Genomic DNA, 57,671 nt, shown 5'->3' with positions numbered 1-57,671 from the left:
TTCGACATCCTATCAGCGCATGCAGAGTATCGTACGGGATATGATTATCGAAAACAGCCCGGAGCTGATTCAGACCAATGCAGTTGAGGTCAACATTCGGAATCAGGAAATTGATGAGGCGGCCGCCAATTTTGAAAAATCGATCACCGATCCTGAAATGCAGGCTGCCTTTGACGAATTTGTTGCATCCCGAAAGGTTCTGGCTCAGGAGTTTGAGAAGGTGAAAGCGCTGGCCATCGAAAACAGAGATGCCGAAGCGTATACCCTGCTTTCAAATACAGGTTCCTACGAAATGGCCGCTTCGGCGCAGATGGATGCAATCAACAAACTGGTACCCATGAAACTGGATGAAGCTGATGCTCAGGCTGCTGCCGATACTGCCAGTGCAAACGCAACCATCACAACCATGATTATTGTCACACTTGTCTCTCTGGTTGTGGCCATCGCTTTTGGTCTAATCCTGCGTTTACTGATCAGCAACCCGCTGAAAAAAGCCAATCACATGATCAAAGAAATGAGCCGGGGGCATTTTGCCATGCGTCTTAACATGAAGCGAAAAGATGAAATTGGGGAAATGGCTGAGTCGATGGATACCTTCTCCGATGATATTCAGACCATTATTATTGGTACCATGAATCAGATTTCAAACGGTGATGTCAGTGCCAACGTGGAACCAAGAGATTCCGAAGATGAACTCTCTCCAGCTCTGAAACTGATTATTGAAACCATTCGTGGTCTGGTTGCTGAAGCCACGATGCTGTCGAATGCAGCAGTTCAAGGAAAATGGGATACGCGGGGCGACGTTGATCGTTTCAACGGCGGCTATAAAGAAATTGTGGCAGGCGTTAACGCCACTCTGGATACGGTCGTTGATAAGATGGTCTGGTACGAATCCATCATTGATGCGGTGCCATTCCCAATCCATGTCACCGACAACGACATGAAATGGATCTTCATGAATAAATCATTTGAAGACATGATGATCAACAACAATGTGATTAAAGACCGGGCTTCTGCCTGTGGCATGGACTGCTATAATGCCGGTGCCAACATCTGCCGGACTGAAAGCTGTGGAATCCGACGTTTGGTTGATCAGGGATTATCCGACAGTTATTTTGACTGGTTTGGCAATCACTTTAAACAGGATACTGCTTATCTCATGGATTCTCGCGGCGAGAAAGTGGGTTTTGTTGAAGTCGTCACGGATTTAACCGCCATGATCCGTGTCAGCGACTATACCAAAAACGAAGTAAACCGATTGGCAAACAACCTGATTCGGTTATCCGAAGGGGATCTGGCCTTCGACCTGGCCATCGGTGAAGCTGATGAATTCACATCCGAAGTCAGTGCCCAATTCAATGAAATCAGAAACAGTCTTTCTGAAGTCCAGACCTCGGTGGATAATCTGATCAGTGATGCCAGCATGCTGGCTCAGGCCGGCATTGACGGCCGTCTGGATACACGGGCTGATGCCGGTAGACACCAGGGGGATTTTGCCAAAATTGTGGACGGCGTCAACGCGACACTGGATGCTGTAGTTGCACCGGTTCAGGAAGCTTCTGCTACCCTGCAGGAACTGGCAAAAGGAAACCTGAACACTGGCATGATCGGTAATTACAACGGGGATTACATTGTCATCAAAGAAGACATGAACCAGACTGTCGCTTTCCTGAAACGCTATGTGGATGAAATTACACAGACACTGGAAGGAATGGGCCGTGGCAATTTGAATCAGCAAATCACCACTGAATATCTGGGCGATTTCCTGGCCATTAAAACAGCATTGAATGATATCACCACAAACCTGAGCAACACTATGGGTGAAATAAACGAAGCGGCTGGACAGGTGGAAGCCGGTGCCAATCAGATTTCCGATGGCGGACAGGCGCTGTCTCAAGGTACTACCGAACAGGCCAGCTCCATCCAGGAACTCACCGCTTCAATTGAAGAAGTGGCCGGAGAGACCAAGCAGAACGCCATGCATGCCAATGAAGCAAATGAAATAGCGATGCATGTCCGTAAAAATGCGGAAGTCGGAAATGTGCAGATGAACAAGATGGTTACCGCCATGGTGGATATCAACGATTCTTCCAACAGCATTTCCAAAATCATCAAGGTCATTGACGATATTGCCTTCCAGACCAATATTCTGGCGCTCAATGCGGCGGTGGAAGCAGCCCGGGCCGGTCAGCACGGCAAAGGCTTCGCCGTCGTGGCGGAAGAAGTGCGAACCCTGGCTGCCAGAAGTGCTGAAGCGGCCAAAGAGACAACCGGTCTTATCGAAGGTTCTATTGACAAGGTAGAAGCAGGAACGAAGATTGCTGATGAAACCGCAGAGAGCTTAAAAGAAATACTGGCTGAAATAGAAAAAGTTGCGCGTTTGGTGGGAGACATTGCGACGGCATCCAATGATCAGGCGTCGGAAATTGCCCAGATCAATCAGGGCATCGAACAGGTTTCCCAGGTGGTACAAACCAATTCCGCTACCGCGGAAGAAAGCGCAGCTGCCAGTGAAGAACTCTCCAGTCAGGCGGAAATGCTCAAACAAATGGTCGGAGCCTTCCAGCTCAAAGGAACCGTCAACGGTTCCCAGATCATGAAGAAAAAGACGGCGGAAATTCCGGCTAAGAAAATCGACGTGGATGCCGCTCAACCGGTCATTATTCTGGACGACAAGTACTAAAGATTCACAACAAAGCCGCTTAAAAAATCAGATCAAATATCAGTAAGGCCCAAGCTCTATCGAGCTTGGGCCTTAAGCATGCCTGAATCAGCCTTTTCACATAGTTAGAATTAGCCTCGCTGATGGGTGGAATCATCAACCACCGGCTCAAAAGAAAAACAGCCACTATTTTTCTACAGCGATGTGACAGATGAGTTCACACAGTGTCTCGATGGCATAGGGAAAAATTGACTCATTAAAATCAAATCTGGAATTGTGGAGTGGATAATTGATGATGCTTTCTTGTGCGGCAAAAAAAACGATGCGAACGCCTTTGATTTGCTCAAAATAAAACGCGGCATTATCCCCGGCCAAATAAGGCGTTCTGCCGAGTATCACTCGACTTTTTTTAAAGACATTTTGCCCGATTTCAATGCCTGTTTTGACTAGATCCGGATCATTGAAGATGGGTGGGGTCCGCATTTCGACGGCCATTTTTATCTGCGTATTGGTTTTCTTTTCGATCTTTTGAAAATCCTGACCTAGGCAGCGGATCATTTCTTCCCGGTCTTTGGGAAGAAATGTCCGGAGCGTGCCAGTCATATCCACCGAGTCTGCCATGATGTTATTTTTCACGCCACCGTTGATGGTTCCGATGCCGATCACCGAAGGCATTTCCCTTTTCTGGCTGCTGCATTTTTTGATGGCACAGATGGTCTCACTTGCTGCATGGATAGCATCCGAGCCTTTTTCAACTTCACCCCAGTGGCTGGAATAGCCGGTAACATGAAGATCAAGCGAGCAGATTTCAGCGGTCGAGACCTTTTCCTGAATTTCCATGCCGAGGGGTTCGGAGTTGGCCAGATGAAAAATGATCATCCGATCAACGACTGGATTGGAAAGCGCGTCCGCACCGATCAAGGCCCGGGCCCCTTCACCGATTTCCTCAGCAGGCTCAAACAGAAATTTGACATTGCATTTCAGCAGCGAACTTTTTTGCTGAAGTATCTTTGCAACGCCCAAGGCGATGGCGACAATGCCATCATGGCCGCAGGCATGCATGACGCCAGGATATTTTGAAGCATAGTCGCAGGTTTTGTCATCCTGAATGGGTAGAGCATCCATTTCGGCACGCAGCGCGATTGTCGGAAAAGCAGAGCTGTTAAAAATCGTGGCAACGACGCCAGTTTTACCGACGACCTGATTGTCAATGTTCAGTTGACTTAAAAATTTGACGATTTTTTCGGATGTTTCAAATTCCTGAAAACTCAGTTCCGGATAGGTGTGCAAATCGCGGCGGATTGCAACAATTTCTGGCAGGATAGCTGTTATTTCATCACTGGTAACTATTTTGTTCATTAAATTCCCTCTTCACAATGAATTTATTTTCTTCAGTATAATATAAAATGCCAACAATTTCAGCAATTGAATTGCATAAATCGGCCAAATTTTATGATAGCCTTCCTGAGTGCTTGGAAAAATAGCAGGTCATGACCAAGCAGCAAAAAAAGTATTGACAAAATAATACTTCGAGAGTAGAATCAAAATAGTTCATGAACCGAATCAATGCGATGGAAATAAAAAAAAGGAATGAAGACAATGGAAAACGGCTTTAACGGCAATTTCGAAGCGATGATATTTGAGTACATCGACAAGATAAAATATCTCTTATCACCGGAACTTTGGGAAAATGAGCTCTTTAACTGCTCGAAAAACGAGCTGTTTGTGATGCTCCTGCTGTACCGGAGAAGCGGAGTGAATATGACCCAGGTTGCCGAGTATATTGGAGCACCCCTCAACACGGCGACAGGAATTGTGGCGAGGATGGAAAAGCGCGGGCTGGTTGCCCGGGAAAGAAGCGTTGAAGACAAACGGGTGGTCACCATCCAGTTGACGAATGAGGGCCTGAGTACGATTAAACGTATCATCAGCGCGATCGTTCACTACGGGCAATTGGTGATGGAAACTTTTACCCGGGACGAGATCACGCTGGTCTTCAAACTGATTGACAAGGTGATGGACACCCTGAGCCGGGATCGAGAGAAAAACACCAAGCCGGAAGACGCCGGATCCAGGGTCAGAAAAATTACAATCGAGTAACATGAAAAGCTGCCGTCAGGCAGCATCTTTTTAAATAATACTTCGAAAGACGAACAATTCGAATAACGAATGAAATTTGGAGGAAACAATGAAACGAATACTTTTTTTTACGGGAAAAGGCGGCGTTGGAAAAACGAGTGTAGCCGCCGCCCATGCACTGAAGTCATCAAAAGAGGGGAAGAAAACCCTGATCATCAGCACGGATATGGCTCATAATCTGGGGGATCTTTTCGATATGCCAGTTGGCAAAACGGAAGTTCGGGTGGCTGAGAATCTGTATGCATTAGAAGTGGATGTCAATGATATGATCGAAAATGAGTTTAAAAACATCATGCAGGCATTTGCTAATCTTATGGGTTCCTTTAATCAGGACGGCATTGAAATGGATGAGTTCACTATGATGCCGGGGATGGATGAGTTGTTCTCCCTTCTGAAAATCCAGGAGGTCTACAAGAAAAGCGATTATGAACGGATCATTGTGGACTGTGCGCCGACGGGAGAAACCCTCTCGCTGCTGAAATTTCCGGAGCTTCTGTGTTGGTATATGGATAAATTTTTTCCGATGGGAAAACTGGCCATGCGGGTGCTGTCTCCGGTGTCAAAGTCCTTATTCAAGATTCAATTGCCGGATAAGCATGCCATCAGCGATATTGAAAAACTCTATCTGGAGTTGATTGAACTGCAGGAGCTGCTCAAAAACAAGGCGATCACCTCGGTCAGACTGGTCACAATACCGGAGAAAATGGTTGTCGAAGAAACGAAACGGAATTACATGTACATGAAACTTTACAATTACCATGTGGACGGGGTTTTCATCAATCGCATCCTGCCAAAGGATATTGACAATCCGTTTTTCGATGAGTGGGTCGCCATTCAGAAAACCTATATCGATGAGATCCGTCATTGTTTTGAATCCGTTTCGCAGTATCAAATTCCCTGGTATGACACGGATCTCCTGGGGCTGGATTCGATCAACCGGATCTGCGAAGACGCTTTCGCCGGCAGCGATGATCTGTTCGATATCCGGGATAGCGTCGATGGCGAGCGTTATGAAGCCACGACGAACGGCTATGCCATGAAACTGTATCTGCCGAACATTTTAAAAGATGAGGTTTCGGTCAATCTTTCCGGAGCGGATGTGATTGTAAAAATCGGCAACTACAAGCGGAATATCCCCATGCCGAATACACTCCGGGGAATGGAAGTCACCAGTGCCAGGTATGATGAAGATACCCTTGTTATTCAGTTTGAAAAATTATTGGAGGCTAGCAATGAATCGTGAATTTATCGAAAAAATGATCCAGGCGAAGAAGATCGAGAAGGAAGCCGTTCTGTCGCTTCTGCCCAAATCCATGTCCGGGCATATGGATGTCATTGAAAAGGAAATGAAAATGATGATCATGGATCTGGCAAAGGAATGCGTTGCGGAGTCAGTCCGAGCTGCGGGCGATCCGGAAGAAGAGAAAAAAGTCAGGAAAGTTTCAATCAGTTGAAAGAGGAGAGCGGAAAAATGAGAATTATTTTATATACTGGAAAAGGCGGGGTTGGCAAAACCAGCGTGGCAGCTGCCACTGCGGTGAAGGCGGCAAAAGATGGTAAGCGAGTTCTGATTATGAGCACCGATCAGGCTCACAGTCTGTCGGACTCTTTTGGTGTAAAACTGGGAAATGAACCGGTCGCAATCATTGACAATCTCTGGGGACTAGAAATTGACGCCATCGTCGAAGGTGAACGAGCCTGGGGGAACATGAAGAACTACATGAAGCAATTGCTGACTGCCAAGGCCGAAGGCGGCATCGAAACGGAAGAACTGCTGGTATTTCCCGGGCTGGAGGAACTGTTTTCGCTGTTTAAAATCATTGATATCTATGAGCAGAACCGCTATGATCTTTTAATCGTGGACTGTGCCCCAACCGGGGAAACCATGTCGTTACTGAAGTTTCCGGAAATGTTCGGCAATATGATTACCACTATGCTTCCGATCAAACGCAAAGCCAACAAGGTGGCGGGCCCGATGGTTGAAAAAGTCATGAAAATCCCGATGCCGGAAGACAATGTCTTTGATGATATCGAAAGACTCAACCAGAAGCTCTGTCAGCTCCAGACCATCATGACCGATCCAAAAATTCTGAGTATCCGCATTGTCACCACCCCCGAACGGATTGTCATCAAGGAAGCGAAACGCAATTTTACCTATCTTCATCTGTATAACTATAATATCGATGCGGTCATTGTCAACAAGGTCTATCCCAGACAGGCATTGGACGGTTATTTCAGCAAATGGATCAGCCTTCAGGAAGAAGGCCTCAACGAAATCAGAGCAAGTTTTTCCGGTGTGCCGATTTTCACACTGATGCTGCTGAATAAGGAACTGAAATCGCAAGACGTGCTGCTTAAAGCAGCTGAAGCAATTTTCGGCGCGACGGATCCCACACAAGTTCTGTTTGCGGATAAAATCTTTGAAGTGAAAAAAGAAAACGACGACTATTACTATATTCTCAATGTGCCGTTTACGGAAAAAAGTGAAATGGATATGGGCCAGAAGGGCAATGAGCTGATGATTCAGATCAAGAATCAGAAACGTTGCTTCGTCCTGCCGGAAGTATTGAAGAGCAAAAGAGTGGAAAGTGCGCAGTACCGTGAAGACAAGCTTTATGTGAAATTTGTTTAGCGAAGAAATCAGAAAATAAGTATAAAAAAGTGTTGTTGTCGAAAATTTGTTTGCTGATTTGATCAAAAAACCAGTAAAATTTTTCGACGGCAGCACTTTTATTTGATGGATTGTGCTATACTAACCACAAGAAGAAAACGTTTACGTTCGAAAGTGGGGGGGATAAAAAAATGGCTGATGTTTTTTATTCAAAGGCTTTGGAAGCCAATCTTACCCAGACCCGGGAAACCAACATCACAATACCGGACAGGCAGCAGTGGTTTGGTGAACTGTCAAAACCGTACTGGGGAATTTATAAAAGAACCCATGAATTTCTCGTGGAATTAAATCACAGATACCGCAATAATCAATATGTCATCGAGTCACTCCAGACCATCTGTCTTGGAGATTTATGGCTGTATCACGCCCTTGAGGATTCCGAAGAGGCGCTGCGCGTGCTGCTCGCGATTATCCAGTCGGTTCTGAATTCCAAACTGGAAGACAGCCAAAAAGCCCTACTCAGTCAGGTGCTGATTCGTTTTATCGATCAGCTGGCTAAGCTGGATGACTGCCCGAAGGCGATTATTCAATTCGGTATCGACGTTCTGAAAGAAAATATGGCGCTGAACGAACTTTTATATGTAAAGATTTCGGGATTTTTTAAAATCTATTTAAGTAAAGTTGCCGATTATCCCGAATTCGCGCCCGCCATCCTGGAAATGATGGCCAATTTATCCGCGGGCTGCATCGATTACTGGGAAAGCACCTCGCTGGCCGAAGAATGGTTTGATTCGAAGCAGGCGCTTTTTCATCAAATGCGGATCGAAACGATCACAGAAATCGGCCATCCCTTTTTTGCGCAACTCCGGGAGAAACGGAGTCAGGCCAAGGTTTGGAATGATTTTGAGAAGCTGATGTTCTACAATGATATTGCCGATTATTTTCGAAGTTTCTCGGAAAAATTCACGTCCCACCTGGAAACACTATATTATCTTTACTATCTGCTGCATCTGCCGGGGATGACATCCCTCAACGATCATCTGATTTATGATGTGAACCGCAATCTGAGAAACATTTTTGATGAGCTGAATTCTAACGATATCACCGATTTTCTTAATACGATCATGAAAGAGTTTCAGGAATTGAAGGGGGAGCACGGCGACACGGTGCTGGATTGCGTCCTGACGCTGGGAAAAGAGATTATCGCCACCGGGGATGCGGGCAATATCAAATATTTTACCAAAGCACTGATTATGCAGGGCTTTCATTATCCGGGAAAACTGAGTCTCAATAACGACTGGCAGATTCTCATTGATTCCAATCATGTCAAAAATATCCGTGTCTGGCTGGAATTGATAGAGGAAAACCCCATGGTTATGCGGGAACTTTTGGCTGCTCTGATTGTGAATTTAAAACTGGGGGGGATTTTCATTTCCGATACCGATTTGTTTCAAAGAGATATCACCAGACTCCTGAATTCGGATATCACGCCGGTTTATCGTGAAATCAAGCAGCTGGCGCGAATTTTTCCCGTCTATTTCAAGGAAATCGGCGCCGAGGGAGAACTTCGCGATGCGACAACGGCCATCGATGAAGCCTCCCGGCGAAAAGACCGGCTGATCCATTTTATGCGCAAGCAGATTCATATCGAGAGCAATAATACCCACATTGATCTGACCAGAAAAATCATCAATTACTGGGGGGACGGAAACAGGGAACCGCTAAGGGACATCATTCCCATGGATATCTACAGCAATTTGGATCAGGCGAATCCGTGTTTTCTGAAACCCCATCAAACGATGATTCGTCTCTGTGCGGTGCTCGCAGCCAGTCCGGATGAGATTCTTAAGCTGGATATCGAAACCATCAGAAACGCCCTGAATGGGATTTCAGCTGATGCCAATTTGGATGTTGAGAGGGTGTTGTATATTTTTCGGGTTTATTTTCTGCTGCTGGAAAAATATTCGTTTGAATCCGAAGACGTTCTGGCAATGATTAATGGCTACAGCCTGCAGATCACTGGTGATCTGACTGACCTTAAGAATTATCTGATCAGCAATCGGAGAGAAGACGCCATCATTGAGATTTACCGGCTCATGCACCATCTGAAGCAGATCATACTGGATCCGAAGAAAAATGAGGCTTCCGAAATCATTTACTACAAGCGTCATATTGCCGCGGACATCCCTTCGATGTACGGTGAATATGCAGAGCCGAAATTCGATGCGTTGGGGTTGATGTACCGGCTGGAACGCGTCGTTGCGAAACTCATGGTCACAATCACCCAGCCGGCTCATTCCGAATACATTACCGCAAAGACCTTTCGCCAGATTTATCAAATTCTGGTGCTTTTCAAGGAAGGGCTGGCACTTGACGGAATCCGCAATCAGGGATTCAATTCCCATCTTGATATGCTAAAATTCGGGCTGACATCGCCCAGCTTTTCCATCGATCAGTACATCAATATTTTTCAGTTTATGGCAAATGATATCAAGCAGATGATCCGGGAGTACTTTTTTGATCTTTATGAGATGCCAATGAAGGCGATTATACCCCAGGTTCTGGACAAAAAAGGTGAAGGTCAGCATGAGGATAAACGTAAATTATACCATGTGGAGTCAGAAAAATTTCTGCGCGACAATCTGTCCACGGCTTTTCTGGTCCAGAATCTGGATAACTACATCACGGACACCCTCAATGGACTGAGAAGTATGATGAAAGACTACTCCGACACGATTATTCAAAGCATGCTGACCTATGACCTGGATCTGACCTTCAGCCTGTTAACGCAGAACTCTGATAAAATCGACAACCCGGTATTTCTGGGGGCAAAGGCTTATTTCCTTAAGAAGCTGATCACCTACGGCTTTTCCGTTCCGCCGGGATTTGTGATCACAACCGAGGTATTCCGGCATAAGGACACGATCGAAAGCCATCCGGACATGATGGCCGACATCGATCTGCTGATCGAGTCCCATATTGCAGTCATTGAAGGATTAACTGGCCAGCGTTACGGAAAAGCTGACAACCCGCTATTTTTCTCAATTCGTTCCGGTTCATCCATTTCCCTGCCTGGGGCGATGAAAACATTTTTGAATGTGGGCATGAACGAGGCAATAGCAGAGGCCTACAGCCAGCAAAAAGGATATGGTTGGACAGCATGGGACTGCTACCGGCGTTTTCTGCAAAGCTGGGGGATGGCCTACGGGATTGATCGGGATGTTTTTGATCGGGTTATCAAGGAGCACAAGGAACAACAGGGCATCGATTTGAAAATTCAGTTTACCGCAGCACAGATGAAGGCGATTGCCGAGAGCTATAAAATGGTGCTGCAAGACTACCGCATCGAAATCGAAGAAGACCCGTTCAAACAGTTAAAGCAGGCGATCCGCTCGGTGCTGGATTCCTGGTCGTCTGAAAGCGCGGTCTATTATCGCAATCATCTGCAGATTGCCGATAACTGGGGAACGGCAGTGGTCGTTCAGAAAATGGTGATGGGCAATCTGTCGCCCCGGTCCGGCACTGGGGTGGTCTTTACCACCAGTCCGTTTAACGGCCATTCCGGGATTAACCTCTATGGCGATTTTGCCCTCTGCAGTCAGGGCGAGGACGTGGTGTCCGGGTTGGTCAATACGCTGCCAATCAGTGAGGAGCAGCGCCGGAAGGATTATCGGGACAGCGGCATGTCCCTCGAATCGGGATTTCCAAAAATCTATCAAAAGCTTGTTCATTATGCCAACCGTCTGATTGAGGAGTATGGCTTTGTTCATCAGGAGATAGAATTCACCTTCGAATCGGATCGGGCCGAGGATCTGTATCTGCTCCAGACCAGAAATCAGGATCTGAAAAAGAAAATGGCGTTCTCCGGATTTTTGCTGCCACCCGATGAAATGAAACTGATCGGTCACGGCATCGGCATGAGCAGCGAGGTGCTCTCAGGTCTGCTGGCATTTGATATGGAAGATATGGACCGGCTGAAAAGGCAGCACCCAGCGGCAAAAATTATTCTGGCCCGTCCGGATACCGTGCCGGATGATATTCCCCTGATCTTTGTCTGCGATGGCCTGATTACCGCTAAAGGCGGCATCACATCCCACGCGGCGGTGGCAGCGACCAGCATTGGCAAAATCTGCATTGTCCAGTGCAGCGGTCTGGAAGTCAATGATTCCAGGAAGGAATGCATCATCAACGGTCATCTTTTCAGGTCGGGGGACAATTTGTCAATCGACGGCAGACTTGGCAATATTTACGAAGGCAGTTATGAGAGCGGAGAGAAAGGCTTTTTCGGGAGCAATAAATAAGCGCGCAGATTGAAAAATATGAAAAAACAGAACCGATGTATAATTTCAAGAGCCACAGCAAAAAGAAGTTAATTGCTGGCTTTGCTTTCTTACGCATTGGTGACAGATAATTCCAATATTCTTTTGATTTGGAATTATAAACTGTAGTATAATATAAGATAATTTTGCTGGATAACAGATTTTTTTTTAAGGTACACAGATGTTGATTGCACGATAAATTTTATTTGGTGAGGACTTGCGATGAATTTTCAAAAAATTTTGTTGACGCTGCTGATATATACGATTCCGATCATATCTCTTGCCTATGTTTTCGTCGGGACCCGATTGTTTAAGCAAAAAGTAAATGGACTGACTAACTCATTTTCATACTTAATGTTCGCCTCGGCGGTTTATGCAATGGGCTATTTTCTTGAGCTTAATTGTGTCGACTATAATACCTTTATTTTGGTCAGAAACTTCGAATTTTTGGGGATCCTGTTTATTCCGGCTTTTGCAATTCTCTTTATCGCGGACATAACAAAAACAAATGTTCAGATCGGAATAAAAGCTTTACTGATGGCAATTTCAGGTGCTTTGTGGATCGTCTTTCTGACCGACCCAGTACATCACTGGATTTATCAGAGCATCAAATTGCTGCCGCTTAATGGATTTGGCGTTGCCTATACCACGAAAGCATGCGGTTACTATTTTATTCTAGCTTATTATGCGGCGGTTTTACTTTTCTCGATGATCGCATTTCCAAAAGCATGGCGAAAATCAAAGACAGTCAGTTCGAAAAAAAGCTACCGCTTCTTGTTTATAACCTTTCAGTTGCCTTGGTTTGTGTTGTTATTCGTCGCTTCCGGTTCAGACATTTATTTTGATCCGACTCCAGCGGTTATTTTTCTGGTCTTGTCTCTAATCGGAATCAACGAATTAAAAAATGATTTTTTTGAATTGGAAATCAATCGCTGGAAAAACACATTCATTAATATGGATGAAATGACATTTCTGATCAATTCCTACAATGAAATTCTCTATCTGAACGAAAGAGCGGAGGAATTCTGGAAAGAACAGAAAAAAAATACCAGAGAGATCGTGAGAATTCTTGATAGAGGGGATGCTTTACGGATCCCGGTTAAATTTATGGTTAATCATGAAGCCAGGTGGTTTTATGTCAACAAAAACGTTTTTCAACGAAAAAGGAAACTTACCAGTTTCATTCTGACTGATGTTACCGAACGTCATCGCGCCAAGAAAGCTTTAAAGGAAAGTGAAGAAAAGCATCGGTTGCTGATCACGCAAATGACCCAGGGACTGGCTGTTCACGAAGTGATTCAGGATGAGTCCGGAAAAGTGACTGATTTCTATTTTGTTGATGCCAACGAAAGCTTTGCCAAGCTGATCGGACGGAATCGGGAAGACATTATCGGAAAACGCTCAAGGGAGTTGCTTCAAGAAATTGATGATGCACATATCGAAGAACTGGTGCAGGTCGCAATAAGCGGAGAAGCCTATCAGTATGAAGATTTTTTAAAGGGATTAGGAAAATATGTGGAAGTTGTCGTCTATTCGCCGCGGTACAGGCAGTTTGCAATGATCATCACGGATATTTCCAATCGTAAAAAGGCCGAATTGGAAATCAATTACTTAAGCTATCACGATTACCTGACGGGTTTATATAACCGACGTTTTTATGAAGCGGAATTGATCAAGCTTGACAGGCCGGAAAATCTGCCGATCTCGATGATTATGGCGGATGTCAACGGACTGAAACTCATCAATGATTCCTTTGGCCATACCATGGGCGATGAGCTGCTGGTTAAAGCCGCGCACATCATTTCATCAACTTGTCCGGAAGGCAGTGTTGTGGCACGATTGGGGGGGGATGAATTTATTGTCATCTTGCCTGAAACGGATAGTTTTCAGGTAGCTGAAATTGTCAACGAGCTGAGAGCAAGATCTTTATCAGAACGGATCGGCGCGCTGGATCTCTCGATTTCATTTGGCTATGAAACCAAGGATAATATGGAGCAGGATATCCAGGAAATCTATAAGCATGCAGAAGACGATATGTATCGGCACAAACTATATGAGAGTTCAAGCGTCAAGAGCAAAACCATCGATCTGATTATGAATGCCCTTTATGCCAAAAGCCGCCGGGAGATGCTCCATTCGAAAAGGGTGGGAAAATTATGCAAACAGATTGCAAAAGAAATGAACCTGGGAAAAGACATCGTCAATCAAATGGGAGTGGCGGGGTTGATGCATGATATCGGAAAAATGGGAATTGATGAAAACATCCTGAATAAAGAGGCCGAACTGGATGCCTCAGAATTTCAGGAAATCCAGAGGCATCCGGAGATTGGATTCCGCATCCTGAGTTCCTCCGACGAGTTTCTGGAAATCGCCCGATATGTATTTGAGCATCATGAGCGCTGGGACGGGAAGGGCTACCCCAAGAATCTTATCGGGAAGGAAATATCCCTTCAGGCCCGGATAATCGGAGTGGCGGATGCCTTCGATGCCATGACCTGCGACCGTTCCTACCGGAAGGGTCTGAGTGAAGAGGAAGCCGTTGCTGAAATCATACGCTGTTCCGGAACGCAGTTTGATCCGGATGTGTCCCGAGTGTTTCTCGAGAAAGTTCTAAAAAACGACAATTTTTAAAAAAGCCGGAAATCCGGCTTTTTTGTTACTCAATTTTAAAATATGGATTAAATTCGAAACCAATGGCATCAATAATTTCAGCACTCATTTTAACCAGTTCGGCAATCCTTTTTTCGTCAACACGCATAAATCGGAAATGCACAGTGGTGATGTAATCCAGACACTCCGACATGGTGCAGCTGAATTCATCATTTAAATATCCCAAACGTATTGCAGTGGTGGCTGCGATGGCACCACGGGCCAGCATACTGATTTCGTCGTTTTTATGGTTGATGTTCAGATGATACTGGCGGTCATGGATCTTATAGAGATCTTTGTAATGGGAAATAAATAAGATTTCATAATTATCTTTGTTACTTTCCTGCACAAATCGAGCCGCCTTTGGATCGATAAAGCATAGCATTTCGGACAGCCGAATTTCAATAGCCGTACTTAGCTGTAAATCATATTGCTTTTCAATGCAATTGAAATAATGATTGTAAAGCTTGAATGCAATGGTGTTTTTATTTCCGATAGTGAACTTGTCAGACACTTCTTTTGCCAGCAAGGATTTTGATTTGAAATAATAAGAAATCAAGGGTTTGGTGATGTTTAAAGCGTCTGCAATCTGATAAAAGTAAGTGTTGTTATACCCCTGTTCATAAAACAGTTCAGTCGCCAGGGATAAAATATTCTCACGTTGGTTAGCCATCTCTCCTCCTGATAATAATTATTTTTATTTATATTATATCAAAAGAAGTTCGTAAATAAAGTGTTTTTTAAAATAATTTAACATGTTAAAGACCGAGTGTCTATTTGTTTTTCAACACACTGGTGATTGCTGCGATGGTTGAATCAGCATCGTCATAGGGAACCTGGCAGGTTCCGACCATTTGATGACCGCCGCCGCCGTATTCTAACATCAGTTTTCCAATGTCCGCGGTACAGGTTCGGTTGAGAATGCTGTAGCCGCAGGCAATTGAGACGTTCTGTTTTTGTTTACCATCGACAATCCAGAGAGAAACATTCTGATCGGGATAAAGACTGTAAACCATAAAGCGGTTTCCGGTGTAAATGGTTTCGACATCTCTCAAATCAGAAAGAATGACGTTGTCGACGACTTTTGTGTGCGCCTTGACCATATCGGCAAAGAGTCTGGATTGTTCCCGGTAAAGCTCCACCCGCTCTTTAACATCGGGCAGTTCCAATATTTCTTCAATGGTTATATTTCTAAAATGATTGATGAGCTGTTCCATCAGCTGGTAATTACTGATTCTGAAATTTCGGAATCGGCCAAGCCCGGTTCTGGGATCAGAGATGAATCCCAACAGAATCCAGCCGGTAGGATTTAAGATCTCCTCTTTGGTCAGATTTCCGGAGTCCACCTTGTCAACAGAAAGAATCATCTTTTCATAACTGGGGAAGCGTGCCGCGCCGCCATAGTATTCATAAATGATTCGGGCGGCCGAAGGCGCCAGTCGACTTTCGCCTTTAACTGCCTGGTTCCACCCCAGACGATCCTGTTCAGATGAATGGTGGTCAAACCACATGCCGCAACCAGGGACATAGGGAACATTGGCCAGAACATCATTTTCAGTTGGGCTAAAGAGACCATCCTGCAAGTCTTTCGGATGAACAAAAATCCAGTCGTCAATGATACCGGCCTCTTTCAGCAGCATTCCACATATTAAACCGTCAAAATCTGAACGAGTAACTAAACGCATATAAAACCTCCTAAGAACGAATTGTAGTTTAACTTAATATTGGGTAAAATTAAAAAAAAGTGTTTACAGTAAAATATTTACCGCCAATCGATAAGAAATGAATTGTTTTTTTAATTATATCATTTTAGATTCCGATTTTCCATTATTTCTGGTTTAAAATATCAGCGGATATTGGAATGATACCGTTGGTTCTGCACTTGCAAAAAAACTCCTTTTCTGATGATGATAATTTGGGGACAAAATTCATCAGAAAAGGAGTTTGCCGGGGATTTACTCAACCGGTGATGCAAGGTCTAACCTGACGGGCATAAGTCATCATCCATTAAGGCGTAGCTGTTGGAAAAAAGAACTACATCTGTTTTTTTCGTTTGCCGATCGCAACCGCAGCACCCATCAGGGCCAGAAGGGATAGACCGGCGATGACTGCATCGGTTGCCGTGGTTTCGACTCCTGTTTTGGGATTGGATGATGCAGCATGGTGATGTTTGAAATGGCTTTTGTCTTTGCCACATAAGGGTTCAAGATACAGACAGGAAGCGGTCAGATCAACATCTCCGTAGCACGGACTAATGAAGACACCTTCTTCACCAGAGATCGCCAGTGGGTTGATGCCGCCGGTTGCGCACAGATCGAGAACGCCATTGTTGATGACAACCCAGCTATGGGCTGACAAACATTTAGCGGTACCGGTATCGGTCTTGGAACGTATCGTGGTATATCCGCCGTTGAAGACGATATCGTCAGCAGCCCAGATGCCGGTACTATCGGCACTGGTGCTGTCGGTGGCAATATCAATATTGCCGCCATTGGCAACAAAATCACCAAAAGAATACAGGCCATAGGCTGCTTTCCCGCCATTCTGAATGGCCGTAACATTGATGTTTCCGCCATTGACAATGAGGTCACTTGTCAAACCGCAGGACAAGATCCCAAAAGCGATGTCATTGCCGGGACTGGCGCTTCCGATTGCCGTGATATCGTAAGTTCCACTGTCAATCGTGATCCCTTTGCTGGCAAAAATACCGCCGCCAATATTGCCACCTGTTGCCTGTCCCTCAGCTATCAGGGTTCCGGTTCCGCTCATATTCAGATCGCCCTGAACATCAACGGCAAAACTGAAGTCGGTTTTCAGTACGTTGGTACCGAGCAGAACGAGTTTAAAGGTATCTGCATTTGAGATTGCATTCAGCTCTTCACCGGTAAAATTGTCGAGCGTCAATTCATTTGCTGCTGCATCAAAAATGTAATTCGTACCGGTTGGATTTACCAGTACATCGACGACTGTTCCACCCGTTAGTGTTAATTTGAGATAAGTGGCTGTCATTGCGGTGATGGTTTCTTCGTCAGCAATGATGGTTTCATCCGGTGTTGTTGCCGGTTGTGCGGCAACAGTGGTTGTTGCAACGGCCATGTCAGCGGCCGGAACGGTTGTAGCTGCGGTTGTGACTGCTAAATTATCGGTTGTGGCAACAACCGGAAGGGTTGCGTCGGTGCCTTGAGTAGCCGTTGCCAGGGTTGTATCCGCATCATTGTTTGTCGCTGAAAGGGGTGCAGCTTCATCCGGAACCGCTTTTGTTTCGGCTGTCAATACAACAATCGTGGTTTCGTCAGCAGCCGTATTCGCACCATCTTTTTCGGTAGCCAGAGCGGCGCCGGGTACACTCATGAATATCATCGCCATCACCAACAACAAAGACATCAGTTTGGACAGTTTTCTCACTTTACATTTCCTCCTTTTCAATCGCTTCTTTAGGCAACTCAGATCAACATCAATCGGAGTTTGCGTAAGAATTCGTTTGGTAACTTTGTACCCATCTTTGAAAGGGATACGCATTTCAGAAATGGCCGCCAGTGATAAATATTTCAAATCCTATCCAGCCAGCCGCGATTTTCAACACAACCCTGAAATTCGCGATCTTAAACGTTCATCCATCGCTATAAATCAATCTGCTCGAAATGAGCTGCTGCTTTTCGGTAGGAAAGAATGGTCAGGAGCACAAAAATCAAAATTCCAACCAGAAGAACCATCAGCTGTTGGGGCAAATAGACGGGATTAAATGTGTCCATTGTTGTTTTCAGGACCGGCGTGAGCTGAATCGCCAGTTCAGAAAGACCAACAAAAACGGTCATTGAAATGCAGGCGAAAAGATAGGGAACACCCATTTTGTACGCTGTTTTATAAAACAAAGTGAGAAATGAGAGGTTGAAAAGACCGAACATCACAAAGACCAGACCGAAAAAAGCGACATTGGCTTCCATTCCAGCCTGGTTTTCGAGCGGTATCAGTGTGCCGCGGATAATGGCAAAGGGAATGGAAACAACAATCTGTAAAAGCTCCAGGATGACGATCGTCATGCAGCGTGCTTTCACCGCATCCCGCTTGGGAATGGGCAGCAGAGTTGTAAAATACACATCATTATTGGCCTGTCCCCCCACAAAAATAAAAAAGATACCCAGCGTCTGATAGAAAAAAGAAACGTAGTACGGATAATTCGGAATCAGGAGCATCGATGACAGCAAGAGAAACAGATAGCAGGTTGGGTGGACAGAGAGTTTAAATTCTTTATACAACATGTTTTTCATTTTGTTTGTTTCCTTTCGATATGAACCATAATCGATTCCAGATCGGCCGGGGCGGTTTTAATTCCCTGGGTAACTCCGGAATCCTGTAGTCGGATCAATCCGGAGAATTCCCCCCTGCGTTCGTGGCATCCGATGATCGTATTCTGCAATGATTCTGTAAGCTGGTCACTGGAGCCATTCACAAGAAGATAGGAATCGGTAAATGATTTCATCTCCTGACTCACGACGAGCTGACCATTTTTTATATAGGTGATTTTGTCGGCACATTTTTCAAGATCGGAAGTGATATGGGTAGAAAAAAGAATGCTCGTCTGATGTTCATCCACGACCTCTTCAAAAATGTTCAGAATTTCATCCCGGGATACCGGATCAAGACCGCTTGTGGGCTCATCCAAAATCAATATTTCCGCGTGGTGGGATAGCGCCAGAGCGAGGCTGTACTTAACACGCATTCCCTGTGAGAGTTCCTTCGCTTTCTTTTTCGGATCCAGTTCAAATCGATTGAGATAATCCTGGTAGGCTTTTTCATCCCATTGATCATAAAATCGACGATAGACGTCGGTTATGGATGACAGCTTTTTTTGAAGATAGTAATCCACACCGCCAAAAGAAAATGAAATGTGCTGCTTGATTTCAGACTCATGCGTTTTTATATCCATGCCAAAGAAACTGACATTTCCACTGTCACTGTGAACCAGATTTACCATGGCTTTGAGTGTGGTTGTTTTACCGGCACCGTTGCGACCAACGAACCCCATGATGGTACCCGGATCAAGGGTGAAAGACACATCTTTTAGTTTGAATGTGTCATAACTTTTAGTCAGATTCCGGACCGATAGGATTTCGTATCGATTTTTAATATCAGTTGTAACAAATGAATTATTTGATTTTTCGCTAACTTTTTTCAACAAGTTATACCTCCCTGCATTTTCTGTACATTACATATAACGGGATAAATTTACTGTTTCTTCCAACAAAAATAAAAAAAATGAGACAATGCACAAAAATTAGGTACAAATAAAAAAGATAATAACAGTGCGTAAAGTGATTTATGGAAGAAGGCATGGCGGTTTCTGTTGCCTAGACGACCGAAACAAAATGACGAAGAAAATGAGATAACATAATAAAGAACCGCCAATAAACAGTGTAGAGAAATCTGTTTATTGGCGGTTCTTTATTATATGAAAAGGTTAATAAAATACGAAAGTTTTAGTTGATTTTAATGGCGGAGAAGGTGGGATTCGAACCCACGTGCCCTTGCAGGCAACCGCATTTCGAGTGCGGCTCGTTATGACCACTTCGATACTTCTCCGCATGATTGATGACGCTTATCAATTATAACTCAAGTGGTCGATATTTTCAACTTTGTTTTAGAACAATTAATATACTTACAAACCGTTCACAATATTAATCGGCCTCGCTCCATTTGAAACGGCCAGGATATTTGCCCAGACTGTTTTGTGCATTTTTTCAAAAGCCGGTTTTGTTGTGCCGGCAATATGTGGTGAAAAAAGCAGTTTATACCGAGATGCTTCGGGCAGATTAAGAAGCGGATTATCCGGTGTAACCGGTTCAGGATACATCGTGTCTAAACCCGCTCCTGCGATTTGCTCATTCATCAATGCGGCCACAAGATCTTCCTGAACGACGAGTTCTCCGCGGGCAGTATTGATCAGAAACGCGGTCGGTTTCATGACTGCAAGCTTCGCTTGATCGATCAAGCCGGTCGTTTCCGGCGTCACGGGCAGGTGCAGGCTGATGATATCGCATTGTTTACACAGTTCTTCAATTGAAAGATAGGTCATTCCCAGTTCTCTTTCCGCCTCGATTTTTCTGGAGCGATTAAAATAGCTGATTTTGGAACCGAACGGCTTTAGTCTTTTGGCTGTTTCTTTTGCAATCGAACCAAATCCAACAAGCCCGACATGACTTGAGCCGAGTTCGGGGATGCCGTCTAAAATAAAGGATCCTTTGGCTGTGATCTGTTTGCCGCAGCGGACCATTTGATCGCCTTCCAAAAGTCTCCGCTGCAAAGCCAGCATCAGGAGGATCGCATGCTCCGCGACGGTTTCCGAGTTGACGGCGTTGTTATTGCAGACATAAATACCCTTTTCTCTGGCGGCAATGATATCGATTTTATTATAGCCCACACCTTCCGAATGAATCAGCTTCAGGTTTTTCATATTATCAATCAGCGTTCGGCTGACTTCACGAATGGCATCGGCAAAAATATAATCGGCGCTGCCGCAAGCTTCCAGGATTTCCGCATCCGTTTTCAGTTCTTCGCCAAAAATAAGCTGCCAGTCATCCGGAATATTTGGTAAATCGGAAAATTGTTCAACACGCTTTTTTGAAGTCAATAGCAGTACTTGAGTCATCAGTTCACCTCTTTGTCTTATTTATTTGGCCAATTGTGAAATTTTAAGGCTTTTGGTGTGTTCAATCGGTTCCCAGATATCGATGGGCTTCATGAAACACGAAACATTGATGGCAATCCAGGAGACCAGGTAAAACCAGAAGGAAAAAATTGAAACATGATTGACTTGTTTAATTCGCTTGCCTTCCAACCAGAGAACCATCACGGTAAACAGCACACTGGTAATGAGACCGCCAACAGAAAAAGCAACCGCAAAAGTCATGGCGCTGGACCAAATACTGGTGGTGATATAGAGCATCCCAAAAATGATAAAAGAGCAAACCGTATAGATGAAGGTGAGCACTTGAACGTAGGGGGCGATCAGGAATATGAGCATGTCAATGGCACAGAAATTCTTGCTTTTCTTATAACAATCAAACAATTGCCCGGAATATCGATCAAAACACTGAACGATGCCGGTTGACCATCGCTTGCGCTGAGACCAGGATTGCTGAAAGGTCAAAGGATGTTCATCAAAGGTGATCGCTTCCGGGGCCCATGCGACCCGGTAGCCATTGATGACACATTGGGTGGTAAATTCAATATCCTCGGTGAGGCTATAGGTTTTAAAACCATCTTCTCTGACTAGTTCCGCCGACATCATAAAGCCGGTACCGTTCAAAGCCGCTGACAAACCCAGACGGTGACGGGCCAGATTCAGGAACCGATTCAAGGTCCAGTAGAAAACCGATTGACAGCCGGAAATCCAGGAATCACTGGGGTTTTTGCTGTCCCGATAACCCTGGGCAATTTTTTCGCCGGAGGCGAGGACATTATTCATTGCCGAGAAAAAATGCTTATCAACGACATTGTCCGCATCAAAGACACAGAAAGCATCGTAAATATCATTTTCGCTGAAGATGTAGTCAAAAAACTGTGTCAGCGCATCACCCTTGCACGTTACTTTGCCCGAACAGTTGAATGTTTTGGCGCCATGAGCTTGGGCAACGCCTTCGGTATTATCGGTGCAATTGTTGGGGATGACATAGACATCCATGAGCTCCTGAGGATAATCCTGCTGGTGCAGACTGTCAATCAGATTACCGATAACGAATTCCTCATTTCGCGCAGCTATGATGGCTGCCATGCGATGCTTTGGCTGTGTCGGCGAATATTTATTGTACCGAGTGTAACCAAACAATCCGATTATAAAGTTGTAAATTCCATAAATGAGAAAAGGAATTCCCAATAAGAATAATAGTGTAAAGATTTGTGAAACCATTATTATTTCCTCCGTGTTTTATAGTACCAACAAATTGAATTTAACGGTCAATGACGATCGCAATCAGTATGATACTATCATGTGCCTAAATCTAAACTATTGTAACACGAAAATAACAGGATCTGAATACGAAATATTTTTCTGGAAACGTTGACACAAATATTTACCCGCTCTTACCGCGTGATTGATGGATTTTCTTCCAGGTTAATGATAAAATATCTGTAAATAATGCTGAAAATAGAAGTAGACGCATTGAATATTCCGATGAAGTGAAAAAAGCTGAGTATTGAAAAAATGTGTTATGTATCAATCAAAATATGAGGGTCAGAACATTATATTTTGAAACTTGAAAAATAATTCTGGAGGAAATGTCGAAGTGGCGAGAAAAAACCGACCCCCTAAAGAACCAAAAGTAAAAAAAGAAAAAGAGAAAAAACCCAAAAAAGAGAGACCGGCAAAAAAAAGGCGACAAAAAGAAACGCTGTTATCAGAGAAAAAAGAGCAAAAATCGAAGGGCAAACTGATTAAAATTGGGTTGCCAATTCTGTTGGTGATTTTAATCCTGGCAGGTGCTGCTTTTTTCATATTGAAAAGTGGAATGCTGTCTGGTGGCGTAAAAACTTCAGCCAACGAAGCTGAGCTGGCTGAAAAAAAGAGCCGCTATACTGAGGCTCAGACTTATTATAAACAAGGCGATTATTATGATGCCAGTGCCATGTTCACCTTATTGGGTGATTATGAAGATAGTAAAACAATGGCTGAAAAAATAAAATTGGCAAGCAGCTATCCCGCAAAAGGCGCTGGAATTTCCGAGTATATCGGCTGTGATGTGGTTAACAACTATATCGCTTGTTATAAGAACTATGCTGAAATTGAAAAAGCACTGGGCGTTACGGAGACAACGACACCAGCGGAAGCGACTAATTCCACTGGTGCAACCGCAGACACAACGACTGAAGAAGACAGTAAAAAAACGGAAGAAACAGAGAAGACGGAAGAAAAGATCGAATACGATGAAAGTACCGTCGCGACTGTTGTCGAAATGACGGATGAACTGATGGCGGCAGGAAACTTGGTTAAATGCCTTAATCTGCCGGCTGATCATCTCATGTATGGTGCCCATGAATCTCTCAAACGCTCCGCCGATTACGGAAATCAGGCGGCCTGGAAAATTCAGGAGGGTGTGAAAGATGGCACGTATAAGCCGGATGGCACGAGTGAAGTAGCGACTGAGGTAAAAACGCTGCGAGATAGTATGAAAAGCGAGAATGACGCATTTCTGCAGGAGGTTGACGCATTGTTAAGCGCCAATTTATTGGATATGATTGGCTATTCCAATACCGGCGCGTCCATGAAACGCTATTCGGCAACGATTGGCGCCTTCTACAAATAATGATTCAAATTAAAATGGTAACAGGGAAGATGGATGATGGCTGAGATAACCGTTTATGGAAAAAAAGACGGGTTTAAAGATGATTTGCGATTAGACGGTTTTCACGGGGGTATAAAAAAAGTATGAAATCAAGGAGGAAACACCAATGAAAAAAATACTTGTACCCGTGGACGGTTCAGAAATTTCTCTCAAAGCGGCGGCTCAGGCTGTCGAGCTGGCAGAGAAATTTGGCAGTGAGGTGACGTTTCTTACCGTAGTACACATCGATTTACCTTACTATGAAACCGCGACAGTCCCGCAGAATTTTATTAAAATGCAGGATGAAATCGAGGCCGCGGCATCCAGGGAATCGGGAAAATTGTTGGATGCGCTCATCAAAGGATACAGCAGCACAGGTGTTGCGATGAATAAAAAAGTACTCTTCGGCATAGTTGATATGGAAATCGTGGATTTTGCGGAAGATGAAAAATACGATCTGATTTTAATGGGCAGAAGAGGATTCAGTCCGGCCAAACGTTTCTTCGTCGGATCGACGACCAAAAAAGTCCTTGCGGCAGCGCCATGCTCCGTGATGGTTGTAAAAGAATAGTGCGCCATTAAGAAAGTGTTAATCCCGAGAGACTGAAGCAGCTAACTTTTCAGGTAGCTGTTTCGGTCTCTTTTTCTATCTGCAAACCTACGTAGACATCGGATCGCCTCGCCATTTTGAAGAAAAGATTGAGCCGGAGAAATATAATATGCAATACGCTCGGATTATATCATTTTAACACGGGTATATAGCAGTTAAGAAATTAAGGAGGGGCTACCAATGAGTAGTAAGGGCATAGCAATGGTATCGATCAGAGAAAAAATAAAAAAGGGGCTACTATTTTGCGAAATATGGGAAAGCCTTGAAGAGGAACGCGTAAGATGTAAAGAACTGGTTTACGATTATAACCATACCCGTCCCGGCGAAAAAGCAAGGCGGACAGAATTATTGAGAGAGATGCTTGGCGATATGGGCGAACATGTTTTGATTGAGCCACCTGTCCATCTGGCCTACGGAACGAACGTACATATTGGAGATAATTTTTATGCCAAATTCAATTTGGTGCTGATCGATGATGCTGATATCTATATCGGTAACAATGTGAAGATCGCACCCAATGTCACGATTACCCCAACCGGTCATCCGATTGATCCAGATCTTCGCAGACCGGGAACCATGTTTTCAATTCCCATCAGAATTGAAGACAATGTATGGATCGGTTCCAATGCCGTGATTCTGCCAGGCGTTACCATTGGGGAGAATTCGGTGATCGGTGCCGGCAGTGTTGTAACCCATGACATTCCCGAAAATGTTGTTGCTGTCGGGAATCCATGCCGAGTATTGAGGAAAATAGCAGATCGTGACCGAGAATATTTATTATAAGCAGAAAGGCGGAAAGAAGAACAAGACCTGGTTGAAAAATCAGTCGCCGACTCCGGCATATGATGTTATCAGGAATAGTCATGCGATCAGATCCGGTTTCGCTTGTTTTATCTTGCCAGCCGGAAAGATTTATGATACTATTACAAGCGTTGTTTAATGAAATAGTAATTGACGTTAAGAGGGAGTAGCTGCCCATACGGTGATAAAGTCAACATGCTGACCTTTGGGTCTGGCTTTATCGTGACTGATTTCAGTCAAGCGAGACTTTTAACACATTGGTTTTATTGGATTGATCAAAAATATTTTTGCATCGTTATTTTGGATGGAAAAAGGCAATGATCAGGAAGATGATACTGTTGTGTTAAAGGTCTTTTTTAGTGATATAAATTTAAGGAGGATGTTGGATGTCAGAATTTATTAAGGCAATGCTGCTGGTAGTTGTTGCCGAAATGGGGGATAAAACACAGTTGCTTGCGATGGCCATGGCAAGCAAGTATAAAGTTGGGCAAGTCATGCTGGGCGTGCTGATTGCCACCATCTTCAATCACGCCCTGGCAGTGTTGGCCGGTACCTATCTGAGTACAGTCATACCGATGCAAACCGTGGAAACTGTTGCTGCGGTCGCTTTCCTGGCTTTTGGCCTTTGGACTTTGCGTGGGGATAAAATCGATGAGGATGGTGAGAAAAAACACAAATTCGGACCGGTCGTCACCGTGGCAATTGCCTTTTTTATTGCGGAGATGGGGGACAAGACACAGCTGATGACCATCACCATCGCTGCAGAAAGTGCCCAACCATTCTTTATCCTGATGGGAACAACAACCGGCATGCTGATTGCAGACGGTATCGGTATTCTAGGCGGTGCCTGGATGGCTAAACACATCCCTGATATCTATATCAAGTGGGTTGCTGGAATGGTATTCATGTTTTTTGGAGCGCTCACTCTCTACAATACGCTTCCGGCAGCTTTTATTACCCCCGTCTATGTCATCCCGTTTTTCCTGATACTGGGCGCATTAATCTATCTGTTTGGCGTTAAACTGGCGTATCATGAAAAAATCAATCAACCGGGTCCGGACAATCAAGTTAAAAAAGAAGATGAAGTAATATAATTGATGATGTTTTATAATTGATGCCGTCGCATCGGCAGTGCATCAATTGCAGAGGATAAGCCGATTAAAATGGTTTATCCTCTTTGTTTTTTTGCCGGAGCCGAAATAAAGAATTAAATTAAAAAAATGTATTGACAAATACATTTATATATCGTAATATACAGATATAAAAATAAACATGATGATTGAAGGGAGGGAAGGACCATGGACAAAGATTTTGACCAGTACCATGAGAAGGCTGAAATTCTAAAGGTGTTGGCTCACCCGGTAAGACTTTGCATTGTGAAAGGCTTGATCGAAAATGGAGGGTGCAATGTTTCTCATATGCAATTCTGTCTGGAAGTTCCCCAATCGACATTATCTCAGCATTTACAGAAGTTAAGAGCGGCCGGAATTGTGGAAGGAAAAAGGAATGGGCTGGAGATCAACTACAAAGTCTGCAATGAGCGTGTTGTTGATCTGATTAAAACCCTGTTTGCTGAAGACCACTGAGACAGTTGAAGTCACCGAATAAAGGTGAACGCTTATCGACAATATCGTGTTATCCAAATATATAGAAAAAGCGATGCAATCGCGCGCAAAGTGTTACAACGGATAAAATCGTAGACAAAGTAAAATCAAATTAATAATGATTAGAAATTGGGGTAGTTATGATATTAACATGACTTTCGCAATATAAATTAATAAAACTTATTGGAGGGAATAGAAATGAATAAAAAAGTACTAATAGTTGGTGGCGTTGCTGGCGGCGCATCTGCAGCAGCAAGATTAAGAAGACTGGATGAAACGGCGGAGATCGTCATGTTTGAAAGAGACGAGTATATTTCGTTTGCAAACTGTGGTCTTCCTTATTATATCGGAGAAACCATCAAAGACCGAAACAAATTGCTGGTTCAGACACCGGAGGCCATGAAAGCCCGATTCAATATCGATGTCAGAATTAACAGCGAAGTCACCGGAATCGACGCAAAAAACAAGAAAGTTACAGTTGCAAGTAAAACGAATGGCAACTATGAGGAAAGCTATGATTATCTGATCCTGTCACCGGGTGGGAAAGCCATTAGACCCAATATTCCCGGAATCAACAGCGATAAAATTTTTACCCTAAGAAATATTCCGGACACGGATCACATCAAAGCTTATGTGGATAGAAAAGGCATCAACAGCGCAGTGGTAATCGGCGGCGGTTTTATCGGCGTAGAAATGGCGGAGAACCTCAAGGAAAGAGGAATGAAAGTGACTCTGGTGGAGGCAGCACCTCATATTCTGGCACCGTTTGACTCCGATATGGTTGTTATGGCAGAAAAGGAAATGGTTGAAAGCGGCGTCGGACTGGTCCTGGGTGATGGTGTCAAGTCTTTTGCGGACAACGGAAATCAGGTCCAGGTTACGCTCAACAGCGACACGAAAATTGATGCGGATATGATCATTCTGGCTATCGGCGTTTCACCGGATACCGCTTTCCTGAAAGAAAGCGGCCTGGAATTCGGACCAAGAGGACATATCGTCGTCAATGAGAAAATGGAAACGAATCTGGAAGGAGTCTACGCAGTAGGCGATGCCATCGAAGTGGTTGATTACATCACCAAACAGCAGACCGCCATTGCGTTGGCAGGGCCGGCCAATAAACAGGGAAGAATCGCGGCCGACAATGTCGCAGGACTTTATTCCACCTACAAGGGAACGCAGGGTTCATCAATCCTCAAGGTATTCGGACTGACCGCCGCCAGCACCGGTGCCAACGAAAGAACGCTGCAGCGGGCAAACATGCCATACAAGGTTATCTATGTTCACCCGGTATCCCATGCTTCCTATTATCCGGGTGCCATCCCGATGTCGCTTAAACTGATCTTCAATGAAGAAGGAACCGTGCTGGGAGCCCAGGGAATCGGATACGACGGTGTGGATAAGCGAATTGACGTCATCGCTACGGCAATCCGTTTTAACGGCACCGTCGATGATCTGGCCGAGCTGGAGCTTTCATATGCACCACCATTTTCATCAGCAAAAGATCCGGTGAACATGGCCGGGTTTGTCGCTCAGAATGTGCTGGCGGGCAGAATGGATGTGGTAGCCTGGAAGGACATCGAAAATTACAGCAGTCAAGATTATATTCTTCTGGATGTTCGGACTGAGATGGAATACAGCAATGGTCATCTAGATGGCGCCATGAATATTCCGGTGGACAGCCTGAGAGAACGCTTGAACGAACTGGACAAGAGCAAAACCATTGTGGAATACTGCCAGGTTGGCCTGCGTGGTTATATTGCGGCCAGAATTCTGCTGCAGAATGGCTTCAAAGTCGTGAATGTGACCGGCGGGTACAAGACTTCCGCGATGATCGGCTATGCGCCCCAAAAACCTGAATCCAGTGGACCGGACTCGGGTAGCGGCCAATCATCAAAGCAGTCCATTGATCCGGATACCCAGGCGGTCAGAATCGATGAAAACAAGACCGAAAATTACGATCAGCATCTGGATGCCTGCGGGCTCTGCTGTCCCGGTCCCTTGATGCAGGTGAAGGCATCCATGGATGAACTGAAAGACGGACAGATCCTCAAAGTGACGGCTTCCGATCCCGGATTCTATGAAGATATCAAAGCCTGGTGTAAACGGACCAATAATGAATTGCTGGATCTCAATAAAACAACTGGCAACATTACGGCTTTTATAAAAAAGAATATCAGCAATGAAATAGTCAATCAGAGCTCATCTGGTGCGCCGGCAAAAGACAACAAAACAATCGTTGTCTTCAGCGGGGATCTGGATAAGGCCATTGCCGCCTTTATCATCGCCAATGGTGCCGCATCGATGGGCAAAAAAGTTACCATGTTCTTTACTTTCTGGGGACTGAATATTCTGAGAAAGCATGAGAAGGCCAGAGTGAAAAAGGGCTTGGTTGATTCGATGTTCGGAGCAATGATGCCGCGAGGAACCCAAAAACTCAAGATTTCCAAGATGAATATGGCCGGTATGGGAACGGCCATGATGCGAAAAGTCATGAACGATAAAAATATCTCATCACTGGATGACCTGGTAAAAGCCGCAATCGACAGTGGAATTGAGCTGGTGGCCTGCCAGATGTCGATGGATGTTATGGGAATTCAACAGGAAGAGCTGCTTGACGGCGTAAAATTCGGGGGAGTCGGCTACATGCTTGGTGAAGCAGAAGACTCCAATGTAAACTTCTTTATTTAAACAGTTAAACCTAAATTACAGGAAGAAAATTTATTGATCAGAAAGGAAATTGTCTGATGAAGGCGACCGAGCCTTCATCAGACGTGGAAAAAAAGATGTTTTCGATTTTTAAAAAGAAATACGATTCAATCAGCGCCAAAGAATTAAGCGAGAGGATTGAACGGGTTAACCTCATTGATGTCAGAGAGACACATGAATACAAAACCGGCCATGTTCCCAAAGCCAGAAATATATCGATGGGGGATTTGCTGAAGAATCCGGCCAAGTATCTTGATGAGAAAGAGCAGTATCATATCATCTGCCAGTCAGGGTCAAGAAGTTCAAGAACGTGCGAAAAATTGGCATCATTGGGTTACCATGTTGTAAATGTGGCAGGCGGAACGGGAGCATATCCCCAAGCCTTGAAAAAATGAAAACGGAGGAATAATACAATGGCAAAAATAATTAACGGTAATGAATTTAAAGATGAAGTTTTAAATGGCAATGAGACAGTATTGGTGGATTTCTTTGCAACGTGGTGTGGCCCCTGTAAAATGCTTGGACCTGTGGTTGAGGAATTGAGCACGGAAATGGCAGGAAAAGCCAAAGTCTATAAAGTTGATGTGGATAAAAGTCCTGATATAGCCGGGAAATACAAAATCACCGGCGTACCGACGGTGATGATTTTTAAGAACGGAGCAGCTGTCGAGACCATGGTTGGTTTTCAACCTAAGGCAGTATTAAAAGGAAAACTGGAAAAATATATTTAATTTAATGTGAAAGGACAACGTTACGATGAGCGTGAGATATGATTTAGCAATAGTCGGCAGCGGCGCGGCGGGGATTTCGGCAGCAATAAATGCAAAATTAAGAAACAAAAACATCATTGTTTTTGGAAATAAGGATTTAAGTGCTAAATTAGTCAAAGCACCAATGATCGACAATTATCTGGGACTTCCGGAAATAACCGGAGTACAGCTCAAGGACAAGTTCATTAAGCATGCCACTGACATGGGGGTTGAAGTAACCGCCGAGAAAATTAATAATATTTATGCCATGGGTGATTACTTCGCATTGATGTCCAATGACAAAGAATATGAGGCGACAGCGGTGATCGTTGCAACCGGCATTGAGTTCTCAAAGCCATTGCCGGGAGAACTGGAGTATCTGGGCAACGGGGTCAGTTATTGTGCGACCTGCGACGCTTCGTTTTACAAAGGAAAAGTTGTTACTGTCATCGGGTATAATCAGGAATCGGTGGAAGAGGCGAATTTCATCAATGAGGTCGTCGAAAAAACATATTTTGTGCCGATGTTCAAGGGAAATGTCGCATTAAATAAGGACATCGAGATCATTCAGGGTGAACCGGTGAGGATTCAGGGGACGGATAAAGCTAATCTGCTGATCCTCAAGGATCGGGAAATTAAGACCGATGCGGTGTTCATTTTAAAGGACAGTGTCAGCCCGGAACAGCTGGTGCCCGGACTTGAAATGGATGGCTTGCATATCAAAGTGAATCGCAAGATGGAGACAAACCTGGAAGGTCTTTATGCGGCCGGCGACATCTCTGGAAAACCCTATCAATATATGAAAGCGGCTGGTGAGGGGCAAATTGCAGCACTGAATGCCGTGGGCTTCATCGACAGTAAATAAAAAATAGCAACAGAGAAACAGGAGCGGTCGTTTGAAAGCGACTACTCCTGTTTTTGACACTATTTATTATTGAAGCTGAAATTTATTAAAACAATTATTTTAGTTGTTGACATATGCTGATAATGTATTATAATAGTGTTATTAATAACATATGTCAATAAAACACTGTTGATTGACATATTAACTTTTTGGAGGTATTTTTATGAAAATTGCGTTACCGACTCGTCAGAATATCATTGACAGCCATTTTGGCCATTGTGAGTATTATACTGTTTTCACCATAGATGACAGTAATAAAGAGATCATCAACCAGGAAATAATCACGTCGCCTGCGGGCTGTGGCTGCAAATCCAATATTGCATCAACGCTCTCAGAAATGGGCGTTAATCTGATGCTTGCTGGCAATATGGGTGAAGGTGCAGTTAATGTATTGAATCGATCGGGCATCGAAGTGTTGCGCGGATGCTCCGGCGATGTCAAAGAAGTGGCTCTCAACTGGCTGGCTGGTGCAGTTGTTGATTCCGGCGAATTGTGCCATGAACATGAACACGGATGCCATAATTAAGATGTGAATTACAAAAAGACGGACTGCCTAATTACAATGGGCAGTCTTTTTTAGTTTATGGGCAGCTTTTATCGTGATCAGACGGCCTGCTCACGTGATCAGAAAAAAAATCCGGAAAAATGTTGACAGAAACATATAATCAACGCATAATACTCAACATAGAGTATTGGAGGTGGTTAAATTTGACACGATTGCTTGTTCTGGGAATCCTTGATGTACAGCCGATGTCTGGATATGATATTCAACAGATTCTGCGCTTGTCCGATGCAGAACGGTGGGGCGGTGTACTCATCGGTTCCATTTATCATGCTTTAAAAAAAATGGAGAAAGAAGGACTGGTTGCGGTAGCAAGTATTGAACAAACCGGACACCGGCAAAAAGCCATTTATAAAATTACCGAAGGCGGTCAGGATTATGCAAAGAAATTAGTGAAAGAAGCCCTTGAAGCGTCTTCAGTAAATTATCCATCAAAACTGTATTCGGGACTGTCGTTTGTTGAAAAAATATCAAATGAAGAGGCGTTGACAGTGTTGAACAATCAGTTGCGATCTTTAGAAAAAGAATACGAAGTGCTTGAAGATGGATTGAAATTAAAAAAGCTGGCAATGAATAACAATATTCCGCCAATGACAATGCTGACGTTCGATAATATGTTTGCGATCGTTAAGCAACAGCGGGAATTTGTTGAAAAGGCAATAAAAATTCTGGAATCGGAAAATAAACAAACATAGTTAGATAATCACTTCATAGATAATATCAATTCTCCCTCTTTTCGAGGGAGAAAAAAATAACCATATAATCAACGTTGAATAAACAACGATAAATTAAGGAGAAATCAAAATGAATCTAGTTTCTGCAAAAGGTCTGGTCAAAGGGTTTAAAAAGAGAAGTGTCATTCATGGTATCGATTTTGAGATCAGAAAGGGGGAGGTGTTGGCCCTGGTTGGTCCTAACGGAGTCGGCAAGTCCACAACGATCGCGATGGTTTTGGGAATTTTGCAACCGGATGAAGGGCATATTGAGCACTGGCGGCCGGACTATCGACGTTTTGTCGGAGCTCAGCTTCAGTCGACACCGTTCTTTGAAGGATACACGGTAGAGGAAAATTTAAAACTGTTTGCCGCATTGTATCAGACAAAACTCGATCAGGAACAGATCCGTGAAAAACTGGAAAGCTGCCATTTAACCGAGGCCGGGAAAACACCGGCAATAAAATTATCGATCGGTCAGCAGAAACGACTGGCAATTGCTGTAACCAATGTGCATCGCCCCGAGTTGGCGGTGTTGGATGAACCGACAGCCGGTTTGGATCCCCGGGCGAGGTACGAAATCAAAGAGATGATTCGTACAATGACAAAAAATAATCAGACGGTTCTGTTTTCATCGCACGATATGGAAGAAGTTGAACAGCTGGCTGATCGACTGATTTTTATGAATGAAGGCATTATTGTCGACGAAGGAAAACCCGACGAACTGATCGAAAAATATCAGGTAAAGAATCTGGAAGAATTGTATCTTGAATTAACACGAACAAATATAAATTAAGGAGAATCAAATGAATACTATTTTTAGTCTGTCGATGAAAGCTGCCACTCGAGAACCCTTCCTGCTGTTTTGGTCAATTCTGCTACCCATTGCAGGGACAGTTGGATTAGGACTGCTGATCAGGCAGCCGGACTATGCCATGCAGATTACCACCGGTATGATGGCAATGGGAATTCTGTTCTATGCGTTTACAACAACGGTTTTTTCTGTGCTTTCTCAGAGAAAACGCGGTGTGTATAAACTCTTGCGGGTGACACCGATGTCATTGTGGCGTTATCTGTTCAGTGTTTCCAGCGCCTGGGTCATCATTTCACTTTTATGTGCGATGCTGGTTCTTGGCGTCGGGAGTGTAGTGTTTGGGTTTGCACTATCAATTGCTTCAACTGCAATGATGGGCATTGTTGCTGTTTTAGGAGCATGCGGATATGTGTTTTTCAGCTTTTTCATCTCCGCATTGTGCAAAACAGAAGCGCAGGCCAGCATTACCGCCAATTTAATCACCATGCCCTTGCTGTTATGCAGCGATGCATTCTATTCGCTTGAAGGTGCGCCGTCATGGGTTCAGATCCTCAATTATTTGAATCCATTCCAGTGGTTTGTCAATGGGTTGAGAAGCGGTTTTTTATACGATCAAAAGGGCTGGAGGATCAGCATTGCGGTCTTACTGATTCTGATCGCAATGACGCTGTTTCTGGCAGTTCGATCGTTTCGATTTGATGAAGCATAAAAATGGACTGGCTACAGCATCTGCTGAAGCCAGTCCATTTGGCATGATCCGACCGTGTTGGTCTTAGTCAGTATTAAACTTGTCGCAGCATTCTGACGATTTGATTTTACGCACCGACATAGTTGCCGTTTTCAAAAGTTCCTGATTGTGTTGTGCCGTCTGTAAACGTAACGGTACCGCGGCCATTGGGCAAGTCATCTTTCCACTCGCCTTCATAAGTGAGGCCGTCGGCATAAGTAGCGGTTCCCTGACCGTTCATCTTACCATTCTTCCAGGCCCCCACATATTTTCCGCCATCGGCATAAGTGTAGGTACCCTGGCCATTTGGCGAGTCGTTATCCCATTGACCGACATAACTGTCACCGTCGGCATAGGTGTAGGTGCCCTGTCCGCTTTTCTGGTAATCTTTCAATTCACCGGTATAGGTACTGCCGTCAGCATAGGTGATCGTTCCCTGGCCATTTGGTACATCGTTGTCCCATTGGCCGACATAACGGTCACCGTTTGCAAAAGTAGCGGTCCCCTGACCGATCTTCAAGCCATCCTTCCACTCGCCCTCATACTTGTCGCCAGTTGCAAAAGTAATCGTCCCCTGGCCGTTTGGCTTGTTATTATCCCATTCACCCACATAGACGTCACCATTTTCATACGTGTGTGTTGTCTGTTTGGAACTTTGACCGCCGCACCCTGCAAAAATACAAGAAGACATCAAAATCAAACAGATCGCTACTGTCAGTTTATTTCGCATATAAAATCCTCCCTTTTCCCAAAGCATAATAAAATATATTTACCCATTATAAAGAGATTTAAAACAAAGGTCTACGATAAAAAAACAGGGGACAATTTCTCGACCCCTGTTTTTAACCGCTAGTTTATAAGGCGGCTTTTATAATCGGATGATTATAACTACCTGTTTCGGCCATGCTGCATGCCAGTGCCGTCTTGGGCATGGGTTCCGGGAGCATCGCAGATGCCATCGCCGTCAGCATCGACGAAAGAGCCGTATCCGTATTTCATGCCGGCACCAGCTCCGGTACCATCGCAGATTCCGTCACCGTTTGTATCGCAGAGTCCCTGCTGAGTACAGGTTCCATTTCCGGTGCCTCGACCCTGTCCATTCGGGGATGCTGCCATCGCGCTGCCAGCGGTTGCCAGCATCAATGCCAATGATGCGATTAGAATTACTTTTGCTTTCATTTTAATTCCTCCAGTTTTTAAATTATTTTATGGTTGCATTATATGACGGTTATGTGTCATTATTGTGTCAAACAGTTAAATAGCGGAGGTGCAATGATGAAGAAAGAAATTCGCATTCTGGTCGCAGAAGATGAAGACAAATTGCGGGACATCGTTTTGAAATATATAAAAAAAGAAGGGTATGACGGATTCGGCGCTGTCGACGGCGAAGCGGCACTGGATCTGTGGGCGGAGAAAAAACCGGATTTAATTGTCCTCGACGTGATGATGCCAAAAATGGATGGATTTGAGGTGCTGGAGGAAATCAGACAGACGGATAATGTGCCGGTGATCATGCTGACAGCCCGGCGAGAGGAAGATGACAAGATTCAAGGCTTTGAATCGGGAACGGACGATTATGTGACGAAACCCTTCAGTCCGCGAGAACTGATGGTGCGCATTAAAGCGTTGCTCAAACGCAGCGGCGTAGCGACTGCTGAGAACAGACTGGATATCTGCGGCATGCAGTTCACACCGGAGGAGCGGCAGATGACAATCGACGGTGAGACCATTCAGCTGACTCAGAAGGAATATGAAATCCTGGCCTATTTCATCAATCATCAGAAGCTGGTATTGTCCCGGGAACAGATTCTCGACCGGATCTGGGGATTTGATTATGAGGGCGATATCCGGGTGGTTGACACGACCATCAAAAGACTGCGTAAAAAACTGGCAGAAAAGGGAGAGTGTATCCAGACCGTCCGCGGAATCGGATACAAATTTCAGAAATGAGAAGTTCAATCTTTTCGCGACTGATGCTTTATCTGAGCGTCTTTTTTGTCATCTTGTGTGGCCTGACTTATTTTGCCCTGACTTCCGGCTTTGAATCCTACTATACGCAAAGTCGAACGGACGCATTGATTGAAAAAACGAAAGAAGTGGCAGCGCTTTATAATCAGGAAGGTCTGACGCCGGAACTTCAGGCCCTGATCGATCGGGCCGGGGAAGAGGGGACCGTCATTCAGATCATTCAGACCAGTGAAAATTCAACCGAAACATCGACGGTTACGGATGTAGAATCTCAAACGGCACAAGGCGAGGCACGGCAATGGCTCGAAAACCTTCACAACGAAAGATTAGGAACCTGGGTGAGCATTCAAAGGATGGCCGCATCGGAAAACGGATCGAGTGGAGCTGGCGAAGGGGTGAATAACGGTGAACATTCGGGAACCGGTGCTGCTTCGGGATCCGGAAGTGGCGCCGGCAATAATGCCGGCGAAGGTTCGGGAAATGCATCCGGGAAAGGTGATGGTTACGGACAGGGACAGAGCATTGCAAACCAGGCACAAGCGCATCCGGCCGGCGAAAGCTTTGTGATGATTCTTGGCAACAGCGATCACCAGGTCGAATGGCTCTCCTACAAGGAAGTGGCTGAAGACGGCTCGCAAATTGTCGGACGGATTCCGTTAACCTCGGTCAATGAGGTGATCGAAATCGTTCAGAAATTTCTGCTGATGTTTCTGGCGGTAATCTTCGCCAGTTCGCTTTTGTTCGCCTATTTTTTTGCCAGCGGAATATCGAAACCCATCGTCGGACTGAACCGGATCGCAACCGAGATGGGAAACCTCAATTTCGGTGAAAAATATCGGGGCAGCCGGCAGGATGAAATCGGACAGCTTGGCAAAACCCTGAATCATATTTCGGATGAACTGGAAATGACGATCGTCAGACTGCAGGATGAACTGAACAAGGAGCGTACCCTGGAAAAAATGCGGCAGCGCTTTACCGCACAGGTCTCTCATGAAATTCAGACGCCGCTGGCTATCATAAAAAGCCATGCGGAAGCACTGGAGGATGGAATTCCGGAAAGCCGGCAAGAGGAGTCGGAATATTTCGTGACGATCCAGCAGGAGGCAGATAAAATCAGCGGGATAGCCAGCGATTTACTGGATCTGTCGCAGATGGAATCCGGCGTCTACCGGCTAAAATTGGAAAAGCATGATGGGTTTGACGTGATTGCTTCGGTGGTGGAGCGTTTCAGCCACGCCTATCCTGAAAAAAGCATCAGGCTTAAGAACCTCTGTGAACCGGGGCTCGTCGTCGCTTTTGACCGGAAACGGCTGGAACAGGCTTTTTACAATCTGCTCAGCAATGCGATCAAACATGTGAGTCCCGATGGTGTCATTGCAGTTCAATGTGAAAGGCGGGCAGAGCAATGGGTGGTTTCAGTTTACAACACCGGAGATCCCATTCCTGAGAGCGAACTGGATCAAATCTGGAAATATTTCTACAAGGGCGAATCCGACATAAAGGGAACAGGTCTAGGTTTGGCGATCGTCAAGGGAATCATTCAATGCCACGGTGGAAAAGTTGCGGTGAAGAATGAGCAAAACGGCGTGCAATTTGAAGTGAGTATCCCCTTGTAGGTAAAAACAGGGCGTCAGGAAATTTGGTTTAACTTGCAAGTTGCGCCACACAATTGTATAATTGTATGAAAAAAGAAAGGAATTACCATGTCGATAAACTCGTTTGAAGATTTTCCGATGTCATGGAAACCGGTGATCGATCAGGGCGCAAAACCGATGTACCGGTTTCTGGCCAATCAGCTTGAACAGGATATCGTGAAAGGGTTGCTGCTGCCGGGAACCAGGCTGCCCCCGCAGCGTGAGCTGGCCGATTTTCTGGATATCAACGTCAGCACTATTTCCAAAGCATTCAAGGTGTGTGAACTGAAGGGGCTTTTAAGCGCCACGGTGGGGAGCGGAACGTTCGTTTCCTTTGATGCGCTGTCCAATGCCTATCTGCTTTCGGACCGAAAGACCCCCAATGTGATCGAACTGGGCGCGACGCTACCCGAGCCGGGTTCCTACGAATCGCTTGCAGTACAGCTCAGGAGCATGGTCAATGAACCGGATATTGTCAAGTGGTTCGGCTACAGCCGACCAAACGATATGCTTTGGCAGAAGGACGCAGCTGTCAAGCTGATGGAAAGAGGCGGATATGATACTGAGATTGACAGCATTTTGTTTTCCAATGGCGGTCAGAATGCCATCACAGCAGCGCTGGCCGGCCTCTGCAAGCATGGGGATAAAGTTGGAGCAGATCCCCATACCTATCCCGGGTTGAAAACCGCAGCGGCGATGCTGGGAATCCAGCTGGTGCCGATCCGCCAGAGAGACCGAGAAATGGATGCGCAGGCTCTGGCGGATGCCTGCCGTAGCGATAATCTCAAAGGCATTTATCTGATCCCCGATCATCACAATCCCACAACGCACCGGATGTCCCTGGCGCGGAGAAAAGCACTGGCCAAGGTGGCCAGAGAACAGAATATTTTTATCATCGAAGATGCCACCTATCATCTGATGTGCCCGAAGCGGCTGCCAGCGGTGGCAACATTTGCACCGGATCAGACGATCCATATCGCCAGTTTGTCCAAAACGGCGGCGCCCGGGCTGCGGCTGGCTTATGTATCCGTGCCGGAACGCTATCGGAAGTCGCTGTCCAATGCCCTTTACAATATAAATATTTCGGTTTCGCCGCTGATGGCGGAGCTGGCGGCCAGAATGATTGTCTCCGGCAATATTGATACCATTATTGAAAGTCACCGCAAAAACACGATCGCAAGAAACAAACGGGTCAATCAGATACTTTCGAATTATCATTGTCATGGCGATGAAACATCGATTTTCCGGTGGATTCAGCTGTCGGCAGGCATATCGGGAGCGAGTTTCGAGCGTCTGGCGCTGGAGCGCGGCGTGCAGGTTTACGCTGCTGAGCGCTTTACCGTGGGTAACAGTCTGCCCGAAAATGCCGTTCGCATGTCAGTCTGTGCGCCGGAAACGATTGAGGAACTGGCAAGAGGGCTGGTGATCCTTGAGAAACTGCTGAAGACACTCAGCTGATTTATATGCCATACAATAAAATGATTGTACGCCATACGATATATACATTGTATGGCGTTTCTTTCTGTGTTAGCATTGAAAGCAAGATCAAGAACCACAGGAGGAGATCATTGAAAGCTTTTCGTTTTGCATTGAAGCAGATCATACCATTTCTATTTTCATACTTATTCATCGGGATGGCCTTTGGGGTTCTGATTACCGAAGCAGGATATTCGGTCTGGTGGTCTTTTTTGGCCGGCGTCTTCATCTATGCCGGTTCCATGCAGATCGTGATGATTTCCCTGATGACCTCCGGCGCGCCCTTGTATATGATCGCCGCAATGACGTTCTTCGTCAATGCAAGACATATTTTTTACGGGATCGGATTTGTTGATAAATTCAAAAAAATGGGCTGGAAATATCCCGTTATGATTCTGACAATGACCGACGAAACCTATTCGGTTTTATGTTCGCTTGACTACCCAAAAGATCTCGACGAACAGAAGGTGGATTTCTACATCAACTTTATGTGCTATCTGATTTGGATTTTCAGCTGTACCGTTGGGGCGCTGTTCGGAAAACTGGTTCCTTTTGATCTGACAGGGATCGAATTTGCGGCGACCGCGTTTTTCGTGACGGTCTGTGTGAACCAATGGCGGCAGTTCGACTCACACATTCCTGCGCTTGCGGGACTGTCCAGCGCGATCGCTTTTTACTTTATGCTGGGGCCGGCCAATTTTATACTGCCGGCTCTGTCATTGAGTTTGATCGTCCTGGTGGTAATGAAAGACAGTGTGAATTTAGAAATGAGAGGTGTGAACGTTGATCATTGATTTTTCCGATGCTGCCGTAACCCTGATCGTGGTTTCGCTGATGACCGGCCTTACCCGCGCCATCCCCTATCTTTTGTTTGGGGGGAAGAAAGAAATCCCCGAGACGGTTGTCTATCTTGGCAACATGCTGCCAGCATCGATTATGATTATTCTGGTTGTTTACTGTCTGAGAAACATCGATTTTTCCGCTTTCCCGTTTGGATTGGCCGAGTTTCTTTCGGTCGCACTGGTGATTGTGGTACAGTATCTAAAAAAGAATTCGCTCTTGAGTATCATCCTGGGTACCGCCTGTTATATGCTGCTGATTCGCACTATTTTTTAAGCGGACGATTAGCAAAAATTGACGAATGCTTCGGGACAGGTTGCAGAAATTACCTGAAAGTTCATTGACAGGAAATGAATAAGGTGATAAAATCTATGTAAACGAATACAGAGGAGGCATTACTATGAAAAAGATACTCGTACCTGTTGACGGCTCAGGGATTTCATTGAAAGCAGCGGATGAAGCGATCAAGATTGCAAAAAAATTTGGCAGCGAGGTCACATTTCTTTCTGTAGTCGAGGTGAAAATGCCATTTTACGGAGCAAAACCAATTTCGGCCAACCTGATAAAAATGCAGAATCAAATAGAAGCAAATGCAACGAGTGAATATGAAAGACTGCTGCATGCGCTCATTGAAAAATACAAAAATTTGGGTCTGGTACTGCATACGAAGATTTTAACCGGCCCGGTTGATATGGAAATAGAAGACTTCGCCGGAGAGGATCACTCTGATCTGATCGTGATGGGAAAAAGAGGATTAAGTCCAGGAAAACGTTTCCTGGTGGGATCGACGACAAAAAAGGTGCTGGCAACAGCACCGTGTTCCGTGCTGATTGTGAAAGAATAGCAATGGTCTTTCAGAGCGCTTAAAATAAAAATAAATTTGTGCTGTTTCGTTGTTTATTCCTCCCTTTTTATGGGTACATTATTTATATAAAAATTAGGAGGGATGTCAATGAAAAAAATACTCGTACCCATGGATGGGTCCAAAATTTCATTGGAGGCAGCAGATGAAGCAGTTGAGTTGGCAAAAAAATTGGGTAGTGAAGTAACGTTCCTATCCGTTGTCGAAAATCGTTTACCCTTTTATGATACAACAGCAGTTCCTGAAAGATTTGCGCAAAAACAGAGTGAACGGCAAAAAGAAACATCCATGGAATTTGAAAAAATGTTGAATGGTCTGGTCAGAAAGTATGAGAACTCCGGGGTGGAAATAAATAAAAGAATTCTAGTCGGTGCGATTGACCAAAAAATTGAAGAAATTGTAAATAACGAAGCGTTTGATTTAATCATAACGGGGAGAAAAGGATTCAGTTCAGTTAATGTTTCATGGTCGCCAAGGCGACTCAAAAAAGCACTGAATCCACATTTTGCTTTATATTGATCGGCAAAGTAAAACAGGCTGGTTCAAAACTGATAGTTTTGAACCAGCCTATTTTTATTGCTTAAAAAAAGGATAGAGAAAGTAGTCAATATCAAGTATGCAGCAGTTTGAAAATTTCCCGATAGTTTTCGGAAAAAACGCTGCCGCGATTCCAGATAAAGGTGAAATCATGGGATATTTGAAAATCAGCGAGTTCAATTTCTCTTAAAATACCGCTCTTTAATTCTCTTTTAACAACCGCCTCATACAAAAAAGTGATGCCGCAGTTATATTCCACCATGTTTTTGATGGCGGTCATTCCACTGATTTCAATCGTATTCCTGAAATCACCGATCGCCAGATTCCGGTATTCAAAATTTTTTTCCATGATTTCCCTGGTGCCGGATCCGATTTCTCTGACAATCAATCGCTCCGAGAGAAGATCTTCAAGTTTTTCAGGATTGTGTGAAAAACAGTAATCCCAGCCGCAAACGGGAATAAACCGTTCCTGAGAGAAGGTCAGATAATCATATTCTTTCTTACTGAAATTTCCTTCGACCAGAGCAAAATCAATTTCACCCAAATGCAGCTTATCGAGAAGTTCGCGGGTATTGCCGATCATCATACGGATTTCAGCATTCGGAAAGCAGTTGAGGTAGTCGCGCAGTTGTTCGGCGATAACAAATTCGCCAATTGTCAACGTCGCACCAAAAATCAGGCGTTCTTTTCGCATGGCGAAATCACGGAGACTTTCCTGTAGATAGCGGATATCATGTTTCATGGTAACCGCAGCTCTGTAAAGCATATCACCGGCTTGGGTCAACATCATCTTTTTCTTTTCATACACAAACAGTTTGGTGCCATAGTAGTTTTCAAGGTAATGAATATGCTGGGACACAGCCGGCTGAGTAATATGGAGTATTTCGGCCGCTTTAGTATAATTCAGATACTGGCAGACCGTTACAAAAGTATCCATTCTAAAATCCATCATGCTGTTGAATTCCTTTCCGGTAGTCAAATTACACAAAACAACTATAACACAAAATTATCCAACGATAAATATATATAATTTTAATTTATTTAAAAAATGTGGTAAATTGAGTTCTGTCGAAACGTTTAGAAAATTAAAAAAACAACTGGATCCAGATTTAAAATGGAGGATTTATGAATTTTATCAAGCAGAATTGGCAGGGCTTTTTTCTCTGTCTTGTCATTGCTATGCCAGCCTGGTTGCTCGGCAAGAATTATCCACTCATCGGAGGACCGATCATTGCGATCATCTTGGGAATGATTGCGTCATTGTTTATCAGAAATCGCAGTCGATTTGACTCAGGAATCCGTTTTGTTTCAAAAAAAATTCTTCAGTATGCCGTGATCCTGTTGGGGTTTGGACTGAACATTTTTGTCGTACTGGATACAGGCAGACAGTCGTTTCCAATTATTATTGCCACTATTTCGACTGCCCTCGCGATTGCTTTTATCCTGCAAAAAACCATGAACATGCCGCTAAATATCGCCACCCTGATTGGCGTTGGCTCCTCAATCTGCGGGGGCTCCGCGATTGCGGCGACTGCGCCGGTGATCGACGCGGATGACGGGGAAGTGGCGCAGGCGATTTCGGTTATCTTTTTTTTCAATGTGTTGGCGGCGATCTGCTTTCCGGCACTGGGGACTTGGCTCGGTTTTTCAACGACTAGCGGCAATGCCTTCGGAATTTTTGCTGGAACCGCCATTAACGATACGTCGTCGGTGACGGCAGCCGCCTCAACCTGGGACAGTCTGTATGGTCTTGGTTCGGCGACGCTGGATCAGGCGGTGACGGTAAAGCTGACGAGAACCTTGGCGATTATCCCCATTACACTCTTACTTGGCTTGTATCATGCGAAGGCAGAAAGTCATTCCAGTAATCAAAAAGTCAGCTTAACGAAAATATTTCCGACATTCATCCTTTTCTTTATTCTGGCTTCCGTGATTACCACGGTCGCAACCGCTCTGGGTACTCCAGCTTTCGTGTTTGCGCCAATCAAAGAAGTCAGTAAATTCTTCATCGTTCTGGCGATGGTGGCCATCGGGCTGAATACGGATTTGGTAAAACTGGTAAAAACGGGCAGGAATCCGCTGTTGATGGGGTTTGGCTGCTGGGTGGGTATAACCGCTGCCAGTCTTTTAATGCAGCATTTCCTGGGAATCTGGTAGAATCAACAGGCTTTTCTTTTATCAGAATTTTGGTTATAATGATCATTAAGAAATGTTTATCATTAATTGCAACTCCAGGGATGATGAAATGAGAACAGCATGCCGTTGAGATTGGTGAATACGCTGTTAATGATAATCTGATAGAGCAGTGCTTTTTAGGTAAACCGGAGGCGAAACTCATGGCAGTTTTGCAAATAAAAGTTCTGTTTTGAAAGGAGAAAAACATGATTCTCAAAATAAAAGAACTGAGAGGGAGAGGAAGACGACTGCGGGATGTTGATGCAGCGCTTAACGCCGAGGGGTTTTATCTGCCATGGGATGCAAAGAAGGTGAATGCCTTCTTTCGATATTCGAAAAAAGGCAAGAATACAGTCATCTGGCGGGACAAAGAGGGAAATGTGGTCAGCATTATCTTCATGATGGAAAATTTGAAGGATGATATTTATGATTCAACAATGAGTGTCTATGAAGCAGATTTTTTCACGATTGATGTCGTCAGCAGAAGCATCAAGAAGTTTTTACACGATAAAACAGATGATCCATTATAAAACAAGCGCAAGCTCAAAAGCCGAAAATGCTCCCGTTACCCGACCGGAGCATTTTCGGCTTTTGGAGTTTCAATATTGATGGCCCCAATCCGGCTTGATTATTTGCCAGACGGACAAGTCACTTTTCAATTGATCAAGTTCATTTACAAAGAAAATGAATATGATTGGAATCAATTGTTTTGGCTAGTTTAATACCCTTGTAAAGAAGTGTTGTAATTGCATGCTGATCAATGCCCAACATACGTGGGAGAATCCCGTTCACTAGAAAAACAATTTCATCAACTGAATCAGTCAGTTTCTAATATTAAAGATAGCATATTTTCAGAATAAGAACAAGAAAGATAAGAAAAAATTGAAATTAAATCAGAATTTAGTGTATTGTATCGCTTCGAAAAATAAAAAGGATACCCGCAGAAGCCAAAAAAAAGAGAAGGTGTATTACTTGAAAGTTAAACTGAACACCCATTTTTCAATCATGTCTGTTCAGTTTCATTTAGCGGACAGGCGGCAATTTTCTTGATCCATTTTTTGCTTTGCAGCCGATACGTACACCAGACGGATTTGATGATCTGATCAATTTTAAGAAAGGCGTAAATCCAGAATGCCGGCAAGTGCCAGACCAAACCCGCCAGTGCACCCAGCGGAATGGAAGCCACCCACAGGAAAATAATGTCGGCCACCATTAAAAAACGCGTGTCGCCGCCGCCACGCAGCACCCCTTTGGTTAAGATGCTGTTGGCTGATTGAAAGATAACGATGAAACCGATGGCAAACATCAGCTGATTCGTAATCTGACGGGTCTCTTCAGTAATGTTGTAGCAGCTGATCATCGGTTGACTGATAACCCAGATCAGGATGGCACCGACAACACCGACCGCAATGCCCAGATAGAGAAAGGTCACGCCCTGCTGCTGGGCTTTTTGCAGATCACCCCGACCCAGGGTGTGTCCGGTCATAATGGCACTAGCATTCGATATCCCCTGGATAAAAACCGTGCTGAGCTGTTGCGTGACAACGGTTATGGCATTGGCTGAAACAAAGCTCACACCCAGCCGGCCAATAACCATGGCCACGGCGCTGTTGCCAAAAGCCAGCAAGGAATCGCTGACCAATACCGGGATGGCCACAGCAAAATATTCCTTCGAAATATCGCTGCAGCGCATAAAGAGATGTCGGATGCGAAAAGCAATTTTCTGGTCGATAAAAAACAGGTAGCCGCAGATGAAGGTGAATTCAAAAATTCGGGCAATCAGCGTGGCGATGGCGGAACCCTCAATTCCCATTTGTGGTGCACCGAAATTTCCAAAAATCAGCAGATAGTTGAAAAAAAGATTGATTAAAAAGGCGCAAATGGACGAAACTAACGGCAGTTTCACCTGACCGACGCTGCGCAGAACAATGGTGGAGGTCAGAGACAGGCCAAGCAGGACGTAACAGGGAACCGACCATTTGAAAAACTTGACCCCGTATTCAATGATGGTCGAGTCGGTGGTATAGACGCTCATGATCATGGCCGGTGCGAAAATCGTCAGCAAGGAAAAAACGAGACTGAGTGCCAGGCAGATGCGCAGCATGATGGCAACCGACTTTTTGAGAGATGCCAAATCCTGCATTCCCCAGAAACGCGATGTCATCACGGAGGCACCCATGCCGATGCCCATGCAGCAGATCTGAAAGATCATGATAAACTGATTGGCAAGGGAGGAGGCGGACAACTCCATTTCGCCGAGGGCGCCAACCATGATCGTAGATGTCATATTGACACCGATGGTGATCAGGCTCTGCATTGTGATGGGGATGGCAATGGCGGCCACCATTTTATAGAATGATTTTTCTTTGATTATATGACTGATTTTTCTACCTCCATATATTTTTCACTTTGCATATTTTTCAGACGGCCATTAGCTGCCTGTCAATGATAACGGTTGAGAATGAAACAATATCCGGCGATCATTTTCTGATAGCTTTGATCGATATTTGCATCAGGACTGCGAAAAAAACCGGCTTCTTCCATTTCCACAAATCCGTGCATGGCGCTGCGGAAGCCTCTGGAAAGATGGATCATTTCGGATTCGTTCAGCGCATATTGCCTGAAAACGCGGATGATCGGCTCGACCACCTTGAATCCTGATTCTTTCAAATCGGCATCATCCGACGAACGCAGCTTAATTACGGCTTTGTATAACTCAGGATTTTTTTGGGCATAGTCCCGATAAGCCACGGCCAGACACATCAGCGCGTCATCTTTTTCTTTTTGCGCAATGGCGGCTTCGAGAATATGATTCAACTGGCTGACTGCCAGCAGTGAAATTTTTGAATTGACTTCACGGATGCCTTCAATATGATTGTAAAGCGAAGCAGTCTTCACTCCAAGCTTTGTTGCCAGCTCATTTAAAGAAAAATGGTCATAGCCTTTTTCTTCAACCAGCCTGGCTGCTGCAGCGATGATGATTTCTGAATCCAAACCTTTTCTTGCCAATGGCTGATCTCCTTTACTAAAACTAATGGTATTAGTTTTAGTCTAAATCAATCATTTGGTTTTGTCAAATCATTTAATTGTAAACACGATTAGAATTATTGCATCAGTGTTTTGTTGGTGTGGCATGTTGCCGTGTCGGCAGTATGCTATAAAGTCAGATGATCAAACAGACTGATAAACGCTTTGCTGCTTAAAGACAGTGTATTCGGATTGCTGATCAGAGAAATACGCCTTTTGGGAATGACGCTGTTTATCTTCAGATGAAAAACGTCCCCGGCTTCGATATCATCAGATACAACGATATTGGGAATGAAACCGATGCCGAAATTTTGCATGACCAACATCCGGATCAGTTCATGCGAATCAAGTTCCACGTCGGCATCCCAGTCAATTTTATGATCCAGCAGAAAGCGCGTGAGAAAGCTTCGTGTCATGGTCCCTTTCTCAAGACAGATCAGGGGATAAGACTTCAGCTCTTCCAGCGATAACGGCTGGTTTTTTAAATGAGCATACTCCGGTCCGGCGACGAAAATATCCTGTATTTTATCAAGGGCATTCTGAAAAAAAGGCTTTTCAACCCGGATATCATCGTTCACAACCAGAACCGCGAAATCCAGAAGACCTTCGGTTAGCAGTTTCATGATTGCCGGGGTGTTACTGTTTGATATTTTTATTTTGATATTCGGATACCGCGCCCTGAATTCTTTCAGATAAGGCATGATGAAATGATGCAGCGTTGTTTCACTGGCGCCAATTGTGATGGTACCGGCCATCAGGTGTTTGGCGTTTTCCAGCTGTTGTTCCGCTTCAAAAATATGCTCGCAGGCCAGCGCGATATGCGAATAAAGCTGTTTTGCTTCGGGTGTCATGATGACACCTTTTTTTGTCCGTAAAAACAAGCTGCAGTCCAGTTCCTTCTCCAGTGACTGGATATAATGGCTGATTGTCGGCTGGGTTAAAAACAGTTTTTTGGCCGCAGCGGTGATGCTGCCGGCGGTGGCAACATAATAAAAAACTTTGTAATATTCAAAATTGACAGACATGAACGCCTCCTCAAAGGATTATTGATATATAGAAAATATCGATGGATAACATATAACATAACAATTATATATATATTACATCTTCTGTTATAATACGGTTTGTGCTATAAAGCAATCTTTATTATGAAAAGGAATTTATTTTATGAAAAAATTAATCGGCTATATCATTGCGGCAACATTCTTGTTCAGCACCATGGAAATCGTGTTGAAATCCATATCGGGCCAGTTTAATCCTGTCCAGCTTACTTTTACCCGCTTTTTAATCGGCGGCATCGTGCTGCTGCCATTTGCACTGCGCACTCTGAAATCGAAAGGGTTGAAAATGAACATCCGTAAAATGATGCCGTTTGCGTTTTACGGTTTTATCGGCATCGTCGTCAGCATGACCTTATATCAGCTGGCGATTGCCTATACGGAAGCATCGATCGTGGCAGTTCTCTTCAGCAGTCAGCCGGTTTTCGTCCTGATCTTATCGTATTTGCTGCTGAAAGAACAGATCAGCGCCAATAACGTGATTGCTTTTCTATTCGTCATCATTGGAATCATCTGCATCATCAACCCTTTCAATACAAAGTTGAGTGTTGTCGGCATTATCTTAGCGCTTCTGTCAGCCATCCTTTTCGCCCTTTACGGTGTCTGCGGCAAGAAACCGAGCAATGAATACGGTGGCCTGACAACGACCTGTTTCAGTTTTCTATGGGGCGCCTCAGAAATGATTCTTGCGGCACTGGTCACACATATTCCGGCTGTATCCGGAGCCCTTGTCAATGCCGGCTTTGCGAATTTTGCCGCCATTCCCTTTTTCAGCGGATACAGCATTCAGGCTCTGCCATCTTTGATTTATGTCTGTGTCGGTGTGACCGGCATTGGTTTTGCCTGCTATTTCATGGCAATTGAGAAATCTTCCGCCAGCACAGCCTCGCTTGTCTTTGTCTTCAAGGCAGCCCTTGCGCCGGTTCTGGCATTTCTGATTCTTGGTGAACAAATCCCCGCGAATAAACTGCTGGGAATTCTGCTGATCCTGCTGGGTTCGGTTATTAATCTTCTGCCGGTGCTGTTAAGAAAAATTAAGAAGGTGCCGCTTCTGGAAAAATGAAAACATTTGAAAGATCCTTTTGAAAAAATTAAATTGGTATAATTTAGATGCTATCAAAACACGCATAAATTAAAAAATTGATTGGCGAGATGACGAAAACTGATTAAATTGGAATGAAAGATTGAAGAAAACTGACGTAACTGCAAAAATGAAAACGGTATATTGTAAATATAATTATTTTTACTAATTCCTTGACAAAGTGCGCAATGAATATTAAACTTATTTAAAATCACACAAATAAGGAGAAGAATCATGACAGCACATTTAACTCAGAAAGAAAACTTTTTACGCGTTGCCCGTGGCGAAATGCCGGAATATGTACCGGTGTCAACATTTTTCGGGATGGAAGCAGCACCGCTGTACACAATGGCTGATCCCAGCATACTGGGTAGCTTCAGAGGTCCCGGCGGGGGAAAAGACCCCTGGGGTGTTACCTATGTTACCGGTGAAGAGATTAATTTTGCAGCGCTTCCAAAACCAAATGATTTTATTCTGACCGATATAACCAAATGGCGGGACGTGATCAAAGCACCGGATTACACGGGATTTGACTGGGAGGCTGCGGCCAGAGCAGACCGAAAAAAATATGTCCAGGATCCGGACAAAACCGCTTTTGTACTCGGTGGTTTTGCGGACCTGTTCCAGCAGTTCATCGGATTTATGGGATTTACGGAAGGGCTCTGCGCCATCTACGAAGAACAGGAAGAAGTTGAAGAACTCTTTGACTATATGCTGGAACACTCGCTTTACATTACCAAGAACCTGCTGCATTACTATAAGCCTGAAGGCTATTATCTGCTGGATGACACCGCATCAAAACTCAATCCCTTCATATCGCCAAAACTGTTTGAGGAAATCCTGGTGCCGCGCTATAAGAAATGTCTGGATCTGGTCAGGGATGAGGGCATTCCGATTTTTTATCATAACTGCGGCAGATGCGAAGACCTGATGCCATCAATGGTTGACATCGGTGTAAACGTTTGGGACCCGGCACAAGTACAGAATGATCTCGTTGGAATGAAGCATAAGTATGGACGAAAACTTGCGATCAACGGCGGGTTTGAATATACAATGCCGAGTACATGGCCGGTCGTGGATGAAGAGGAAGTACGACAAAGGGTACGTGATACTTATGCGCAACTTGCCCCGGATGGTGGTTTTATCTTCAATGGCATGATGACGTCGCTTGACTTTGGAAATCCCACCGTACAGGAAGTCAACGGCTGGATTCTGGATGAGGCCAAAAAACTCAGTACAACGGTATACAATTAGAACATTCCAAATAAAAAAATCAGGTGAATAAAATGAAAATTATTGTTCTGGGCGGATTTTTGGGATCAGGAAAAACCAGTGTTGTCATCCAACTGGCAAAATACATCGCCGGCAGCAACCCCGAGAACGCTGCAAAAGTTGTCATCCTGGAGAATGAGATCGGGGAAGTCAGCGTTGATGACAAGCTACTGAAAAATACCGGCTACAAAGTGGAAAATCTGTTTTCGGGCTGCGTCTGCTGCACGATGTCTGGAGAACTGGTCTTCGGTCTGCGAAAAATCATCGCGGAGATGAATCCGGAGATCATCATCATGGAGGCGACCGGCGTGGCCTATCCGGATATTATCAGGAAGACGATCGTTCAGTGCGTGCCGGAAGTTGACTGCGGGGTCGTCTGTGTGACCGACGCCAAGCGCTGGAAAAGGTTGCTGCGACCGATGGAAATGCTGCTGAAAGACCAGCTTGATGTAGCCGATGTTATTCTGGTCAATAAAGTGGACATGGTCGATGAGGGGACCCTGGCTGAAGTTGAAGCATCGATTCGGACCTTCAACAACAGTGCGCAGTTTTTCCGCGTCAGCGCTGCCGGGATGATCGGGTACGACGTATTTGATGCCATGCTGGGCAAGGCAAAAAGGAGTGAGTCAATTTGAAAAGCGAACAGGTCAAACATCACGAACATGATGAAAACTGCGGCTGCGGGTGCCATGATGAGCATCATCATGACCATCACTGCGAACCGGAACACCATCATGAGTCAGAGCATCACCATCATCATGAACACAAACCCATTACGGTCACAACCCACGATATGAGCATTGTCGGCTCGTACACCTTCCGTATTGAAAAATCCTATCAAGAAGCGGCAGCGATTCTTGATGGTTTACTGAAACAAGTGGCAAAAGAAGTGGTCAGCCGCGGCGGCATCATTGGGCACATCAAGGCGGTTCTGGCATCGGAAGGGGAAAGCTGTATGATTTCGATTACGGAAGAGGAATCAAACAAACGCGATGTCAAAGCATCGTCCTGCAAAGTTGAAGGGGTAGCCATCGTATTCTGTGTCGAACCGGAGCAGCTCGAAGGCATCCTCACCGAGGCGTTTAAGGCGTATATCAACCAGTAACGTTTGCGAACAGTTACGGTCAGTTTCGCACGAACCAATAGCCGCTCGAATGGACCAGTGAACGTCCATTCGCAGCGGCTCTTTTTAGGGTTAAGGCGCTTACTCCGAATCCGGTCTTCGGACCATGATTATGAATCAGTCAGTGAATTCAACAACGGCCTTGTCGATATCCCAGAGCGACTCAATCTTTTCAATGGCATCTTCCTTGATGGAATTGGCGAACTGATGATCGGCCGGCAGGTCGATCAGGATGCGGACGACGCCATCCTTGATTTCAATTTCCTTGACCAGATGCGTGGCCACCATGTCCAGTCCCTTGATCGGATTCATGACTTTCTTAAGGCGTTTTCGGACGATTTCTTCGGTGGTGACTTCTTTACTGGTGATCAGGCCATGTTTTTCTTCATAGTTGAGAATCGCAGACCGCAGGACTTCCACCGCCAGCACCGAGCAGTGGGCCTTGATTTTCGGCAGCCCGCCCAAGGCATCCGAAGCTTCTTTCCAGGTGATTTTCTTCGCTTCTTCTATCGTTTTGCCCTTGGCCAGTTCGGTGATAATGGATCCGGTTGCGATATTTGAAGCGCAGCCGTAGGATTCAAATTTGATGTCGGTGATGATTTTTGTTTCCGGGTCCACCATGAGGTACAATGAAACCATGTCGCCGCAGGCGGGGCTGCCTTCCGTGGCTTTGCCGTCGGGATTCTCGATTCTTCCAGTGTTCCTGGGATTTTTGAAATGTTCCAGAACAATATCATTGTATGGACTTGGCATTTTTAGTTCCTCCTATTCTTTGCCCAAAGAGCTGAATTCTCTTAATGCGGCCACTACTTTTGTCAGGGTCTCAACAACAAAGATGATCTCATCGATGGTGTTAAACCGCCCAATTGTCATGCGAATGGAACCATGAGCCCGTTCATGATCGCCGCCAATTCGCATGATCACATGACTGGCTTCCAGCGATCGGCTGAAACAGGCCGAACCAGTGCTTACCGCAATGCCATACATGTCAAGGTGCAGCGTGACGGATTCCCCTTCCACATAACTAAATGAGATATTGGCATTTTGAGGCGTTCTTTTAGTGGGATGGCCATTCAATTTCACGTGGGGTATTTTTTCAAACACCAGTTCAATTATTTTATCACGCATCTCTTTGAGATGAAGGTTCTCTTCCGGGGTCACCAGCTCGATAGCTTTGGCGAATCCCACCGCCCCGGGAATGTTATCCATGCCGCCACGCAGATCAAATTCCTGAAAACCGCCATCCATTATTTTGGCGATGTGCGTTTTATTCCGAATATAAAGCCCGCCGATGCCTTTTGGCCCATGAATCGTGTGCGCCGATACCGTTACCAGATCCACGGGTATTTCGCTGACATCCAGAGGGACTCTGGCAAAGGTATGCGTGGCATCGGTATGAAAAAGAACGCCTTTTTCATGACATAGGGTAGCAATGGCTTTAATATCCTGGATGGTGCCGATTTCCTGATTGCCATGCTGGATGGAAACGAGGATCGTTTCATCGGTTATCAATTCCCGCAGGGTATCCAGATTGACGAAGCCATCTTCGTCGACATCAAGGTAGTCAACCGTAAACCCTTCTTTTTCCAAGGTTCTGGCACTGTATAGGACCGGAAAATCTTCGATTTTTGATACAATCAGGTGCTTGCCTTTTTTTTCACCCAGCGCCTTCGCAACCCCTTTGAGCGCTAAATTGCTCGATTCGGTGCTGCCTGATGTGAAGATGAACTCTTTTTGATCCGCGCCCATAAATGCTGCCAGTTTCCCGCGGGCCTCCTCCATCGCGTCGCGGGCTTCTACCCCGCTGGAATAGCCGAATTCTGAAGTGGCCACAGAATAGGTTTTAAAAAAGTAGGGCATCATTGCTTCCAGAACGGCCTCGTCAAGCCTGGTTGCCGAAGCGTTATCCAGGTAATATGATTTTTCCATGCTTTTCCTCCTTTAAATAAACAACGTGATTGCTGAATTTCTGGCTTCCTGTATGTAGGTACCAACAGCGCCGTATTCATCGATATATTTTTCTTCAAGATCTGCCCGAGTAAGCCCCATGATATCCATCGTCATTTCGCAGGCGATGATTTTTCCGCCCAATTCCTTGAAATCGGCCATCAGCCGTTCCAGCGAGGCGACGTTGTTTTTTTTCATTCGTCCCAGCATCATCTTTTTACCCAAACCCAGAAAGTGCATTTTTGACAGCGGACCGCTATTCAATCCGCCTTTCTTGAGACGCAGCAGGCCCCAGAAAGTGAAGTATAGCGATACTTCCATGCCCATCGCCAGTGATCCGTTGGATACGATCAGCGCACTGTACAGTTTGTCCATATCGCCACTTTGAACAATGATGGTTGTTTTGTCAGCCAATTGAAGAACCTCCTTATCTTTGAATCTTGATCGTCCAGGTTTTGTCATTGTCTTCAATGCCAAGCACTGCCAGCGATAATGCCTCCGCGGCCATGGGTATTTCTTTTTTCGATGCCGCATTATCGCCGGTGATCGCGATGACATCACCGGGCTGTGCTTTTTTGACTGCCTTTCTCATTTCAACCAAGGGAACCGGACAGGTTTCTCCTCTCACATCCACATGTATTTCAGCCATCTTAAAACCTCCTTGTCTGAATTATAATCAATTGTGAGTCAGCTTTGCTGCCAGTTTACGCGAAACTATTTTTTCGTTCCTATAATAGATACCCAGATATGTGAAAGTTAATGCGAAATTAATCATTTTATAAAAAAAAACGGCGGCGGCAGAAGATCGGAATTAAGGAAGGCATGCGGCAGTCACTGCCAGGAAAAATACCTAAATAATTTAACGATCCAGCCGATGATTATAATAGTAACAGACAGCGGTTTAAAAACCGTTGCATGAAAACGCGGGGTGCTAAGAGATCAGGCATCCGATCAGTTCAGTAATTGAAATGTAAGAAAGGTAACGGTGATGGCATGATCAGGCTGCCGGCAAGCACTGAGGTTAATAAATCAATTCCCAAAGAAATTTTGTCGAAATATCTGAATAAATCCGGCGTATTGACCAGACCGTTCAACGATGAAATTATCAGCATGGTCTGGACGCATCGGCTTTCGCCGGAGACCATGGCGGTCAGGCGGGGAAAAAATGTTGCCGAAATAGCGGTCATCGAGATCATTTTGAAACGGCAGGCAAACAGTCAGATGCTGTTTGAAATTCTGAACCGGGAAATCGATCATTTCACGGTCTTTATTGTCCGCTACGAAGAATGGGGGCAGCTCTGGTGCGGCAGCAGAGAAACCGGCAACAGCACCGATGAATGGTCGCTTAAAACCTATAGTCAGACCAGCTGGATGCCCTACGAGGAATTGGTGCTGAATGTCCAGGGACCGGATCTGGATCAGATCTATAAAAATTTCATCATGCAGATTACCGGCGTTCCCGTCCCGCTGGACCACGCGGCCTGGGTGATGGCGGACGAAATAACAGCGGTGACCGAACCGGACTCCGAAACTGCAGACAGACTGGAAAAACTGACAGCCGCTGCCAGTGAACTGGAAAACCAGCTTGACCATGAAACGACATTCAACCGGCAGCTGCAGCTCATGCGCGAGCTGCGCAGTGTGAAAGCGGAAATGCAGATGCTCCAGTCAGCAAAGACGAAAGCGGCGGAAGTATTTCAACCGGAAATGGAAGGGCTGCCGCTGGACAATCTCGAAAGAATCAAAGTCATGTTTCCCAATGTTGTGATTAAAATGGAAGAGGGATAAAAGCCGAATAAAAAGAAAAATAGAACTGCCGAGCAGTTCTGTTTTTTTGGGGTGCGCAGATATCGTAATCGTTAACGATTATTCAATTTGATATGGACAATATAAAGAAACGGGAATATAATGAATTGTATTTATATAGACAGGTAGAGATAATATTTCAAAATCAGGGGAGGTGCTGAAATCGCAAAAAAACGCATTTTATGTTTTTACTGGTTGGTTTTATTTGGTCGAGAGCTGAATAAACAGAGTGATTCAGGAAATCAACATGAAAATCAAGATAAGGAGTCAGAATTAAATGGATGAAATGGAAACAAGCGTGAAGCAGCCAGAAAGCAGGACAATGGATAAAGCAAAAAGGCAGAATAATCTGAAATTGACGGGAAAAATCGTCTTTTTCAATCTGATGCTTCTAGCGATTGCCGTCGTCGTTTTGGGATTGATATCATATACGATCGGTTCGAATGCGATTTCAACCCAGTCAAATCAGGCGGCACAGCAATATGCGACTGAAGGTGCTTCTCATATCGGGGCAATTATCAGCGGGAATCTCGCAACCCTGGCTGAAGTTGCGAAACGACCGGGTCTTGAGACAATGGATTACGCAACGGCGCAGACCATCGTGTCCGGGGACGCAACGGCGCTCGGCTATCAGGATATCGCCATCATGGATCTGAATGGGCATGCAAAATATATCGTTGGCGGCGGCGAGTTTGACTCCTGGGGCGAATATTGGTACAACGCAGGATTCAAGGGAGATAAGGCTATTTCAGATGTTGCGATCAGCAAGGTGACAAAACTACCGGTGGTCTTTGATGTTGCACCGATAAAAAGCAATGGCCAGGTGGTCGGCCTGCTGGTCGGTCGACGCGATCCGACTTTTCTGAAAGACACAACCAACGCTTTGGGCGATGGCAAAGTCAAATTCGGCCTTGTTGTCAATTCAGATGGTGGCATGATGGCCTATCCTGACGACCAGGTCATTCTGGATCAGGTCAATATTTTTAAAGATCCGCAAAACGATCAGACCTGGGGAAGTTTGGGAACAGCGCTGCAGGCGTTGGGAACCGGAAAAACAGGTGAAATCACCTACCAATATGAAAATAAGACAAAAGTCGGAGCTACGGCGCCGATTCCCGGAACGACATGGACCCTCATCGTTACCGAAGATCAAAGCAATGTGATGACGCCGGTTGCGGCACTGATGAAGACGATCATTTTCGCCTCTCTGCTTGTGTTCCTGATTGGCGCAGCGGCATCCTATTATCTACTGGCCAGACGCATTTCCGCACCGATCATCAGACTGAGTAAAACCGCCAAAGAGCTGGCACTTGGTGACACTGATGTGGAAGTGGAATCGGTCGGAAATGATGAAATCACCCAATTGGCGGATGCCTTCATTGAAATGACTGCAAACAGAAAACTTCAGGCCCAGGCGGCGCAGCGATTGGCCGAAGGTGATTTTACCGTCGAAATTGAACCGATGTCGGAAAAAGATGTGCTGTCCCATTCGCTCAATGCTGTCATCAAAGAAATGAACAAAGTGTATGACGGGGTCAGGAATGTCGAAAAATCAACAATTGAAGGGCATTGGGATTACAAAGAAAACATCGACGATTACAAGGGCAAGTACAAAGATTTTATCATCGGATTGAATTCCGTCATCAATGCCTTCAAAAAACCGTTGAAGGTTGCCAACAAATCGATTGAGCGAATTGGTGAAGGGCGGATTCCGCCCAAGATCACGACAGAATACAAGGGCGATTTCAATGGCCTGAAAAAGAACATCAATGCCTGCGTCGACGGATTAAATGCCTTGAAAGAGGGCAATGAAGTGCTGGCATTGATGAGCCAGAATGATTTCGCTGTGAAAATCGAGGGAAATTACCAGGGGATTTACGCCGAGATAGCGGATTCCATCAACCACGTTCATGACAAGCTGGTGCATATCGTTGGGATTGCCGATCACATTGCAACGGGGGACATGAGTGATCTCGATCAGCTGCAGTCAGAGGGAAAACGAAGTGAAAATGATCAACTGGTGCCAAGTCTCATCGCCATGATTGAAAACATCGCCATGCTGGTTGAGGAAACCGACAAAATGGCGGAAACTGCCATTAAAGGCAATCTGAACAACCGCGGCGATGTCAGCCGGTTCCCGGGGGAATATGCAAAAGTCATCGAAGGCTTCAACAATACCCTGGACGCGATTATCGCGCCGGTTAACGAAGCATCCCGGGTCCTGAAGGAGTTGTCCCAGGGAAACCTGGATATCATTATGGAAGGTGATTTCAAGGGACAAAACGGCATGATCAAACGGGATATGAATAAAACCATCGATTTCCTGAAGCGTTATGTCAATGAAATCTCCACGACGCTGGAAGAAATCAGCAAAGGCGATTTCAGTCAGGAAATTACCGATGAGTATCTTGGCGATTTTGTCAACATCAAACTGGCCATCAATGAGATTACAACACGTTTAAGCCAGACCATGTTCGAAATTGACAATTCGGCCGAGCAGGTTGAAGTCGGAGCCAGCCAGATATCCGACGGCGGACAGGCACTTTCTCAGGGTACAACCGAACAGGCCGGTTCCATTCAGGAACTCACCGCTACCATCGAAGAAGTTTCCAGAGAAACAAAACGGAATGCGCAAAGTGCCAATGAAGCCAATGAACGCACCCACGGCGTTCGCGCCAACGCAGATATCGGCAACGAGCAGATGACAAAAATGGTTGCGGCGATGGCAGAGATCAACGAATCATCCAAAAACATTTCAAAGATCATTAAAGTGATTGACGATATCGCCTTCCAGACCAACATCCTGGCTCTGAATGCAGCGGTTGAAGCGGCGCGGGCAGGACAGCACGGAAAAGGCTTTGCCGTTGTGGCTGAAGAAGTTCGGACGCTGGCAAAACGCAGTGCTGAAGCGGCGCAGGAAACAACCGGGCTGATTGAAGGCTCGATTAACAAGGTGGAGACCGGATCGAAAATCGCCA

The 57,671-nt window shown here is 45.1% G+C and carries 53 protein-coding genes and 1 tRNA gene (2 of these 54 only partly in view); 35 read left to right on the top strand and 19 right to left on the bottom strand.

Annotated elements, in window-relative coordinates:
- Positions 1-2,683, top strand: the 3' portion of a protein-coding gene (locus GH808_RS01235; protein WP_186840979.1) for a methyl-accepting chemotaxis protein. It extends 176 nt beyond the left edge of the window; the window shows 2,683 of its 2,859 coding nt (coding positions 177-2,859); the start codon falls outside the window, past its left edge; the stop codon is at positions 2,681-2,683.
- A 165-nt stretch (positions 2,684-2,848) separates the two neighbouring features.
- Here GH808_RS01235 and GH808_RS01230 read toward each other — a convergent pair whose 3' ends face one another.
- Entirely contained in the window at positions 2,849-4,021 is a 1,173-nt protein-coding gene (locus tag GH808_RS01230) for a M20 metallopeptidase family protein (RefSeq protein ID WP_186840978.1), read from the bottom strand.
- A gap of 240 nt (positions 4,022-4,261) precedes the next feature.
- On the opposite strand from GH808_RS01230, the gene GH808_RS01225 reads away from it, so the two are divergent.
- From GH808_RS01225 to GH808_RS01200, 6 genes are all read left to right on the top strand, one after another.
- On the top strand, positions 4,262-4,762 hold the full coding sequence (locus GH808_RS01225; protein ID WP_186840977.1) for a MarR family winged helix-turn-helix transcriptional regulator: 501 nt from the start codon (positions 4,262-4,264) through the stop codon (positions 4,760-4,762).
- Positions 4,763-4,850: 88 nt separating this feature from the next.
- Positions 4,851-6,044 (top strand): ArsA family ATPase, encoded by a 1,194-nt coding sequence (locus tag GH808_RS01220; RefSeq protein WP_186840976.1) that lies wholly within the window; start codon positions 4,851-4,853, stop codon positions 6,042-6,044.
- Positions 6,034-6,255: a hypothetical protein gene (locus GH808_RS01215; protein WP_186840975.1), complete on the top strand. Its 222-nt coding sequence runs from the start codon at positions 6,034-6,036 to the stop codon at positions 6,253-6,255. The genes GH808_RS01220 and GH808_RS01215 overlap by 11 nt, the downstream gene beginning before the upstream one ends.
- A gap of 17 nt (positions 6,256-6,272) precedes the next feature.
- Positions 6,273-7,433: an ArsA family ATPase gene (locus GH808_RS01210; RefSeq protein WP_186840974.1), complete on the top strand. Its 1,161-nt coding sequence runs from the start codon at positions 6,273-6,275 to the stop codon at positions 7,431-7,433.
- Between the two features lie 170 nt (positions 7,434-7,603).
- On the top strand, positions 7,604-11,713 hold the full coding sequence (locus GH808_RS01205; protein WP_186840973.1) for a PEP/pyruvate-binding domain-containing protein: 4,110 nt from the start codon (positions 7,604-7,606) through the stop codon (positions 11,711-11,713).
- A 240-nt stretch (positions 11,714-11,953) separates the two neighbouring features.
- Positions 11,954-14,362 (top strand): HD domain-containing phosphohydrolase, encoded by a 2,409-nt coding sequence (locus tag GH808_RS01200; protein ID WP_186840972.1) that lies wholly within the window; start codon positions 11,954-11,956, stop codon positions 14,360-14,362.
- Positions 14,363-14,387: 25 nt separating this feature from the next.
- On the opposite strand, the gene GH808_RS01195 is transcribed toward GH808_RS01200, so the two are convergent.
- The 8 genes from GH808_RS01195 to GH808_RS01160 all read right to left on the bottom strand — a co-directional run bounded on the left by GH808_RS01195 (position 14,388) and on the right by GH808_RS01160 (position 22,286).
- Positions 14,388-15,053, bottom strand: a complete 666-nt coding sequence (locus GH808_RS01195) for a helix-turn-helix domain-containing protein (RefSeq protein WP_186840971.1) — start codon at positions 15,051-15,053, stop codon at positions 14,388-14,390.
- Between the two features lie 100 nt (positions 15,054-15,153).
- Entirely contained in the window at positions 15,154-16,065 is a 912-nt protein-coding gene (locus GH808_RS01190) for a DHH family phosphoesterase (RefSeq protein WP_186840970.1), read from the bottom strand.
- A 349-nt stretch (positions 16,066-16,414) separates the two neighbouring features.
- Entirely contained in the window at positions 16,415-17,785 is a 1,371-nt protein-coding gene (locus GH808_RS01185) for an LPXTG cell wall anchor domain-containing protein (RefSeq protein ID WP_186840969.1), read from the bottom strand.
- 215 nt (positions 17,786-18,000) lie between these two features.
- Complete coding sequence (locus GH808_RS01180; RefSeq protein ID WP_186840968.1) at positions 18,001-18,648, bottom strand: ABC-2 transporter permease; 648 nt, start codon at positions 18,646-18,648, stop codon at positions 18,001-18,003.
- Complete coding sequence (locus tag GH808_RS01175; protein ID WP_243166048.1) at positions 18,645-19,556, bottom strand: ABC transporter ATP-binding protein; 912 nt, start codon at positions 19,554-19,556, stop codon at positions 18,645-18,647. Before GH808_RS01175 ends, GH808_RS01180 begins: the two co-directional genes overlap by 4 nt.
- A 315-nt stretch (positions 19,557-19,871) precedes the next feature.
- A tRNA-Ser gene (locus GH808_RS01170) sits at positions 19,872-19,960 on the bottom strand.
- A gap of 76 nt (positions 19,961-20,036) precedes the next feature.
- Positions 20,037-21,026, bottom strand: a complete 990-nt coding sequence (locus GH808_RS01165; protein ID WP_186840967.1) for a 2-hydroxyacid dehydrogenase — start codon at positions 21,024-21,026, stop codon at positions 20,037-20,039.
- Between the two features lie 21 nt (positions 21,027-21,047).
- Positions 21,048-22,286, bottom strand: a complete 1,239-nt coding sequence (locus GH808_RS01160; RefSeq protein WP_186840966.1) for a glycosyltransferase family 2 protein — start codon at positions 22,284-22,286, stop codon at positions 21,048-21,050.
- A gap of 376 nt (positions 22,287-22,662) precedes the next feature.
- Here GH808_RS01160 and GH808_RS01155 point away from each other — a divergent pair, with 376 nt between their 5' ends.
- The 13 genes from GH808_RS01155 to GH808_RS01095 all read left to right on the top strand — a co-directional run bounded on the left by GH808_RS01155 (position 22,663) and on the right by GH808_RS01095 (position 33,869).
- Complete coding sequence (locus GH808_RS01155; RefSeq protein ID WP_186840965.1) at positions 22,663-23,679, top strand: hypothetical protein; 1,017 nt, start codon at positions 22,663-22,665, stop codon at positions 23,677-23,679.
- 145 nt (positions 23,680-23,824) lie between these two features.
- The gene (locus GH808_RS01150; RefSeq protein WP_186840964.1) at positions 23,825-24,268 is read left to right on the top strand and encodes a universal stress protein; all 444 of its coding nucleotides are present in this window, start codon (positions 23,825-23,827) and stop codon (positions 24,266-24,268) included.
- Between the two features lie 219 nt (positions 24,269-24,487).
- Positions 24,488-25,090, top strand: a complete 603-nt coding sequence (locus GH808_RS01145; RefSeq protein ID WP_243166047.1) for a DapH/DapD/GlmU-related protein — start codon at positions 24,488-24,490, stop codon at positions 25,088-25,090.
- A gap of 404 nt (positions 25,091-25,494) precedes the next feature.
- Complete coding sequence (locus tag GH808_RS01140) at positions 25,495-26,202, top strand: TMEM165/GDT1 family protein (RefSeq protein WP_186840963.1); 708 nt, start codon at positions 25,495-25,497, stop codon at positions 26,200-26,202.
- A gap of 204 nt (positions 26,203-26,406) precedes the next feature.
- Positions 26,407-26,694 (top strand): ArsR/SmtB family transcription factor, encoded by a 288-nt coding sequence (locus tag GH808_RS01135; protein ID WP_186840962.1) that lies wholly within the window; start codon positions 26,407-26,409, stop codon positions 26,692-26,694.
- Positions 26,695-26,910: 216 nt separating this feature from the next.
- A complete protein-coding gene (locus GH808_RS01130) occupies positions 26,911-29,400 on the top strand; it encodes an FAD-dependent oxidoreductase (protein ID WP_186840961.1) in 2,490 nt (829 codons plus the stop codon).
- 56 nt (positions 29,401-29,456) lie between these two features.
- Complete coding sequence (locus GH808_RS01125; protein WP_243166046.1) at positions 29,457-29,813, top strand: rhodanese-like domain-containing protein; 357 nt, start codon at positions 29,457-29,459, stop codon at positions 29,811-29,813.
- An 18-nt stretch (positions 29,814-29,831) separates the two neighbouring features.
- The gene (trxA, locus tag GH808_RS01120) at positions 29,832-30,149 is read left to right on the top strand and encodes a thioredoxin (RefSeq protein WP_186840960.1); all 318 of its coding nucleotides are present in this window, start codon (positions 29,832-29,834) and stop codon (positions 30,147-30,149) included.
- Positions 30,150-30,174: 25 nt separating this feature from the next.
- Entirely contained in the window at positions 30,175-31,032 is an 858-nt protein-coding gene (locus GH808_RS01115; protein WP_186840959.1) for an NAD(P)/FAD-dependent oxidoreductase, read from the top strand.
- Positions 31,033-31,234: 202 nt separating this feature from the next.
- Positions 31,235-31,597, top strand: a complete 363-nt coding sequence (locus GH808_RS01110; RefSeq protein WP_186840958.1) for a NifB/NifX family molybdenum-iron cluster-binding protein — start codon at positions 31,235-31,237, stop codon at positions 31,595-31,597.
- Between the two features lie 182 nt (positions 31,598-31,779).
- Positions 31,780-32,328 (top strand): PadR family transcriptional regulator, encoded by a 549-nt coding sequence (locus GH808_RS01105; protein WP_207722221.1) that lies wholly within the window; start codon positions 31,780-31,782, stop codon positions 32,326-32,328.
- Positions 32,329-32,437: 109 nt separating this feature from the next.
- Positions 32,438-33,142 (top strand): ABC transporter ATP-binding protein, encoded by a 705-nt coding sequence (locus GH808_RS01100; RefSeq protein ID WP_186840956.1) that lies wholly within the window; start codon positions 32,438-32,440, stop codon positions 33,140-33,142.
- Positions 33,143-33,152: 10 nt separating this feature from the next.
- Positions 33,153-33,869 carry an ABC transporter permease gene (locus GH808_RS01095; protein ID WP_186840955.1) on the top strand — a complete coding sequence of 239 codons (717 nt, stop codon included), beginning with the start codon at positions 33,153-33,155 and terminating at the stop codon, positions 33,867-33,869.
- Positions 33,870-33,975: 106 nt separating this feature from the next.
- On the opposite strand, the gene GH808_RS01090 is transcribed toward GH808_RS01095, so the two are convergent.
- Together GH808_RS01090 and GH808_RS01085 are read right to left on the bottom strand one after the other, a co-directional pair.
- The gene (locus GH808_RS01090; protein WP_186840954.1) at positions 33,976-34,617 is read right to left on the bottom strand and encodes an MORN repeat-containing protein; all 642 of its coding nucleotides are present in this window, start codon (positions 34,615-34,617) and stop codon (positions 33,976-33,978) included.
- A 158-nt stretch (positions 34,618-34,775) separates the two neighbouring features.
- Positions 34,776-35,066, bottom strand: coding sequence for a hypothetical protein (locus GH808_RS01085; protein WP_186840953.1), 291 nt, complete (start codon positions 35,064-35,066; stop codon positions 34,776-34,778).
- A gap of 93 nt (positions 35,067-35,159) precedes the next feature.
- Here GH808_RS01085 and GH808_RS01080 point away from each other — a divergent pair, with 93 nt between their 5' ends.
- The 7 genes from GH808_RS01080 (at position 35,160) to GH808_RS01050 (ending at position 41,186) form a co-directional block, all read left to right on the top strand.
- Complete coding sequence (locus tag GH808_RS01080; protein WP_243166045.1) at positions 35,160-35,837, top strand: response regulator transcription factor; 678 nt, start codon at positions 35,160-35,162, stop codon at positions 35,835-35,837.
- The gene (locus GH808_RS01075) at positions 35,834-37,471 is read left to right on the top strand and encodes a sensor histidine kinase (RefSeq protein WP_186840952.1); all 1,638 of its coding nucleotides are present in this window, start codon (positions 35,834-35,836) and stop codon (positions 37,469-37,471) included. The genes GH808_RS01080 and GH808_RS01075 overlap by 4 nt, the downstream gene beginning before the upstream one ends.
- A 117-nt stretch (positions 37,472-37,588) precedes the next feature.
- Entirely contained in the window at positions 37,589-38,947 is a 1,359-nt protein-coding gene (locus tag GH808_RS01070; RefSeq protein ID WP_243166044.1) for an aminotransferase-like domain-containing protein, read from the top strand.
- Positions 38,948-39,057: 110 nt separating this feature from the next.
- Positions 39,058-39,759, top strand: coding sequence for an AzlC family ABC transporter permease (locus GH808_RS01065; protein WP_186840950.1), 702 nt, complete (start codon positions 39,058-39,060; stop codon positions 39,757-39,759).
- Complete coding sequence (locus GH808_RS01060; protein WP_186840949.1) at positions 39,749-40,081, top strand: branched-chain amino acid transporter permease; 333 nt, start codon at positions 39,749-39,751, stop codon at positions 40,079-40,081. The genes GH808_RS01065 and GH808_RS01060 overlap by 11 nt, the downstream gene beginning before the upstream one ends.
- A 124-nt stretch (positions 40,082-40,205) precedes the next feature.
- On the top strand, positions 40,206-40,649 hold the full coding sequence (locus tag GH808_RS01055) for a universal stress protein (protein WP_186840948.1): 444 nt from the start codon (positions 40,206-40,208) through the stop codon (positions 40,647-40,649).
- 108 nt (positions 40,650-40,757) lie between these two features.
- On the top strand, positions 40,758-41,186 hold the full coding sequence (locus GH808_RS01050; RefSeq protein WP_186840947.1) for a universal stress protein: 429 nt from the start codon (positions 40,758-40,760) through the stop codon (positions 41,184-41,186).
- Positions 41,187-41,277: 91 nt separating this feature from the next.
- Here the strand turns inward: GH808_RS01050 and GH808_RS01045 are convergent, their stop codons facing one another.
- Entirely contained in the window at positions 41,278-42,156 is an 879-nt protein-coding gene (locus GH808_RS01045; RefSeq protein ID WP_186840946.1) for a LysR family transcriptional regulator, read from the bottom strand.
- 173 nt (positions 42,157-42,329) lie between these two features.
- Between GH808_RS01045 and GH808_RS01040 the strand changes: the two genes are divergently transcribed.
- Both GH808_RS01040 and GH808_RS01035 read left to right on the top strand, forming a co-directional pair.
- Complete coding sequence (locus GH808_RS01040; protein WP_186840945.1) at positions 42,330-43,361, top strand: YeiH family protein; 1,032 nt, start codon at positions 42,330-42,332, stop codon at positions 43,359-43,361.
- 224 nt (positions 43,362-43,585) lie between these two features.
- Positions 43,586-43,909, top strand: a complete 324-nt coding sequence (locus GH808_RS01035; protein WP_186840944.1) for a hypothetical protein — start codon at positions 43,586-43,588, stop codon at positions 43,907-43,909.
- Between the two features lie 473 nt (positions 43,910-44,382).
- Here the strand turns inward: GH808_RS01035 and GH808_RS01030 are convergent, their stop codons facing one another.
- From GH808_RS01030 to GH808_RS01020, 3 genes are all read right to left on the bottom strand, one after another.
- The gene (locus tag GH808_RS01030) at positions 44,383-45,726 is read right to left on the bottom strand and encodes an MATE family efflux transporter (RefSeq protein WP_186840943.1); all 1,344 of its coding nucleotides are present in this window, start codon (positions 45,724-45,726) and stop codon (positions 44,383-44,385) included.
- A gap of 95 nt (positions 45,727-45,821) precedes the next feature.
- The gene (locus tag GH808_RS01025) at positions 45,822-46,388 is read right to left on the bottom strand and encodes a TetR/AcrR family transcriptional regulator (protein WP_186840942.1); all 567 of its coding nucleotides are present in this window, start codon (positions 46,386-46,388) and stop codon (positions 45,822-45,824) included.
- 146 nt (positions 46,389-46,534) lie between these two features.
- Positions 46,535-47,431, bottom strand: a complete 897-nt coding sequence (locus GH808_RS01020; RefSeq protein ID WP_186840941.1) for a LysR family transcriptional regulator — start codon at positions 47,429-47,431, stop codon at positions 46,535-46,537.
- 142 nt (positions 47,432-47,573) lie between these two features.
- Here GH808_RS01020 and GH808_RS01015 point away from each other — a divergent pair, with 142 nt between their 5' ends.
- The 4 genes from GH808_RS01015 (at position 47,574) to GH808_RS01000 (ending at position 50,922) form a co-directional block, all read left to right on the top strand.
- On the top strand, positions 47,574-48,527 hold the full coding sequence (locus GH808_RS01015; RefSeq protein ID WP_186840940.1) for a DMT family transporter: 954 nt from the start codon (positions 47,574-47,576) through the stop codon (positions 48,525-48,527).
- Between the two features lie 252 nt (positions 48,528-48,779).
- Complete coding sequence (locus tag GH808_RS01010; RefSeq protein ID WP_186840939.1) at positions 48,780-49,799, top strand: uroporphyrinogen decarboxylase family protein; 1,020 nt, start codon at positions 48,780-48,782, stop codon at positions 49,797-49,799.
- A gap of 32 nt (positions 49,800-49,831) precedes the next feature.
- Positions 49,832-50,452 carry a GTP-binding protein gene (locus tag GH808_RS01005; RefSeq protein WP_186840938.1) on the top strand — a complete coding sequence of 207 codons (621 nt, stop codon included), beginning with the start codon at positions 49,832-49,834 and terminating at the stop codon, positions 50,450-50,452.
- Positions 50,449-50,922, top strand: coding sequence for a hypothetical protein (locus tag GH808_RS01000; protein WP_186840937.1), 474 nt, complete (start codon positions 50,449-50,451; stop codon positions 50,920-50,922). Before GH808_RS01005 ends, GH808_RS01000 begins: the two co-directional genes overlap by 4 nt.
- A 135-nt stretch (positions 50,923-51,057) precedes the next feature.
- On the opposite strand, the gene GH808_RS00995 is transcribed toward GH808_RS01000, so the two are convergent.
- The 4 genes from GH808_RS00995 to GH808_RS00980 are packed head-to-tail and all read right to left on the bottom strand — an operon-like array spanning position 51,058 to position 53,536.
- Complete coding sequence (locus GH808_RS00995) at positions 51,058-51,693, bottom strand: iron-sulfur cluster assembly scaffold protein (protein ID WP_186840936.1); 636 nt, start codon at positions 51,691-51,693, stop codon at positions 51,058-51,060.
- Positions 51,694-51,705: 12 nt separating this feature from the next.
- On the bottom strand, positions 51,706-52,869 hold the full coding sequence (locus GH808_RS00990) for a cysteine desulfurase family protein (protein ID WP_186840935.1): 1,164 nt from the start codon (positions 52,867-52,869) through the stop codon (positions 51,706-51,708).
- A 12-nt stretch (positions 52,870-52,881) separates the two neighbouring features.
- A complete protein-coding gene (locus tag GH808_RS00985) occupies positions 52,882-53,301 on the bottom strand; it encodes a DsrE/DsrF/DrsH-like family protein (RefSeq protein ID WP_186840934.1) in 420 nt (139 codons plus the stop codon).
- 13 nt (positions 53,302-53,314) lie between these two features.
- Complete coding sequence (locus tag GH808_RS00980) at positions 53,315-53,536, bottom strand: sulfurtransferase TusA family protein (RefSeq protein WP_186840933.1); 222 nt, start codon at positions 53,534-53,536, stop codon at positions 53,315-53,317.
- Between the two features lie 314 nt (positions 53,537-53,850).
- Here GH808_RS00980 and GH808_RS00975 point away from each other — a divergent pair, with 314 nt between their 5' ends.
- Together GH808_RS00975 and GH808_RS00965 are read left to right on the top strand one after the other, a co-directional pair.
- Positions 53,851-54,675, top strand: a complete 825-nt coding sequence (locus GH808_RS00975; protein ID WP_186840932.1) for a DUF4391 domain-containing protein — start codon at positions 53,851-53,853, stop codon at positions 54,673-54,675.
- A gap of 295 nt (positions 54,676-54,970) precedes the next feature.
- On the top strand, positions 54,971-57,671 hold the 5' portion of the coding sequence (locus GH808_RS00965) for a methyl-accepting chemotaxis protein (protein ID WP_243166043.1). 383 nt of this gene lie beyond the right edge of the window; 2,701 of the gene's 3,084 nt are visible here — the first part of the coding sequence; the start codon lies at positions 54,971-54,973; the stop codon falls past the right edge of the window.

The organism is Acetobacterium fimetarium (assembly GCF_014284475.1).
GTDB lineage: Bacteria > Bacillota > Clostridia > Eubacteriales > Eubacteriaceae > Acetobacterium > Acetobacterium fimetarium.
Note: the sequence above shows the minus strand (reverse complement) of the source record. Positions and strands in the feature narration are given on the sequence as shown.

What these genes read in the sequence shown, in the direction of transcription:
- GH808_RS01005 (WP_186840938.1), top strand. Translation starts at nt 49,832, where the DNA reads ATGAAAATTATTGTTCTGGGCGGATTTTTGGGATCAGGAAAAACCAGT.
- GH808_RS01090 (WP_186840954.1), bottom strand. Translation starts at nt 34,617, where the DNA reads ATGCGAAATAAACTGACAGTAGCGATCTGTTTGATTTTGATGTCTTCT.
- GH808_RS01215 (WP_186840975.1), top strand. Translation starts at nt 6,034, where the DNA reads ATGAATCGTGAATTTATCGAAAAAATGATCCAGGCGAAGAAGATCGAG.
- GH808_RS01015 (WP_186840940.1), top strand. Translation starts at nt 47,574, where the DNA reads ATGAAAAAATTAATCGGCTATATCATTGCGGCAACATTCTTGTTCAGC.
- GH808_RS01125 (WP_243166046.1), top strand. Translation starts at nt 29,457, where the DNA reads ATGAAGGCGACCGAGCCTTCATCAGACGTGGAAAAAAAGATGTTTTCG.
- GH808_RS01145 (WP_243166047.1), top strand. Translation starts at nt 24,488, where the DNA reads ATGAGTAGTAAGGGCATAGCAATGGTATCGATCAGAGAAAAAATAAAA.
- GH808_RS01130 (WP_186840961.1), top strand. Translation starts at nt 26,911, where the DNA reads ATGAATAAAAAAGTACTAATAGTTGGTGGCGTTGCTGGCGGCGCATCT.
- GH808_RS01110 (WP_186840958.1), top strand. Translation starts at nt 31,235, where the DNA reads ATGAAAATTGCGTTACCGACTCGTCAGAATATCATTGACAGCCATTTT.
- GH808_RS01115 (WP_186840959.1), top strand. Translation starts at nt 30,175, where the DNA reads ATGAGCGTGAGATATGATTTAGCAATAGTCGGCAGCGGCGCGGCGGGG.
- GH808_RS01020 (WP_186840941.1), bottom strand. Translation starts at nt 47,431, where the DNA reads ATGTCTGTCAATTTTGAATATTACAAAGTTTTTTATTATGTTGCCACC.
- GH808_RS01135 (WP_186840962.1), top strand. Translation starts at nt 26,407, where the DNA reads ATGGACAAAGATTTTGACCAGTACCATGAGAAGGCTGAAATTCTAAAG.
- GH808_RS01100 (WP_186840956.1), top strand. Translation starts at nt 32,438, where the DNA reads ATGAATCTAGTTTCTGCAAAAGGTCTGGTCAAAGGGTTTAAAAAGAGA.
- trxA (WP_186840960.1), top strand. Translation starts at nt 29,832, where the DNA reads ATGGCAAAAATAATTAACGGTAATGAATTTAAAGATGAAGTTTTAAAT.
- GH808_RS00980 (WP_186840933.1), bottom strand. Translation starts at nt 53,536, where the DNA reads ATGGCTGAAATACATGTGGATGTGAGAGGAGAAACCTGTCCGGTTCCC.
- GH808_RS01085 (WP_186840953.1), bottom strand. Translation starts at nt 35,066, where the DNA reads ATGAAAGCAAAAGTAATTCTAATCGCATCATTGGCATTGATGCTGGCA.
- GH808_RS01230 (WP_186840978.1), bottom strand. Translation starts at nt 4,021, where the DNA reads ATGAACAAAATAGTTACCAGTGATGAAATAACAGCTATCCTGCCAGAA.
- GH808_RS01010 (WP_186840939.1), top strand. Translation starts at nt 48,780, where the DNA reads ATGACAGCACATTTAACTCAGAAAGAAAACTTTTTACGCGTTGCCCGT.
- GH808_RS01195 (WP_186840971.1), bottom strand. Translation starts at nt 15,053, where the DNA reads ATGGCTAACCAACGTGAGAATATTTTATCCCTGGCGACTGAACTGTTT.
- GH808_RS01045 (WP_186840946.1), bottom strand. Translation starts at nt 42,156, where the DNA reads ATGATGGATTTTAGAATGGATACTTTTGTAACGGTCTGCCAGTATCTG.
- GH808_RS01225 (WP_186840977.1), top strand. Translation starts at nt 4,262, where the DNA reads ATGGAAAACGGCTTTAACGGCAATTTCGAAGCGATGATATTTGAGTAC.
- GH808_RS01055 (WP_186840948.1), top strand. Translation starts at nt 40,206, where the DNA reads ATGAAAAAGATACTCGTACCTGTTGACGGCTCAGGGATTTCATTGAAA.
- GH808_RS01205 (WP_186840973.1), top strand. Translation starts at nt 7,604, where the DNA reads ATGGCTGATGTTTTTTATTCAAAGGCTTTGGAAGCCAATCTTACCCAG.
- GH808_RS01220 (WP_186840976.1), top strand. Translation starts at nt 4,851, where the DNA reads ATGAAACGAATACTTTTTTTTACGGGAAAAGGCGGCGTTGGAAAAACG.
- GH808_RS01075 (WP_186840952.1), top strand. Translation starts at nt 35,834, where the DNA reads ATGAGAAGTTCAATCTTTTCGCGACTGATGCTTTATCTGAGCGTCTTT.
- GH808_RS01200 (WP_186840972.1), top strand. Translation starts at nt 11,954, where the DNA reads ATGAATTTTCAAAAAATTTTGTTGACGCTGCTGATATATACGATTCCG.
- GH808_RS01210 (WP_186840974.1), top strand. Translation starts at nt 6,273, where the DNA reads ATGAGAATTATTTTATATACTGGAAAAGGCGGGGTTGGCAAAACCAGC.
- GH808_RS01040 (WP_186840945.1), top strand. Translation starts at nt 42,330, where the DNA reads ATGAATTTTATCAAGCAGAATTGGCAGGGCTTTTTTCTCTGTCTTGTC.
- GH808_RS00995 (WP_186840936.1), bottom strand. Translation starts at nt 51,693, where the DNA reads ATGCCAAGTCCATACAATGATATTGTTCTGGAACATTTCAAAAATCCC.
- GH808_RS01080 (WP_243166045.1), top strand. Translation starts at nt 35,160, where the DNA reads ATGATGAAGAAAGAAATTCGCATTCTGGTCGCAGAAGATGAAGACAAA.
- GH808_RS01050 (WP_186840947.1), top strand. Translation starts at nt 40,758, where the DNA reads ATGAAAAAAATACTCGTACCCATGGATGGGTCCAAAATTTCATTGGAG.
- GH808_RS01190 (WP_186840970.1), bottom strand. Translation starts at nt 16,065, where the DNA reads ATGCGTTTAGTTACTCGTTCAGATTTTGACGGTTTAATATGTGGAATG.
- GH808_RS01095 (WP_186840955.1), top strand. Translation starts at nt 33,153, where the DNA reads ATGAATACTATTTTTAGTCTGTCGATGAAAGCTGCCACTCGAGAACCC.
- GH808_RS01140 (WP_186840963.1), top strand. Translation starts at nt 25,495, where the DNA reads ATGTCAGAATTTATTAAGGCAATGCTGCTGGTAGTTGTTGCCGAAATG.
- GH808_RS01150 (WP_186840964.1), top strand. Translation starts at nt 23,825, where the DNA reads ATGAAAAAAATACTTGTACCCGTGGACGGTTCAGAAATTTCTCTCAAA.
- GH808_RS01165 (WP_186840967.1), bottom strand. Translation starts at nt 21,026, where the DNA reads ATGACTCAAGTACTGCTATTGACTTCAAAAAAGCGTGTTGAACAATTT.
- GH808_RS01160 (WP_186840966.1), bottom strand. Translation starts at nt 22,286, where the DNA reads ATGGTTTCACAAATCTTTACACTATTATTCTTATTGGGAATTCCTTTT.
- GH808_RS01180 (WP_186840968.1), bottom strand. Translation starts at nt 18,648, where the DNA reads ATGAAAAACATGTTGTATAAAGAATTTAAACTCTCTGTCCACCCAACC.
- GH808_RS01030 (WP_186840943.1), bottom strand. Translation starts at nt 45,726, where the DNA reads ATGGTGGCCGCCATTGCCATCCCCATCACAATGCAGAGCCTGATCACC.
- GH808_RS00990 (WP_186840935.1), bottom strand. Translation starts at nt 52,869, where the DNA reads ATGGAAAAATCATATTACCTGGATAACGCTTCGGCAACCAGGCTTGAC.
- GH808_RS01070 (WP_243166044.1), top strand. Translation starts at nt 37,589, where the DNA reads ATGTCATGGAAACCGGTGATCGATCAGGGCGCAAAACCGATGTACCGG.
- GH808_RS01035 (WP_186840944.1), top strand. Translation starts at nt 43,586, where the DNA reads ATGATTCTCAAAATAAAAGAACTGAGAGGGAGAGGAAGACGACTGCGG.